This window comes from Stenotrophomonas sp. Pemsol (genome assembly GCF_003586545.1).
Classification (GTDB): domain Bacteria; phylum Pseudomonadota; class Gammaproteobacteria; order Xanthomonadales; family Xanthomonadaceae; genus Stenotrophomonas; species Stenotrophomonas sepilia.
In genome coordinates, this window is the sequence record NZ_CP025780.1 from 2,974,476 (window position 1) to 3,032,146 (window position 57,671).

Here is a 57,671-nt window from a genome sequence, read left to right on the forward strand (position 1 = left end):
GGGACGGAGGGAATTAAGTCGTTTGTGCACAAACGACTTAATTCCCTCCGTCCCCTTTTTCTTCCGGCAACGAGAAAGGCCGGCTTCCGCCGGCCTTTCCTTTGTTGCGCCGAGAGGCTGCTTACAGCGCCTTGGCGGCTTCCACCACGTGCGCCGTGGTGATGCCGAAGTGCTTGTACAGCTGGTCGGCCGGGGCCGAAGCACCGAAGGTGTCGATACCGATCACCGCGCCGTCCAGGCCGACGAACTGGCGCCAGAAACCGGTGACGCCAGCTTCCACGGCCACGCGCTTGCGCACCGCGTTCGGCAGCACCGATTCACGGTAGGCCGCATCCTGGCGCAGGAACACGTCGGTGGACGGCATCGAGACCACGCGGGTCTTGATACCGGCCGCATCCAGCTGGGCCTTGGCTTCGGTAGCCAGCGAGACTTCCGAACCGGTGGCGATCAGGATCACGTCCGGGGTACCGGCGGCATCGGCCAGCACGTAACCGCCGCGCTCGATCTGCTTGATCTGCTCGGCGCTGCGCGGCTGGTGCGGCAGGTTCTGGCGGCTGAACACCAGGCAGCTCGGGCCGTCCTGGCGGGTGATCGCGGCCTTCCAGCTCACGGCCGACTCGACCGCATCGCACGGGCGCCACACGTCGTTGTTCGGGATATAGCGCAGCGAGGCCAGGTGCTCCACCGGCTGGTGGGTCGGGCCGTCTTCGCCCAGGCCGATCGAGTCGTGGGTATAGACGTGGATGGCGTGGGCCGGAATCAGCGCGCTCATGCGCACGCCGTTGCGGGCGTAATCACTGAACACCAGGAAGGTGGCGTCGAACGGAATGAAGCCACCGTGCAGGGCCAGGCCGTTGGCGATGGCGGTCATGCCGAACTCGCGCACGCCGTAGTACACGTAGTTGGCGTTGGCGTCGTCGCTGGCAACCGATTTGCTGCCCTTCCACAGGGTCAGGTTGGAGTGCGCCAGGTCGGCCGAGCCGCCGACGATTTCCGGCAGCAGCGGGGCGTAGGCTTCGATGGCCAGCTGCGAGGCCTTGCGCGAGGCGATCGTCGGGCCCTCAGCGGCCACCTGGGCGATGTAGGCATCGGCCTTGGCAACGAAGTCGGCCGGCAGCTCGCCGTGCGAGCGGCGGGTCAGCTCAGCCGCCTCCGCCGGATACTGGCTGGCGTACTTGTCGAACAGCTGTTCCCACTCGGCCTGGCGCAGGGTGCCGGCGCCATTGGCGCGCCAGCCGTCGTAGATCGCCTGCGGGATCTCGAACGGGCCGTACTCCCAGCCCAGCTGCTTGCGGGTGGCTTCCAGCTCGTCCTTGCCCAGCGGGGCACCGTGGCTGGATTCCTTGCCCGCCTTGTTCGGCGAACCAAAACCAATGGTGGTGCGGCAGCAGATCAGGGTCGGCTTGTCGCTCTGCGACAGCGCGGCCTCGATGCCGGCCTTGATGCTGTCCGGGTCGTGGCCGTCAACATCGCGAACCACGTTCCAGCCATAGGCCTCGAAACGCTCCGGGGTGTTGTCGGTGAACCAGCCCTCGACATTGCCGTCGATCGAGATGTGGTTGTTGTCCCAGAAGCAGACCAACTTGTGCAGGCCCCAGGTGCCGGCCAGCGAGGCCGCTTCGTGCGACACGCCTTCCATCAGGCAGCCATCACCCATGAACACCCAGGTGCGGTGGTCGACCACTTCCAGCTCCGGGCGGTTGAAGCGCTGTGCCAGCAGCTTCTCGGCCAGGGCGAAGCCGACGGCATTGGCGAAACCCTGGCCCAGCGGGCCGGTGGTGGTTTCCACGCCCGGGGTCTCGTGGCGCTCCGGGTGGCCGGCGGTGTGGCTGCCCAGCTGGCGGAACAGCTTGAGCTGCTCGATCGGCAGGTCGTAACCGCTCAGGTGCAGCAGCGCGTACTGCAGCATCGAACCGTGGCCGTTGGACAGCACGAAACGGTCGCGGTTGAACCAGTGCGGGTTGCTCGGGTTATGGCGGAGGTAGTCGTTCCAGAGGACTTCGGCGATGTCGGCCATGCCCATGGGCATGCCGGGGTGGCCGGACTTTGCGGTTTCAACCGCATCGGCGGCGAGGAAGCGGATGGCGTTGGCCAACTGGCGACGGGTAGGCTGCGTCATGGTTCTGTCGGAATCGGGAGGCGGCCGCGGACGTGCGGGCGGCCTATTGTCCCACAGACCCGGGGCCGGGTTCAGGCGTAGGACCAGATCCCTTGCCAGTGAAAGGGATCTGGTCCCGCCAACCCCTTACTTGGGCGCGGCAGCCTCGATCACGCCACACATCGACTTCTTCTGGAAGTCCTCGCCAGTGGCGTAGGTGGCCGGGGTGGTCTTGGTCACGGTGATCTTCGAACCCTTGCCCTCGGCTTCAACCAGCACGTTCCACGGCAGGGTGGTCTGGCCACCATTGAACTGGACGTTCTGTTCCAGGGTCAGCATGCCCAGGTCCTTGTCCACGCTGGCCACCTTCAGGCCCGACTTCACGCCCTCGATCTGGATACGCTTGAGAGCGTCGGCCGGGGTAACGTTGGGCACCACGTCCCAGGTGGTGAAGGTGCGCCCGGCGAAGAAGCTGCCGGTCTTGGTGTAGTTGGTTTCACAGGCCTTCTGGGCACTGGCGTCGAAAGCCAGCAGGCCCAGGGCGGCGACCATCACGTACGAAATCCTCATTTCTGCTCCCTTTCGCACGGCGCCAATCCCGACGCCTTCCATGCGTCGGGATAGTATCCATGGCATTCAGGGCGCGTTCAATCGAGGGGCGTGCCCAGCGCCGGTCCGTCATGCGACTCGCCCTTGGCCACCAACGTGGTCAGGGCCAGGTCGCCGGTCACGTTCAGGGCGGTACGGCACATGTCCAGGAAGTGGTTCACGCCCAGGATCAGGCCGATGCCCAGCGGATTCACACCGACCATCGCGCAGATCATCGCCACCACCGGCAGCGAGCCCGACGGCACACCAGCAGTGCCGATGCCGCCGAGGATGCAGACCGCCATCACCATGATCTGCTGGCCAATGCTCAGGTCCACGCCAAAGAACTGGGCCAGGAAGATCACCGTCACGCCCTCGAACAGCGCGGTGCCGTTCTGGTTGGCGGTGGCGCCCACGGTCAGCACGAAGCGCGACACGCGCTGCGGCAGGCCCATCTGGTCGGCCACGCGCAGTGCGGTCGGCAGGGTCGCGTTGCTGGAGGCGGTGGAGAACGCCATCACCGTCGCTTCCTGGGTATCGCGGAAGAACGACAGCGGCGAGCGGCCAGACAGCCATACGGCAGTACCGTAGGTCACGACCATGTGCAGGCCGAGCGCCAGCACCACCACGCCCACGTAGGCGCCCAGGCGGATGATCAGCTCGAAGCCGAACAGCGCGGCCAGGTTGAACATGAAGCAGGCCACCGCATAGGGGGCCAGGCGGATGACCAGGTTGATCAGGGTCATCGAGATTTCAAACACGCCTTCGATGGCGCGGCGCAGCGGGGCGACCTTCTCGTTGTCGGTCAGCACCATGCCGATGCCGAACATCAGCGCGAAGAACATCAGCGACAGGATCGCACCGTTGTCCGACGCGGCCTGCAGCACGTTGCTCGGCACGATCGACAGCAGCATGTCCATGCCCTTCGGCGTGCCATGGATGCCAGCGACGATTTCCTTGCTGCGCTCGGCGTTCTCCGACAGCATCATGGCGGCGACCTGCGGATCGACGCCCGCGCCCGGCTTGAGCAGGTTGACCAGCACCAGGCCGATGCCCACGGCAATGCCGGACAGCAGCACGGTATACGCCAGGGTCTTCCAGCCGATGCGGCCGAGGGCGCGGATGTCGCCCATCTCCGATACGCCCATGATCAGCGCCGAGAAGATCAGCGGCACGATCAGCATGAAGATCAGGTTGAGGAACAGGCCCGACGCCGGGGTGGTGACGTAGTCCATGACCCACTTGGCACCGGCCTGCAGACCATCGACGCTGCCGCCCAGGGCGTGCACGATCAGTCCCAGGACCAGGCCGATCGCAAAGCCGATGCCCATCTTCCAATGCAGGGGCAACTTCTTCTTGTCGGCAGCAGCTGCTGTCATACGCGGGTTTCCTCGAAAAATGAATGCACTCTAACAAAGCGCGCAAGCGGCGCCGGTTCAGGTTCGCCGCGTTGGATACAACGGCGCCAGGCCAGTTTCGGCGGTGCCCTTAGCCGCCGACCAGTGCGGTCCGTCACGGAAGACCTCGCGCAGGCGCGTGCGCAAAGGGGCCAGTTCGCCCTGCCCGCCCCAGCGCGCCTGCTGCAGGTCCAGCAACACCTGGCGCTGGGCCGGGTCATCCAGCCGGGCGATCACCTGCTCGATGCGCTCCACGCCCGCCATCGCACACAGATGCGCCTCCACCTGATCGAAACCCTCACCATCCAGCGCGCGGCGCAGTTCGGCCAGGCCCGCGCGCCCGCTCACCACGGTCGGCACAGAGGGCGTGCCGGCTGCAGGCGCCGCCACACGCGGGCGTCGGCCTCGCTGCCAGCCCCACAACAGGGTCAGCAGCCACAGCAGCGCCAGGCCAATGGCCGCCGCCATCCACGGCCACGGACGCTCGGACAGGCCGCTGGCGCGTGGATCGGTCGCGGCGATACGCGCATCCTGTCCATCGCTGCCCGGCAGCGCGGCAGCGGTGTCGATCGGTGGCAGCGCTGCCGGCGAGGCAGTGGCAGCGCCGGTACCGGCCGCAACGGCCAGCGTCAGGTCCGGCAGCTTGGCTTCCTGTGCCTTGCCGTTGCGCACATCCCACCAGGGCAGGCGTGGTCCCGGCACCACCAGCGAACCCGGCTGGCGCGGCACGATCGAATAGCGGCGGGTGATCTTCAGGCGCGGCGTGCTGCCGTTGAAGGTCTCTTCGTACTGTGCCGGCTCGGCAAACACCTGCGCTGCGTTGCCGACATCGGGGACCGGCAGGTCGGTGAACTGTGCACGGGTGGTGCCTTCGGCAACCGCTTCGACCACCACGTTGGCTGCCTCGCCGGTACGGGCACTGGTGGGCGCGCTGGTGTAGCGCAGCTGCAGGCTCTGCAGGGGCAACCACGGCTGCGGCGCCTGTGCCGGCTGTGCCTGCACCTGCAACGTGCGGTCTGCGCCAGTGGCATTCATGCGGCCATCTCCGCCCCCGAAGAAGTCATCGAAGAAACCTCCGGCGCTGCGCCCGCTGAAACGCGCACCGGACAGCCGCAACGTGCCGCTGCGCTCGGGGATCAGCAGGAAACGTCGTTCGACCACGTTGTAGCGGCGCCCGTTGACCTGGCGCACATCTGTGCGGTCGTCGCCAACGCGCTGCAACGACGCGCCCGCCGGGGTATCCAGCACCAGCTCGCCGGAGGCCAGCTGCGAGGCGAAATACAACCGCACCACCACGCCCACGCTCTGCTGCACGTACGGCGTATCGTCATCGACAAGGGTTTCGATGAAGGCCATCGCATTGCTGTCAGGCCCGGCCACGGCGGCCGCATCGACCTGCAGCGTCAGCGGCGCAGTGCGCACACTGCCCACCTGCAGGCCCGGTACCACCAGCGCACCACTGCGCCGCGGCGTCAGCGCCACGCCATACAGGTTGCGCTGCTGCATGCTGCCATTGCTCCATTCCACCTGGCGGCTGCTGGTCTGGCCGCTCAGGTCGAAGTCGGTGCGCAATGGCGTGAAGTCGGGAGCGCCCTGATCGCTCTCGACATTAAGGGTGACCGTATCACCCATCGCGATGCGGTCGCGGTCCAGCCAGGCGCGTGGTTGCGCCCAGGCCAGCAGCGGCAGCCACAGCAACAGCGCCGCCAGTACCGGCCGTGACCAGTGCCCGTGCATGTTGATCGCCCGCGTCATCGCCCTTCCCTCTTCCTGCGTTCGTTTTCCAGCTGGAACTTGGCCCGCAGCAACGCGCCCGGATCATCCGGCACACGCCGCATCCACGCTTCCACCGCCTGTTGCTCCTCGCGCTCGCGCGGCGTGCGGCCCTCCCCCCCCGGTACGGATTTGCCGTCCTTGCCAGCATCGCCCTCGCGTGCCTGCTGCATCGCCTGCTGCATCCGCTGGCGCTGCTGCTCATCGGCCTGGGCCTGTGCCTTGGCATCCTCCACCTGTGGTGGCGCCTGCTGGCCATCGCGGCCGCGCTCGCCGGGCTGCGGGCTCGACGGGTTCTTGTCGTCACCCGCCTTGGGCTGCCCCTGCTGGCCCTGGCCGGGATTCTGCTGTCCCTGCTGCGGCTTCTGGCCCTGCGGGTTCTGCTGGCCCGGGGCATCGTTCTGCTGCTTCTGCTGCCCGTTCTGCGGTGGCTTCTGCTGATCCTGGCCTTTGCCACCCGACTGCCTGCGCTTGCGCGCGGCATCGACCACGGCACGGTTGGCGACCGCATCGGCCATGCCGGGATGCAACGCCAGCGCGCGGTCGTAGGCGGCGATCGCTTCGTCGTAGTTGCCTTCGCGTGCCAGCGTGTTGGCCAGGTTGTACCAGCCGGCATCGCTGTCGATACCCTCGAACTGCCTGCGCGCAGTGGCGAAGTCGCCCTTGCGGTAAGCCTGGACCCCCTCGGCCAGGCGCTGATGCTGCGCCTGGTCGCTACGCTTCCACAGCGTGCCCTGCGCGGGTTGCGAGGCCTGCGTCGCAGGTGCCTGCGCCTGCGCGTCATTCATCCATGGCACGAGGCCGACCGCGAGCACCGCGGCCAGCAGCGCACGACGGCGGAAGGCCAGCAATGCCAGCAGCATCACCGGCGGCAGCAGCCAGAAGCCTTCGTCACGCCACTGCTTGCCTTCGCCCGGCCGCTGCGCCGCCGTGCCTTCGCGCGCGTCGAGTACACCGAGCGCACGCAGATCGCTGTCATCGGCGGAGATGCGTGCATAGCGGCCGCCGCCGGCAATGACCACCGCGCGCAGGCTGCCCTCATCCAGCGCAGCCTGGCGGATCTGCCCGCTGCCATCGCGGTAGGCCGCACCGGCAGGCGTGCCCAGGCCCAGCACCGACACCTGCAGGCCCAGGCTGCGTGCCTGCGCTGCCGCCAGTGCAGCTTCACCATCCGCCTGGTCGCTGACCAGCAGGATCTGCCCCTGCAGCGCACCGATCTGCCGCATCAGCCGTGTTGCCCAGTCGATGCCGCGGTCGGCACGCTGGCCATCGCGTGGCATAACGTCCGGCGACAGCGCATCCAGATACAGCGCAACATTGCGGCCGTCATCAGTCAGCGGCGCCACGGTGTAGGCATCATCGGCATACACCACCAGGCCCACCTGCCCGCCCTGGCGCGCGCGCAGCAGCTGGCCTACTTTCGCGCGCGCCTGCAGCAGGCGCGACGGTGGCAGATCGGTTGCGCTGATCCGGCTGGACAGGTCCAGTACCACCAGCAGTGGTGCGCTGGCCTGGAACATCGGCTGCGCCTGCTGCCGCCAGCTCGGCCCGGCCATCGCCAGCGATGCCAGTGTCCAGCCCAGCAGCAGCGCCCATGGCAGGCGCACGCGACGCTTCGCGCCGGCGGCCAGCAGATGTGGCAACAGATGTGCATCCACCGCCTGCCGCCACGCATCACTGCGCCGTTGCCGGTACAGCGCCAACGCGATGATCAGCGGCAGCGCCAGCAGTGCCCACAACCAGTCGGGCCGCAGGAAGTGCAGCGCGTTCCAGTCGGGAAGACTCGAAGCAAACGCGATCATCGGCGACGCTCCGGCCACAGCCATGCCAATGCGCCCAGCAGCAATGCCAGGCCCAACGGCCACGCATAGCGTTCCTCGCGAGGGCGCAGGCTCGGGCCCTTTGCGGCCACTGGCTCCAGGCGATCGAGCTCGGCGTAGATCCCGGCCAGCTGCGCGGTATCACGCGCGCGGAAGAACTGGCCGCCGGTCATGCTGGCGATCTTCTTCAGGGTGGCCTCATCGACCGGATCCTGGTCGGTGGAAATCGGAATGCCGAACAACCGCATGCTGCCATCGCCGCCAAACGCAACCGTGTGGATGCGCACGCCTTCGGCGCGTGCGACTTCCGCAGCGCGCAGGGGTTCCAGCACACCGGCATTGCTGACACCATCGGTCAACAGGATCAGTACGCGCTGCCCCTCCGGCTGGCTACGCAGGCGCTTGACCGCCAGGCCGATGGCATCACCGATGGCGGTCTCGCGCCCGGCCAGGCCGACCACGCTGTCGCGCAGCTGGTCGCGCACGCTGGCCAGGTCCGCAGTCAGCGGCGTGAGCGTATAGGCGCGGTCGCCGAAGATCAGCAGGCCAACGCGGTCGCCGGCACGACGATCCAGGAAGTCGGCCAGCACAGCCTTGGCCGCGGTGAGGCGATCGACCGCCTGGCCGCCCAGCACCATGTCGCCCTCGCCCATGCTGCCGGACACATCCATCGCCAGCATCATCTGCCGCCCCTGCTGCGGCGGGGTGATGGCTTCGCCCAGCTGCTGCGGTCGTGCCAGCGCGATGCACAGTGCACACCAGCCCAGCCACAGCAGCAGCGTGCGCAGCCACGACGCGTCAACACGGCCGCCACCAGACAGGGCTTCGAGCTCGGCGGCAGCATAGGGCACACGCAGTGCGGCGCCGGGTTCTGCACGGCGCTTCCACCAGCGCATCAGCAGCGGCATCGGGAGGGCCAGCAGGGCCAGCGGCCACGCCAGCTGCAGGTCCGGCCATGGCCAATAGGTCGTCCACAGGTTCATCGGCGGCGCTCCAGCAGCATCGCCAGATAGCGTTCGCGGGCCCAGCTGCGCACAGCGGCCACGTCGTTGCTGTCGACGCGCGGGCGATAGGCGCCTTCGGCCAACAGGCTGCGGCGCGCATCGGGCAACGTGCCCTGCGGGTCCAGGCATTGCCACCAGGCGTCATCGCGCAGTGATTCGCTGCCCGGCTTCGCATGGCGTGCGGCACGGCGCAGCAGTCCCGCGATGGCCGCCAGTTCGGCCGTAGCGTCGGGGGCGATTGCCAGTTCCTGATCGAACAGCTGCAACCAGCGCTGGCGGCGGCGGCGACGTCGCCACATCACCACGGCGATCACCAGCAGCAACAGCACGACCACCGCGCCGATCATCAGGTAACCAGGGGCTGGCGGCCACCATGACGGTGCTGGCGGCAGCTGCACATCGCGCAACGGCAGCGCGGCGCTCATGCCGGCACCTCGGTCGGCGACGGCGCCAGCCAGGCGTCGCTGGGCGCATCGGTAGACAGCACCTGTACGTCGACACGGCGTGCGCCGAGCTGGCGCCGCAGTTCCTGCAGCGGTTGGACGAAGTGTGCCTGCCAATGGGCCTGCACTTCACTGCGACGCAGGTCGAGGCCGATGCGCTGCTGTGCGGTCTGGAACTGCAACGCCGCCGACGGTGGCCGCAGCTCCAGTGGATCGACCAGCAGCACCAGGCTGAGGTCGTGATGCTGGGCCAGCGCGCTCCAGCGCGCCGGCGGAATGCGGATGGCCTGCTGCGGATCGGCCAGCACCAGCATGCGTGCCCCCGGGCGCAGCACGCGACCGGCATGGTCCAGCGCGCGCTCCAGGCCCAGATCGTCGGCTGGCGGCTGTGCGTACCAGCGGGTCAGCGCGTCGAGCACGCGCAGCACGCCGCGTGGCCCACCTGCCGGAGCGATCGGCGCTTCGCGGTCGCTGCCACGCAATGCGCCCACGCGGTCGCCACGGCGCTGCGCCGACCACGCGGCAACAGCACCGGCGCGTGCGGCCTGCACCGATTTGAAGCGCACGCGGGTGCCGAAGTACAGCGCCGGCGAGGTATCGGCCACGATCAGGCTGACCCGTTCGCGTTCGGCCTGGAACAGTTTGGTATGGGCGCGACCGGTGCGCGCCGTCACACGCCAATCGATGTGGCGCGCGTCGTCGCCGGCCACGTATTCGCGCGACTCGGCGTACTCCATGCCGCGGCCGCGCAGCGGGGACGGTGCCTGGCCCGCGTTGCCGGTGCGGCCACGGCGCGGCGGCGGCGGACGCTGTGCCAGCCGGCGCAGCGCGACCAGTTCGGCCAGCTGCGGGCGCAGCCCGTCACCTTCGAGCGCAGACGGTGCCTGTTCCACGGATGGATCGGTCATGCGCAGGCTCAGGGTGCCGGCACCCGGGCCAGCAGCTCCTGCACCAGGCGCTCGCCGTCCCAGCCTTCGGCGGTGGCTTCATAGCTGGGCAGCACGCGATGGCGCAGCACGTCGGCGGCGACCGCGCGCACGTCGTCGGGCGTGACGAAGTCACGGCCAGCCAACCACGCCCGCGCGCGGGCGCAGCGTTCCAGTGCGATGGAACCGCGCGGGCTTGCCCCCCATGCGATGCGGCGGCCGAGGCCGGCGTCGTAGCGCGATGGATCACGCGAGGCCAGCACCAGTTCGATCAGGTAGCGCTCCAGTGCCGGTGCCATGTGCAGGTCCAGCACTTCGCGGCGGGCGTCGAACACGTCCTGCATCGGCATCTTGTCTGGCGCCGGCGCGGCCTCGCCCAACGCGCCACGGGCGCGCTCGCGGGCCAGCCGCAGGATTTCCGATTCAGCCGCCTGGTCCGGGTAACCGATGCGCACATGCATCAGGAAGCGGTCCAGCTGCGCTTCCGGCAGCGGGAACGTGCCTTCCTGCTCGATCGGATTCTGCGTGGCCATCACCAGGAACAGCGGCGGCAGCGCATAGGTATGGCGGCCAACCGTGACCTGGCGCTCGCCCATGGCTTCCAGCAGCGCCGACTGCACCTTGGCCGGCGCACGGTTGATCTCGTCGGCCAGCAGGATCGGGTGGAAGATCGGGCCAGGCACGAACTCGAAGCGGCCCTCCTGAGGGCGCCAGATCTCGGTGCCGGTGAGGTCGGCCGGCAGCAGGTCGGGGGTGAACTGCACGCGGGCAAAGTCTGCTTCCAGGCGCGAGGCCAGTGCACGGATCGCCGTGGTCTTGGCCAGGCCCGGCGCGCCCTCCACCAGCAGGTGGCCGTCGGCCAGCAACGCGATCAGCAGGCGTTCGACCAGGGCCGCCTGGCCGACGATCTCGGTCGACAACGCATCGCGCAGCTGGGTGAATGCCGCATGCAGGCGGGAGGTTGCCGGCGCGGGCGGCGGCGAGACAGTTTCGGGCATCGGCGGTGGCAGGTTCATGGGGGCCTTTGACCGGCGCAGGACGGCACGGGTTCCCGACATCATCGCAGGGTGCCTTGCGATTGGCATCAAGAACGGCTGAACAGCGCATCCACGCATGGCGTGGATCTACCGGCGGAAACGAGGAAGGGCCGCACAGGGCGGCCCTTCTTCGAAGACTTCGGAGCGGTGGCTCAGTTCTGCTTGGCCACGCGCAGCACCTTCGGGGTGACGAACACCAGCAGTTCGGCCTTGTCCTTGTTGCGGCCGCGCTTCTTGAACAGGTTGCCCAGGAACGGCACGTCGCCCAGGAACGGCACCTTGCTGATGCTGTTGCGATCGGTGAACTCGTAGACACCACCGATCACCACGGTCTGCCCGTCCTCGACCAGCACCGCGGTATTGACTTCGCGGCGGTTGATCGACGGCACGGTGCCGTAGCCCTCCAGCTGGATCAGCTGGTCGACTTCGTCCTTCTTCACCTGCATGTTGAGGAACACGCGGTTGTCGTTGGTGATGGTCGGAGTGACCTTCAGCTCCAGCACCACTTCCTTGAACTGCACGTTCGGCGTCGCCACGCCGCCAGCGGTACCACCGCTGATGGTGACGTAACCGATCTCCTTGCCCTGCTTGATCATCGCTTCGCGCTGGTTGGTGGTGACCACGCGCGGGTTGGAGATCACCTCGCCTCGCGATTCCTGCTGCATGGCCGACAGTTCCACGTCCAGCAGGTAGCCGGCATTGAGGATCGACAGTGCCAGCGAACCCGGGTTGCTGGCGGCGGCCACCGGCAGGTTCCAGTTCAGGCCACGGGTGATCGCCGAGCCGGACTTCACCGGCGGCGGGCCGACCCGGCCACCGGCTTCCCAGTCACGCTCGGCCTTGGCGTTGGCCAGGTCTGTTGCGACCTGCGACTTGCGGGTCTCGGCATTGGCATCCAGGCTGCCGCTGAAGTACACGTTGTCACGGCTACCGCTGACACCGAACTTCGCGCCCAGTTCGCGGGCGAAGGTATCGGTGGCGATGACAATGCGGCTTTCGATCAGCACCTGGTCGACCGGGCGGTCGATCACGTTGATCAGCTCGCGCATGCGCGCGATCTTCTTCGGGATATCGCTGATCATCAGCGTGTTGGTGCGCTCGTCGGCCACGATGCGGCCGCGCGAGGACAGGAAGCCACTGTCTTCCTGCGACGAGCTGCCCGAACCACCACCGCTGCCACCACCGCCACTGCCACCAATGCCCTTGGCCTCGGTCAGCGCTTTGAAGATCTGCGTGGCGCTGTGGTAGTTGATCTGGATGTAGTCGGTCTGCAGGTCTTCGCGGTTCTCGATGGCGATGCGCGCGTCTTCCTTCTCCTGCTCGAACTTGGCCAGTTCAGCCTGCGGCGCCACCCAGATCACGCTGCCATCGCGACGCTTGTCCAGGCCCTTGGCGCGCAGGACGATGTCCAGCGCCTGGTCCCACGGTACATTGACCAGGCGCAGGGTCACATTGCCCTGCACCGAGTCGGACGCAACCACGTTCAGGTTGGACTCCTCGGCGATCAACTGCAGCACGGTGCGCACCGGCACGTCCTGGAAGTTGAAGGTCACCGGCTTGCCGGTGAAGCCGCGCTGGCCGACGGCCTTGGCCGCCTGGGTGACGCTGCCGGCGGTGACCGCGCCGACGGCGGCCTGGGCCTGCCGCGGGCTGATCTCGACCACGTACTCGTTGCCGCTCTGGTAGGCCAGCGACTCCACTGCACCGCCGGTACTCAGCACCAGCTGGGTGCCGGCACCCGACGGCTTGGCGTCGATGCGCTGTACCGGCGTGGCGAAGTCGGTGACGTTCATCGGCTTCTGCAGGTTGGCCGGCAGTCGGGCATTGCCGACGTCGACCACCACGCTGTTGCCCTGCGTGCGCAGGTCAGGAATCGCGCCCTGCCCGTCGAACTGCACGATCAGGCGCCCGGCGCCGTCATCGCCACGCTTGAAATCGATCTTGGCCACCGACAGGCCTGCCGGCGCAGCGGCCGGTGCCACGGTGGCGCCCACCGGTTTTTCCGCCGGTGCGGCAGCCAGCGCCGGAGCGCAGGCCAGCATCAGCGCGACTCCCAGCGCGCTGACACGGTTCAAGGTAGAGCGCCGGATGGGACGCAGCCCCTTGGCTTGGTGAAAGGTCATCGTGCTATCCCCAGTAAACGATCATTGATCTTCAAGCGAGAGCGTTGCCGGCCGTTCCAGCCAGCCACCCGCGCCATCCGGCACCAGTTCGATCAGCTCCACGCGGTCTTCGAAGACCGCCGTGACCCGCCCGTCGCTCTGCCCCAGGTAACCGCCCGGGCGAACCCGGTAGGTGACCTTGTCCGGCCCCATCACCAGCGCCACGGTGCCTGCACCGGTACCGATGGTGCCGACCATGTCCAGCGCATCCAGCGGGAAGCCTTCCAACGGCTCCTTGCGCCGGTTCGGGTCCGGTCGCAATCCGCCGTTCCCCTGCTGCGGATTGGTCCAGGCATCGGTGAACGGATCGCGCATGCCCTGCGCGGAGTATTCAAAGGTCTCGAACTGCTGCATCACCGGCAGCGGCTCCAGCGGTTGCGCCGGTCGCGCGCGCTCGCCTTCCACCCACTTCTCAAGGTTCGGTGCGTCGCCGGGCGTGCTGGTCACGCCACGGCCGCAACCGGCCAGCAGCAGTACAGCCAGCACCATCGCACCACGTACGGTCTGCGCGCGCATCACTTCTTGCCCTCCTTGCCAGCGTCGGCCGCCTGCTGCGCCTGCACTTCGGTCTCGTCCAGGTAACGGTAGGTCTTGACCGTACCGGACAGTTCCAGTGCACCGCTGCGGACGTTGCCGCCGGTCTTTTCCTTGGGCTTGAGGTTGATGTCATGCATGGTCAGGATCACCACCCGCGGCAACGAGGCCACGCCACTGACGAACGCGCCGAACTGGTGGTAACTGCCCACCATGCGCAGCTTGATCGGCTTCTCGGCGTAGAACTCCTTGATCTGCTCCTGCTCCGGCTCGAACAGCTCGTTGGTCAGGCCGCTGGACAGCGCGGTCTGCGAGATGTCGATGATCAGGTCGGGCATTTCGGTCTTGCTCGGCAGCTGCCGCAGCATCTGCTGCAGCACCTGCTCCATCTGCGCCAGCTGCTGCTTCAGCGGCCCCAGGTTCACCGCGCGTTCCTGCTGCTTGGTGAACTCGGTGCGCAGCTCGACTTCCTTCGATTCCAGGCCGGCCAGTTCCTCGCGCTTGCCGCTGATCAGCAGCATCCACGCCACGAACATGATGACCAGCGCCAGCAACGAGCAGAAGACGATCTTGGCCTTCTGCGGCCAGTTGCCGATGTCGTTGAAATCCAGGTTCTTGATGTCGATCTTCTGGCTCATGCGCGGTCCCCCTGCAGCAGCGCATTGAAGGCCTGCGGCGGCTGCGCCAGGCGGCTGCCCTCAGGCTTCGGGGCAGGTGCCGGGGCCGGCGCGGCGGCCGGAGCGGCCGGTTGGTTCGGCTTGGCCGGAGTGGCCGGCGGTGCAGCGGCCGGTGCGGCGGGAGCCGCTGCCGGCTGGCCCGCTGCCGGAGCCGCAGGCGTCGCGGCATCCGGACCTGCGGCCAACGGAGCCACCGGTGCCGGCGGAGCCGTCGCCACCGACCCATCGGCGTTCAGGCCCGGCGTCGCCGAGACCTCTTCGCTCTGTGCCGGCAGTTTCACCTTGACCACGAACACGTAGGGCAGCGCCTTGATGTCGGCCAGCGGACCGACCTTGCCATCCTTGTCCTTCTCCGGGTCACGCGCTTCGATGATCGACAGCTCCGGATTGGTCATCCAGCCGGAGGTCTCCAGGTTGCGCATGTAGGCCGAAACGCGGGCATTGGACTGGGTGCGCCCTTCCAGCGTCAGCACATCCCCTTCCTGCTTCAGTGCGGTCAGCACCACGCCATCGGGAATGGTGCGCACCAGCGCGTCGAACAGGTGGACCATCTGCGAGCGCTTGGCCTGCAGTTCCTCGATCACCTTCTTGCGGGCCAGCAGGCGTTCCTTCTGCGCGTCGAGGCGATCGATCTCCTTGTTCTGTTCCTTGACCTTCTCGATCTCAGCTTCCAGATAGGCGTTGCGGTCCATCTGGCCGCTCACCTGGCGGTCGTAATAGAACCAGATCATCAGCGACAACAGCAGGCCACCGACAGCGGCCATGCCCAGCATTGCGTAGAACTCGCGCTGGCGTTGCTTGCGCCGTTCGGCGCGCCAGGGCAATAGATTGATGCGTGCCATCAGTCGAAGCTCCTCAGCGCCAGACCGGTCGCGATCATCAGCGCGGGGGCATCCTGGGCCAACGCATGCGCGTTCACCTTCGGCCCCAGGGTCATCTGCGCCAGCGGGTTGGCGACCACAGTCGGCACGCCCAGCTGCTCCTCGACCATCTCCGGCAGGCCACCGAGCACGGCGCAGCCGCCGGCCAGCACGATGTGATCGACGCGGTTGAATTCGCTGCCCGCATAGAAGAACTGCAGCAGGCGGCTGATCTGCTGGACCGTGGCTTCCTTGAACGGCTCCAGCACCTCCATCTCGTAGCTTTCCGGCAGGCCGCCCTGGCGCTTGGCCAGCCCGGCTTCCTCGTAGCTCAGGCCGTAGCGGCGCATGATCTCGTCGGTCAGCTGCTTGCCACCGAACACCTGCTCGCGGCTGTAAAGGCTACGACCGCCGCGCAGGACATTGAGGGTGGTCATGGTGGCGCCGATGTCGACCAGCGCAACCACGCCGTCGATGGACACCGGCAGCTCGCTGGCGACCAGGGCATAGGCGTTCTCGACCGCGAAGGCCTCCACGTCCATCACCTTGGCCTGCAGGCCACCGAGCTCCAGCGCGGACTGGCGCAGCTCGACATTCTCCGAACGCGACGCGGCCAGCAGCACCTGGACCATCTCCGGGTTGTTCGGGATCGACCCGATCACCTCGAAGTCCAGGTTCACTTCCTCGATCGGATACGGAATGTAGTTGACCGCTTCCAGCTCGATCTGGGCTTCCATGTCGTTTTCGTCGAGATCGGCCGGCATCGGGATCACCTTGGTGATCACCGCCGACCCCGCGACGGCGGCAGCGGCCAGTTTGGCCTTGCTGCCTGAACGGTTCATCGCCCGGCGGATGGCCTCACCGACGGCCTCCACTTCGACGATGTTCTTCTCCACCACCGCATTCGGCGGAAGAGGTTCCACAGCGTAATGTTCCACGCGGAAACGATTGCCGCTGCGGGACAGCTGCAAAAGCTTTACCGCAGTCGAACTGATGTCGACGCCTACAAGCGGCGACTGACTTTTTGGGATGAGCCCCACGGTTTCTCCCCTGCCGACGGGCACTTGGACGCAAGACCTGCGTCCGAGCATTAATAACGTATTCTTAGCAAATGGCAACGGCCCTGCTGTGAAATCCCTCACGGATTCACCATGCAGCCCCTGACTGTTCCCCTTGCGCTCCCCGGTGCCGACCCCAGCCGCCACCTTGCGTAATCTATACTCTGCGACCACGAAATTCGCAATCGGAATCTGAACCCGATGACTCGACTCCGCCGCTGGCTGCGCTGGATCTTCCTGATTGTCCTGGTCCTGGCGCTGATCGGCGCGGCCGCCGTGGGCGGTCTGTACTATGCCGTTTCCTCCAAGCTTCCCGACGTGCAGACCCTGCGCGACGTGGAAATGCAGGAGCCGATGTACGTCTACGCTGCCGACGGCAAGCTGATGGCGGTGTTCGGCGAGACCCGGCGCACCCCGGTCACCATGAAGGACGTGCCCGAGCGGCTGAAGCAGGCCTTCCTGGCCACCGAGGACGCCCGCTTCTACGAACATGGCGGCGTGGACTACATGGGCATCGGCCGCGCGGTCTGGCTGCTGGCCACCACCAACGACAAGCGCGTGCCGGGTGGCTCCACCATCACCCAGCAGGTCGCCCGCCAGTTCTTCCTCAGCTCCGAGTACAGCTACACCCGCAAGCTGGCCGAGATCCTGCTGGCGCGCAAGATCGAGTCCGAGCTGAGCAAGGACGAGATCTTCGAGCTGTACCTGAACAAGAGTTTCTTCGGCAACCGCGCCTACGGCGTGGCCGCTGCCGCCGAGTTCTATTACGGCAAGAAGCTGAACGAGCTGGACCTGGACGAGATGGCCTCGCTGGCCGGTATCCCCAAGTTCCCGTCGTCGGGCAACCCGATCTCCAACCCGGAACGTGCCCGCCAGCGCCGCGACAATTACGTGCTGCAGCGCATGGCCGACCTGAAGTTCGTCAGCCAGGCCGAAGCCGACGCGGCCAAGGCCGTGCCGATGCACGCCACCGCGCATGAGCCGCCGGTGCAGGTCGATGCACCCTACGTGGCCGAGCTGGTGCGCCAGGAAATGATCGCCCGCTTCGGCGGCGACGTGGTCAACAAGGGCTACCACGTCACCACCACGATCGACTCCACCCTGCAGACCGCCGCCAACCTGGCCGTCCGTGATGGCCTGCTGCTGTACGACCACCGCCACGGCTGGCACGGCGTGGAGAAGCAGGTGCAGCTGGGCGCCGGCGACGATACCGCCGCGCTGGCCGAGCACCTGCGCGGCATGTACGGCCAGGCCGGCCTGCTGCCGGCAATCGTCGCCAGCACCGCGGCCGATGGCAGCGCCACGGTGGTGCTGGCCAACCGCACCGAGATCGTGCTGCCGGCCGGCGCCGCCAAGTGGACCAACAAGACCCCGGGCAAGCTGGTGCAGCGCGGCGACATCGTGCGCGTACGCGCCGGTGCCAAGGACGGGGAGTGGCTGCTGGACCAGATCCCGCGCGGCCAGTCCGCACTGGTCTCGCTGGATGCCCACAGCGGCGCGCTGAAGGCGCTGGTGGGTGGCTTCAGCTTCTCCGGCAACAAGTTCAACCGCGCCACCCAGGCCCGCCGCCAGCCGGGTTCGAGCTTCAAGCCGTTCGTCTACGCGGCCGCTTTCGACAAGGGCTACAACCCAGCCTCGATCGTGCTCGACGCCCCGGTCGTGTTCCGCGATCGCCGCGGCAAGACCTGGGCCCCGCAGAACGACGGCGGCGGCTTCCGCGGCCCGATGCGCCTGCGTGAAGCGCTGGTGCAGTCGCGCAACCTGGTCTCGGTACGCCTGCTCGATGGCATGGGCGTGGACTACGCGCGCAAGTACATCAGCGAGTTTGGCTTTGCCGAATCGGAGCTGCCGCCGAACCTGTCGATGTCGCTGGGCACTGCATCGCTGACCCCGCTGTCGGTGGCGCGTGGCTACGCGGTGTTCGCCAATGGCGGCTCGCGCGTGGATACCTGGCTGATCGACCAGGTCAATGACCGCGACGGCAACCTGGTGTTCAAGGAAAACCCGGCGCTGGCCTGCCGCGACTGCGCCGGCAGCAGCGATCAGCCGGTCAACCAGGTGGTGGATGGCTTCAACTTCGGCGCCCCGGCCCCGAAGGTGGACCCGGCCGCTGCGGCCAAGGCCGAAGCCAAGACCGAAACTGCCGCCGCTCCGGCCAACCCGGATGCCCGCACCGCTCCGCGCGCGATCGACGCCCGCACCGCCTACCAGCTGGTGTCGATGATGCGCGACGTGGTCCAGCGCGGTACCGGTGTGCAGGCCAAGGTGCTCGGCCGCGAGGACGTGGGCGGCAAGACCGGCTCCACCAACGACCATCGTGACGCCTGGTTCTCCGGCTTCGGCGGCCCGTACGTGACCACCGTGTGGGTGGGCCGCGACGACTTCCGCTCGCTGGGTTACCGCGAGTACGGTGGCAAGGCGGCGCTGCCGATCTGGATCGACTACATGCGCACCGCGCTGAAGGACACCCCGATCGCGCAGAACGAGCCGCCCAGCGGCATGGTCCAGGCCACGCTCAACGGCGCGACCGAGTGGGTGAAGGTGGAAGACATGGATCGCCTGACCGACTACGACCTGAACCTCAATACGCCGCAGGCCGACGCCGCCGCGTTCGATATCTTCTGAGGAAGGGTGCAGTGGGTGCCAACCGTGGGTTGGCACCGATGCGACTGTAGAGCCGAGCCCATGCTCGGCTCCGGGCGCCCGCGGTAGAGCAGCCGAGCATGGGCTCGGCTCTACAGGATCAACGGCACCCGCTTGCTCCCCTCCGTGAAATACCTACGCGGATGTCACATCCGTGCGCTAGTCTGTAGCCAGGTCGCAACAGGAGTCCTCGCATGCATCGCGCCCGTCAGCATGCTGCCAGCCAGACCCGCGAGCGGCGCCACCGCCTCGCCCACGAAGCCGCCCGCCTGATGGCCGAAGGCGGCATCCGCGACTATCACCAGGCCAAGTTGAAGGCCGCCAGCCGGCTCGGCATCCACGACGATGCCTCCCTGCCCCGCAACACCGAGATCGAAGACGCCTTGCGCGAATACCAGCGGCTGTTCGCCGGGCCCCAGCACGGCAATGAACTGCAGCGCCGCCGCGAGGCCGCGATGCGCGCGCTGGAGTTCCTGCACGGCTTCGCCCCACGGCTGGCCGGCCCTGTGCTGGAAGGCACCGCCGATGCCAACAGCCCGGTGCAGCTTCACCTGCACAGCGACGACCCGGAAGCCGTGCATCGCTTCCTGGACGAGCACGGCATTCCCGCTGAATCGCGGACGCGCCGGCTGCGCATGGACCGCGAGCGCAGCCTGGACGTGCCGGTGTGGGTGTTCAGTGCCGAGGAGCTGACCTTTGACCTGGCCGTGCTGCCGTACGATGCGCTGCGCCAGGCGCCGCTGTCGCCGGTGGATGAGAAGCCGATGCGACGCGCGTCTGTCGCACAGCTGCGGCAGCTGCTGGCCGAAGCGGAGATCACCGCGTATATCGGCGGGTAGCGGTAGCTCCGGCCTTGGGTGGTTCCGGCCTTGGTGGGTGCGGACCGTTGGTCCGCACGATGCATCAGGCATCCGGACACCTGACCGAAGAGCAGCCGAGCATGGCCCGGCCCTACAGGAGGTGCGTTGCCCTACCAGACATCATGGTGCTGCTCCTCCGTCTCATCGCCAAGCAGGCGCATCAGCCAGGGGGCTCCCGCCCGCTGCGGGTACGCCATCATCATCCGCGCGTGCATGTTCTGCAGATCACCCAGCAGCCAGGTCTGGTTGTAGACATCGCCGAACGGATCGGACCACGCCGTCTGTATCCGCGCGCGCTCACCGCCGTTGAGGTTGGGCATCCTGTCCAGCGGGATCTCCAGTACCGGCTCCAGCGCCCGGTTGATGGCCGCGTTCTCCGCCTCCGCCGCACGCATGAGTTCCAGCCGATGGCTCACCTGCCAGCACGGGAAAGGGAAGCAGCTTCCCGTGGCATCGATGTACGCCGCGATGTCGGCCAGCATGTGGGCCTTCAACTGCCACACCATCGCACTGTCCAGCAGCTGCCGCACCCGCAGCGTGCGCAGCGTGCCGGCACGGACATCCTCCGGGGTGGTGAACGGCTCGCCCGGGGTTGGGCCGCCATGCCGCACCAGCACGATGCGATGGATCGCCTCCTGGGTGATGTTCTCCACGCGCAGCGCGGCGGCCTCCGGATGCACGCGCGGCGGCGGCACACTCGATACCCGCCAGGTGTACCAGGCCGCCAAGCCCACACCCGCCACGCACAGCAGGGCGAACAGCAGCCAGCGGTCCAGATTGCGGGTGTAGTAGTAAAAACGTGCCCGCCACAGATAGAACGTGCGGTAGCTGATGAACCGGCTTACCCATCGATACATTGCCATTTCCTCGGCAAGAGCCCCGGCGCGGCGGGGCGGATTACGCGCGTCACGCCGGGGCTCCATGGCTTACCAGCCGATGCCCACGCCGACGCCCATGCTGCGCTCACCGCTGTTGGTGAATGCACCATTGAGGCTGAAGGTGGCCGAGCCCTTCTCGTTGAGCACACGCTGGTAGCCCACGGCCATCGCGGACTCACCCTCGCTGTAGCCCACGCCCGCACCCAGGCGGTTGTAGGTGGCCAGGCCGGCGGTGTTCATCGCCATCGCGGTCTGCGCGCTGCTCATCGCCGCCATGCGGTTGAAACGCTTGTCCATCTTGTCCAGGCGACGTTCGAAATTGCTGATCGCGCCATCGGTGTACTCGTTGGCGCGGGCCAGCATCTTCTCCAATTCAGCGGTGTCGACCTGCGGCTTGGGCGTCTCATCCTTCTTCGTCTTCGGCTGCGGCGCGGGCTTCTCACCCTCGCCGACCGACGCCACCTGCTGGCCGCCTTCGGCCTGCGGCACCGGTGCTTCCGGCTCCGGCGCCGAAGCGACGGCCATTGCCCGCGGCTGCGGCGCATCGATGCGCTCTTCCAGGCCATCGATACGGCCGTTGAGCTGCTGCTGCATCGAGTGCAGCTGACCACCATTGACCGCATCGCGGCTGCCGGCGGCAATCAGGCCATTGGCCACGTTGGAGATGACCATGCCGTGGGTTCCGGCGAGGGTGAGCTGGTTGAGACCGTCGGCGCGGACCGAGGGGGTGTCCTGGAACACGCTGCGCAGCTGGGACTCGACCTGGTTCACGCGCGAGGTGGTTCTGATGACTGCACCGTCGAGCGCCTCCAGCGCACCATTGAGGGTGGACTGGGACTGGCCCTGCATGGTGAAGCTGGGGCCAACAATGTTGCCGTTGGCATCGACTTCACCGCCGAGAGCAGAGAGCGCACCGCGCAGCTGGCCGACGGTGGCGGCGTTGTGGTTGGCGGTGCCGTTGGCGATGTTTACGAGGCGGCGTTGAAGAACCTCGTTACCAAATGATGCAACTCCCTTTTCGTTTGCTTCAGCACCAAGTCCCAAGGCAAGCGAACCATTGGCCCCCTTCAGGACCTTCGCACCGACGCCGAGAGCAATACCTCCGACTGCAGTTCCACCATCAAACTCTCCTACACCAGCTCCAGTTCCAATAGCAATGCCAAAGTCAGAACCGTCGAAGACGGTAGACCCGCGACCAAGTGCAACTGAATTCACACCAATTGCAAGAGCGCGTGTTCCTATCGCGGTTCCGCCTTCAGCACCTGCTTTCGCGGAATTTCCAAGTGCTACCCCAGCCAGACCTGCCTCCGCGCCGACAGTTGTGGGGGCCCCACCCACGCTAAGGAATCGACCCGCCTCCTCCAGAACATCGAGTCGACCATTGGTTGAGTACAGCTGACTTCCACGAACAACATCCGAACTGTCAGCCGACAACTTCGCTTCAGCCACGCCAGTCAAACGCGCACCGCCGAAATCGATCGGACCGCCCGCATGCAATCCGCGCATTGTCTGCTGGCCCATCTCCCGCTCCTTGCGCATCGCCTCCAGATCATTTCGATTCTGCGAGATCTTCTGCTCTGCGGCGTACAGCTGATTTCCCGTTACAGCATCACGGCTTCCTGGCGCCACCCGACCGTCAGCCAGATTGGTCAACACCATGCCGTTCGCGCCATTCAGCGCGATCTGGCTCATGCCATCGCCACGGGCCGAGGGTGAATCCTGGAAGATCGAGTTGAGCTGGCCTTCCACCCTGTCCGCACGGCGGCCTGCGGTGATGACAGCGCCATCGAGCGCCATCAACGCGTCCTCCACGGTGTTCTGCGTGCCGCCCTGAACCGAGTAGGTCGGTGCAATGATGTTGCCGTTGGCGTCCATGCCTGCGCTGCCGCCTAGGGTGGCAAGGGAATCCTTCAGCTGAGAGACGGTCGTGGCGTTGTGATCTGCGGTGCCGCGGGCAAGATTTGTAATTCGACGTTTGAGACTGTCATTGCCAACAGAAACAGTGTCGCTCTCAGCCACAACGGAACCAGCGCCGAGAGCAACGCCCCCATCTGCACCAGCCTCAACTTCCGAACCGGCGCCAATCGCAATTCCGTCAGTTGCAGCCACATGGGCGCCCGCGCCAAGTGCAAATCCGCCAACCGCTCCGGCCTCCACGCTGGCCGCGCGCCCAAGGGCAACGGAATTCCTGGCGAGTGCGCCAGCGAATGCACCCAAGGCGACCCCTCCTTCGGAATCGACTGATGCCACAGCACCGTTGCCTATCGCCACCCCGAACTCACCGGCGCGTGCTGAGGCCGCACCAGCTTCATTGCCTGCCCCAAAGAGACGGCTCTTCTCCTCGAGCACTGCTATCTTCAGATTGGAAGAGAACAACTGCCCACCGTTCACCGCATCACTACTGCCCGCACCAACGTCTGCGTCGGCAATTCCAGTGATCTTACGATTAGTGCCCAAGCTGTTGCGCACGTCCAACACAGTTCCACTATTCTTCTCGCCCAGACGGACATTCCCGTTGGCTGCGGTCTGGCTGACCAGTCCCTCCAGCGCACTCGTGCTGACCAACGCCTTGGCAGCGTCTGCCTTCGCAACCGTTGCATCCGCCTGCGCCGCCGTAGCCGCCTTCTCCACGGCAGCCACCTGCACATTAGTGGCATTCAGCTGCTTGCCGTTGACCGCCTCATTGCTGCTGGCGCTTACCGTGCCATCCGCTACACCGGCAACCTTCCGGCTGGCGTTGGCGCTGTTGCGCACGTCCAGTACGGTGCCGCTGTTCTTCTCGCCCAGGCGGACATTGCCGTTAACGGCAGCCTCGCCGATCAGCCCCTCCAGCGCACCGGTACTGACCAACGCCTTGGCAGCGTCCGCCTTCGCAACCGTTGCATCCGCCTGCGCGGCAGTGGCCACTTTTTCCACGGCAGCCAACTGCACGTTGGTGGCATTGAGCTGCTTGCCGTTGACGGCTTCGTTGCTGCTGCCCCCCAAGTCGCCGTCAGCCACGCCGGCAACCTTTCGGCTGGCGTTGGTACTGTTGCGCACGTCCAGTACGGTACCGCTGTTCTTCTCGCCCAAGCGGACATTGCCGCTGGCGGCGGTCTGAGAGACCAGGCCGGCGAGCGCGGTCGTCTCGGTCAGTGCCTTGGCGGCGTCGACCTTGGCGGCGTTGGCTGCCGTCTGCGCGCTCGTGGCCGTGCTCTGCGCGGTGGATACGGCCTGGTTGGTCGCGAACAGCTGATTGCCGGTGATGGCATCGGTACTGCCATTGCTGACCGCGCCATCGGCAATGTACTGGATCTTGCGCTTGAGAGTGGCGCTGCCCACCGAAACGGAGTTGACCGACGCCGTGACAGAGCCCGCACCCAGTGCCACTGCATTGTCATGGCGGGCATTGGCCCGGTCACCCAGTGCAACGGCGCTGGTGTTGGCCGATACCGCAAGATTGCCCAGCGCGGTAGCGAACTGCGCGGTGGCCTCGCTGCCACGCCCCAGCGCAGTGGACTGCTTTGCCGTCGCTTTGCTCAGGTTCCCCATTGCAGTGGCATGCTCGGCGGCCGCATTGGCGTCACCGCCTACGGCAATGGAGAAGTTTCCGCTGGCAATGGCCCGGAAGCCGGTCGCGACCGCGCCGTTCGCGCTGCGCGTATTTGCACCGATGGACACGCCGGCATTCTGGTTGTTCACCTTGTTGCCCTCTGCATCGACGCCGGCCAGCGCATCGAATCCGAGTGCGACACTGCGGCCGTTGTAGGCCTTGGCATTGTTGCCGATGGCGGTGCTGATGCCGTAGCTGCCCGACTCTGCAACCGCGCCCTTGCCCAGCGCCAGGGTGGTGGCATCGATACGGTTGGTGGCCGACTGGGCGAGCGTCCGAACGTCCGCGAGGTCTCCCTTTACGGTTCCCACTGCCGATTCCACTGTCCCCAGCCTGGTGTTCGTGGCGTTGAGCTGCTTGCCATTCACGGCGTCTGTACTGCTTGTCGTCAACGCTCCATCAGAAACGCCACTCACTTTTCGCGTCGCCAGTACTGCATTGCGCATGCTGACTTCCGTGCCGGTATTGCTGTTGGCAATACGCACTATGCCGCTCGCGGAATCCTGCTTGATCAGGCCATCGACCCGCTCGCTCATCGCATGCAGTTGCTTGCCGGTAACGGCATCTGAGCTGGAAGCCGTGATGCGGCCGTCTTCCACGTTCACAATTCTCCGCCGCAGCGTCGAACTGCCCACAGAGACAGTATTCACTTCGGTTGCGGAAGAACGCACACCCAGCGCAACTGCTCCTTGCGCGGTGGTCGACGCGCCGTAGCCCAGGGCCACGCCATCAATGCGCGCCTCGGCGCCACCGCCTATGGCGATTGCACCGGTGTAGCCCGGCGTCCCGGCCTTCGCAGCAGCACCAATGGCGATGCCGGAGTTGCCGCCGCCGGTATCGACCGAGGCTTTGCTGCCCAGGGCGACGCCATCAACGCCATTGGCGAAAGCGTTTGCGCCCATTGCGACCGCATTCTCGCTCTGTGACAACGAGCCACTGCCGACCGCAAGCGCGTTCTGGCGCGTTGCAGCTGCGCTGTTTCCGAATGCGGTGGAGCCGATGCCCTTGCCATAGGCGTTCGTGCCCACAATCGTGCTGTGACCGCCATTGGCGCTGGCATTGTAGCCAACGGCAACGCTGTCCACGCCGTTCGCATTTGCCTTGGCGCCGAACGCAGAACTGAAGTGCCCCTTCACATAGCTTTGGTGGCCAAACATGGTGATCCAGTCGCCATCCGCTACTGCCCCACCGCCCATGACGAGATAGTCCTGGCTTCCCAGGACAGCGTTTGCGTAGGAGACTCCCGACGTTCTACCAATGATCGGGACGCAGTTGACGTTCCCAGAGTCGGTGTAACTGCATCCCCCCATGTAGAAGGCCGCTGCTTCTGCTCCACTCAGGCCCGGCCCGATCTGCATAAGCGCGACTAGCGCTGTAGCCGTGCACGCTTTCGCCACGCGCCCGCCGCCCTGATTGCGGTTGATCAGCTCGCTGGCCACCTCCCAGCACCCCTTCGCCCGGTTCCAGATACGCCGATAGATTCGATTCATGGTCTTTCTCCTTAACAGTTTGCGGAAAAGACATCCCGCGCCATGCGCGGGACGCAGGGAGGGGGATCAGCTGGACTGGATGGCCACGTCCTGGACGTGCTCGCGATAACCGTCCTGGCTGAGCCGGTAGCGCAGGCGCAGCGAATTGCCCGGCTGCGGCTGGAACGGCAGGGTGAAATCGGCATCCGGATACAGGCTGTGCGAGAGGTCGTGCGGCGTGCAGACGCCGGCCGCCGTGCATTCGGCCGCATGCACAATGCCCACGCGCAGCGTGCCGCTGTTGTGCAGCGTGTTGCCGCGCACACTCAGGCTGACCACACCGTCGGTGGGCACCACGTTCACCAGCGCCCCCCACACCAGGCTGACGCCGACGTCGGCGTGCGCAGCGTCTTCGCTGCTTTCCAGTTCAGTGCCTTCGGGGCCGCGCACACCTTCGAAGTACACGCGGTATGCGGTTTCCTTCTGCACCGGCTGCAGGGGGATCAGCCGAATCAGGCGATTGCCACCGCCTGACAGCGCGAACTTGCCGGGCGTGATGGCAATGGCCGAATCGGCGACCTCGATATCCTGCTCCTGTTCGCGAGGCGTTGCCGGGTTGTCGATGCGTCGCAGGCTGGCCTGTACATACTGCGGGCGGGTGGACTGCGAGTAGACGCGGATCTGCGCACCCCGCTTGGCGTCCATCGCAGTTCGCATGGGATGGATGGACAGGTTGGCGTGTGCTGATGGCGCAAGCAGCGCACTCAACGGCAGCATCCAGACGATCAGTTTGTTCATGGCAGGCTCCGTGTGGGATCAGGGTTTGGCGGTGGGGACGCGCAGTTCCACCGTCAGCTCGCCCTCGTAGAGACCGGGGCGCTTGCTGGCGACGGGGGTGGGAGGTGTCAGCAATGTCAGCGGCGTGGGCACGCAATAGACCGGCTGGCTGATACCGGGCAGCATGACCAGGCGCAGTTCGGCGCCGTCGATGCCATGCAGCAGCTCTTCCACGCCATGCCGCATGCGGATATCGCGCCCGCCGTAGTTCAGGCTGACGTGGTAGTCCAGGCGCTGGCGGTCGTCGCTGCCGCCGTCGCGATGCCAGACCGCGAAGTCGCTGCCGGGTGGCGGGCGCGGCCCGCTGTCGCGCACGGTGACGCCGAGGAACTCGCTCTGCGAGCCGAGGCCGTCGTAGAGGCACATCTCCAGCTGCTTGCGGCCGCCCACCATCTGCTTGATGGGGTCGTAGCGCAGGTCCATGTTGACCAGCGGCGCGACGGTGTCGAAGGCCGGGAAGTAGATCGAGATCGCGTCGTAATCGGTGACGGTGAATGCAAGATCGAAGACATAGGTCGCCAACAGCGGACCGCCACGGGTTTGACGCAATTGGAGTTCAATCCGCCCTGCCCACGCCCCTGCAACCAAGCGCTTCAGTTCCGAGCTCCGAATGGCAAGAGAGACACCTATTCCGCCGGATATCAGCGGTCGGCATACATCTGGTACAGATGACCAGATCGGATAGATCAGTGAGCCCCAGTGATCCGAAGAGCAGTTAGGGCCATTCAACGGCCTCTTGATGTAGCCGAGTGCATGAATCTCCGTGCGAAGTCCAGTTCGCTGATCAGTCATGTAAAACCAAACGGGGAGCGCATTGCCACGTGCTTCCGGATTTCCAATCACTGGACAGCGTCCGCGGGATGCATCGGTATCGGACAGGCAGACAAGGTGAGAAACTTCATAAGGGGAATCTGGACCTTCCTGAAAGGCCAACAACGTCATCGGCGACCAGAGCACGACTTCGGCTGGGACAGCTGAGCGGTCCCAGCTTTCGGTGACTCGATGGGTCTCATCTGTCGGATGTATTTCCGGAAACTTCTGCGCCCACGCCCGCGGCATCAGCACGGCCAGCGCGCACACCAGCATCAACACGAACAACACACGCCGGCTCATGGCGTTCCTCCTGCAGCAGCGGTCTGGGGCGTGGCGGCAATCAGCGCGCGTTCCTGCAGCAGCCGGGTGACGCGTGCCTGCTGGCGGATCTCCGCCGGCAGCTGGGCCACGGCCAGCGGTTCGCAGTGCACGGCACCGACCAGCAGCACCACCTGGCGGCGCTCGCGCACCTGCAGCGGGCAGTGCAGCAGGCGGTCGTCCTGCAGCAGGTAGAGCGTTGTCTCGCGACGCGGGAAGTCGGCGACGAAGCCGCCGTTGGCGCTGGTGCCGGGCACCGGCGCGTTGAGGATGCGGGCGCCGCCCAGCGGCGCGCCGGCAAGCGTGCGGGCGGTGCCGATGAAGGTGTAGGTCACTTCGATCGGCACCGGCATGCGCATCAGCCGCCCCGGGGCCAGGAACAACGGGCGCGCACCGCCCACGCCGCTCACGCGGATGGCGGCCATGCTGGCGTCGTTGCTGGCGTCCTGCAGTTCGGCACGGTGCGACTGGTAGGCGGTCAGCGGCAGCAGCCGGCGCTCGCCGATCTGCAGCCGTTGCCGGCCTGCGCCACTCACCTGCAGTTCGGCCGCCACGCCCTGCAGATCCAGGTCATCGGTGGCGGCTACCTGTACCGCCAGCCCGGCATCGGCGCCGGTGCCTGCGCCCCAGTAGGCCCCCCGCCGGCCCAGCGCGAAGGCAGAGCTGTGCGTGCCGCTGTAGGCAGTCTCGCTGCGGCCATGCTGCTGGTAGTACGCCACGGTGGCGCCGGTCTGTCCGTAGCGGTTCTGCAGCTGCCCGCCCAGCGATGCGCTGTAGCGGTCGCTGTTGTTGGCGCGCAGCTCGGAGGTCAGCTCACGGAACTGCGCGTCCACCTCCTGGCGATAGCTCTGGCCGACGCTGTAGTTGATCTCCGGCCGCTGGTGCTGCGGCTGGCGCATGTCCACCGCATAGCGGCGCTGGCCGTTGCCAACATGGCTGCGCTGCAGGCGGGTGAAGCTTACGTTGAGGTAGATGCCACGGTCGCGCGTGCGGGTGTCGCGGGCACTGTCGTGGCTGAGCTGCTGCCACAGGCCCAGCCGCGTGGAGACGCTGAAATCCTGCCAACGATGGCTGCGGCTGAAGCTGGCCTGCCAGGTGCGGCTGAGCTGCGGCTCACGGTGCGGTTGCAGCGGTTGCGGCGGCAGGAACGGATCCAGTGGCGCCAACGGATCATCGTCACCAGGACGGCTCCAACCGGTGCGCCAGGTCTGGCGCCGGGTATACCCCAGGTACGCAGTACCACCGGCGATCGGCAGCGAGACCGATCCGCTGAGCGAGTTGGTGCAGCCCAGGCGGTCCCGCGCATCGGCCTCGAACTGGCAGGCCTTGCCACGCATGCGCTGCTGGTAGATGTTCCAGGACGCCTTGCGCCGGTATGACAGCTGATGCTGCTGGCCGTGGCTGCCATCGCTGCCGCGCATGCCGCTGAACGTTGCGCGCATTTCCTGCGTGGCCAGCACGCGGCGCAGGTCGACGCGCAGTTCGCCATAGCTGTGCCCGCCCAGATGGGCAACGCCCGCGGTAACGGCCAGGTCGCGTGCCAAGGGCACGCGCATGCCGGCCACCGCCACCTGTTCTCTGTCGAAGCGATCGCTGCGCCGCTCGTTGCGGCGGCCACTCTGCACGAACCACTGCCATTGGCTGTCGGTCCAGTCACCGCCCTTGTCGAAGGGGGCTTCTTCGGTACGCACCAGCACGCCATCCTCGTAGATGCGCATGCGCACCAGGTAGCTGCCGAACGGGAAGTTGCGGGTATCGATCTGGTTGATGCCGGCCTGCAGGTAGTAGGTCTGCAGCAGGCGCTCGCCGTCGAACACGTCCACGCGCGCATCGCGGGCGAGCAGGACCGTCAACGGCGAGGCCTGCACGGCAGCATCGCTGTCCACGTAAGCCTGGGTGGTGCCCACGCGGGCACCGTCGAAGCGGTCCAGCGGCAGCATGCTGAAACCGAAGGTGCCGCCCTGTGGGCTGGACAGGTTGCGGCGGTCCATGCGCCCGGCCTGCAGGTAGTACTGCTGGCCCAGGTCATGGCGGTAATAGACGTTGTCGAATTCGAAATGCGCATCGCCACCGCTGCTGCGGTAGCGCTGCTGGGTGAAGTACCAGTCGGCGGACATATGGCCCCGCTGGAACAGGCCCAGAACGCCGGTGCCGCGCGCACTGAACGACTGGTAGTCGCGCCCACCGGTAAGGTTGAGCACCTGCTGGTGCAGGAAAGCGTTCTCGGCATTGCTGCTGAGCGCGTGGAAGCGTTCCGCGGCGGGCTCGCCACCGATCCACTTGCGCGCCACGAACAGGCGCACGGCGCCCTCGCCTTCGTCATACAGTGCGCGCGCGGCCGCAGGGTCTTCCGGGGGATCCAGATAGCCGCAACCGGCCTCGGCGCCACCGAAGCGGCAGGCCAGGTGGCTGTTGCGTGGCAGCGGCTGCGACAGTGCCGGCAGCAGCGCGGCCTGCGCCTCGGCGGACAGGTCCAGTGCCTGCAGCACGCGCGCGGGATCTTCCAGCTGCACATGCTCCAGGGTGACGCGCACCGGCGACAGCCCGGCCGAGCGGCCGAACAGCTGGATGTCGAGTTGTTCGGTCTGTCCTTCGACCAGATCTTCGAAACCGGGCGGGACGCCGCGCGCGGCCGCCAGCGGAGTGGACAACGCCAGGGCGAGCGCGACCGCCAGCCGGGTGACGGCGGGGGCGTGTGAGGTCATGGGGGTACCGCTGGAGAAGCGGCCGGCCCGGGAACCGGGCCGGCGCGGGGATTACGGCGAGGTCGCCTTCTGGTTCAGCACGACGTTGACGATGCCGCTGTAGCGACCCTTGGTGGTGATCGGGGCCGGGGTGGCCTGGGCAATGGTCAACGGCATCGAGATCGAGGCGCCCGGGGTCGAACCGGCACCGGTGAACAGGTCGACCGCCTTGTACTCGATGGCGGCGGCACCCAGCGTGCGATTGTTGAGGCTGATGCTCATCGGCACGGTGACGCTGCCGGTTTCATTTGCGAGGGCAAACGCACCGTCGATACGTGCCTCGATATCGGCGGTGTCATCATTGGAGTGGATACGCACGCGCTGGGTGTTCGGAATCAGGCCGCGCAGCGGATCGTGGGTCAGCGTGACCAGGTCTGGCAACGGGGTGCCGTCATCGCGCATCAGCGCCAGGGTCGGGTCGACGTCGGCATAGACGGAGATCTTGGTTTCCAGCGCGTGCGCGGACAGCGAAGCGGTGGCCAGCGCTGCAGCAAGCGCGGCCTTCTTGATGATGGCGTGCATGGGTGTCTCTCTCGGACAGGGGGAATATGAAAGCTCCCCTCCCCAAGGAGAAAAGGGAGGGAAGCATCGCCCGCGGGGATGGATGCGGGCGACGGAGAGAATGTTAGAAATCCATTGCCATGCAGGCCATTCAAGCATTCCTAAAACACTGAGTGTTAAGGAGAATTCTTGAATTCGCTCAATGTTCGAGGGTTATGCAATTTCCCTCATCGGTTCAATGCAACAAACCTCATTGCATTGAATTTGTAGAGCCGAGCCCACGCTCGGCTACCGTTGGCTTCAACCTGCAGGCACGACGGTGACGTGATCGACATCGATGTCGGTGGGCTTGAAGCGATGCGTGTCGACCTTGCCACGCAGCTCGACCACGGTGTCGGCACCGATGGCCTGCGGCGGCAGGTCTTCGTCATCGATCTCGACCTCGATCTGGCCGCTGGCATCACGGAACTGGTAGCGCTCGTCACCGATCTTGGCGGTGAGGGTGCCACGCAGCACCACCGGATGATCATCGCGCTGCGCACGTGCGTCAGCGACGGTGCTGGCAGCGGCCCCTGCCCCCGGCCCGGTGTACTGCGCGAAGGCCTGCGGGCTCAGCAGGGCCAGCGGCGTGGCGATGAAAGCGATGGCGATCAGTCGGTTCATGGCGTTCTCCATACAGGGATCAGTACGCACAGGTTCTATCGCCTTCGACGTGATACCCATGCAATAGATCCGAAAAGATGTGAATGCGACATTCATTGTCAGAACGCGTTCAGATCCGGAAGCGGGCTCTTATCGTGCGGACCAACGTTCCGCGGTCGCCATCCGCCGAAGACGATCAAGACAAAAAAAACGCCCCGCAGATGCGGGGCGCTTCCAGCACAACCTACGCGGGCGATCAGCCCTGGTAGTCGCGCACGTCGCTGCCGGTGTAGACCTGGCGCGGACGGCCGATCTTCATTTCCGGGTCGACCTGCTGTTCCAGCCAATGCGACACCCAGCCGGAAGTACGGCCCAGGGCGAACATGACGGTGAACATTTCGGTCGGGATCTGCAGCGCCTTGTAGATGATGCCGCTGTAGAAATCGACGTTCGGGTACAGCTTGCGGGCGACGAAGTACTCGTCCTGCAGCGCAGCCTGTTCCAGCTTCACGGCCACGTCCAGCAGCGGATCCTGCACGCCCAGCTGCTTGAGCACCTTGCTGGTCATCTCGCCGATGACCTTGGCGCGCGGGTCGAAGTTCTTGTAGACGCGGTGGCCGAAGCCCATCAGGCGGAAGCCGGAGGTCTTGTCCTTGGCCTTGACCACGGCGGACTCGACGTTGTCGGCGCTGCCGATCTCTTCCAGCATCTTCAGCACGGCTTCGTTGGCACCGCCGTGGGCCGGACCCCACAGCGCGGTGACGCCCGCAGCGACCGACGCGTACGGGTTGGCACCGGTCGAGCCGACCAGGCGCACGGTCGAGGTCGAGGCGTTCTGCTCGTGGTCGGCATGCAGGATGAACAGCAGGTCCAGTGCCTTGACCACGTCCGGGTTCAGGTCGTACTGGCCGTCAGCCGACTCGAAGGTCTGCTTCAGGAAGCGGCTGACGTAGTCCAGCGAGGTGTCCGGCTTGTTGGCCGGCAGGCCCTTGCCGTGGCGGTAGATCAGCGCCGACAGGGTCGGCACCTTGGCAATCAGGCGCACGGCGGCCTTGCGGCGCTGCTCGGCGTCGGACAGGTCCAGCGAGTCGTGGTAGATGGCCGACAGCTGCGCGATCGCGGCCGCCAGGATCGCCATCGGGTGGGCATCCTTGGCGAAGCTGCCGATCAGGGTGTTGATCGAATCGTCGACATTGGCTTCGGCGGTCAGCTCATCGGTGAAGGCCTTCAGCTGCTCGGCGCTCGGGCGCTCGCCGTTGATCAGCAGGTAGGCCACTTCGACGTAGCTCGACTTTTCCGACAGCTGTTCGATCGGGTAGCCGCGGTACAGCAGCACACCCTTGTCGCCGTCGATGTAGGTGATGGCGGACTTGCAGCTGGCCGTCGCGGTGAAGCCGGAATCGTAGGTGAAGAACCCCGTTTCCTTGGTCAGCTTCGCGATGTCGACGCAGTCGTTGCCAAGGGTGGGTTTGATGACGGGCAGAACGACGGACTTATCGCCGGCGTTGAGCGTGACCTGATCAAGATCGGACACTGTGTGCGCTCCTTCATGGGAAGGCGCCTGCCCAAGCGCATTGGTCAGGCACGTGAATGACGTCCTCGGCCTGTGCCGGGGATCACGTCATTATCGCACAGCAGCATTTGTCGGGTGCTAGACGGAAGTCGTATACGACAGGCGGCCGGACACCGGCCGTTGAGCGGCCCGGATCGGCAAAAGCGTTGTCACACGAACGCAGTGTTCCGTCCATCCAAACGCCCGTTGGGTTGGCGTTGGGGAAAAACAAACGGCCGCGCAGAGCGCGGCCGTCGGTTCGAAGCTGGATCGACAGATCAGCGCGCGTAGCGCTTCTGGAACTTGTCGATACGGCCCGAGGTGTCGATGACCTTGTGCTTGCCCGTGTAGAACGGGTGCGAAGCAGAGGAAATTTCAACCTTGACCAGCGGGTATTCGTTGCCGTCTTCCCACTGGATGGTTTCCTTCGTCGCCATGGTGGAGCGGGTCAGGATCTTGAAATCGGAGGTGACGTCATGGAAGACGACGTCGCGGTAGTTCGGATGGATATCGGCCTTCATGGGCTCACACCGTAAATGGGCTGGTGGTCAAGAGCGGCATTATAAGCACCGGTTGCCGCTCGGGGCAACCGGTGGCGGTCAATCGAGGTCAGTCCGCGCCCAGGGCCTGGCGCACCAGGGCCTCGAAACGCGGCTGGTCGTAGGCCATCAGCAGATCGCAATTGTCCGGCTGGCCGGTCTGGCGGTTCCAGTCGACGATGGTGGCGCCGCGGCTGAACGTGCCATTCAGCTCCACGTTCAGCGGCCGTGACTCGACCTGCAGCTGCCCTTCCGGATTCAGCGCCCACGCCATGGCCACCGCATCGGCCGTATACCAGCGGCCGCCCTTGGCATCTTCCGACAGCGCGCGGGTCTTGCGCGAGATCAGTTCGTAGAAGCGGGCGCGGTCGGAATCGGCCTGCAGCCATTTCTCGGCGTCCTCCAGCGGCAGGCCGTGGGCAACGGTCGCCTCCCAGTCCGACACCAGCAGGTGCTTGAACGAGGTGAACACCACGTGCGCGGCTTCAGGATCGAAGGCGATGTTGAATTCGGCTGCCGGGGTGATGTTGCCGTGGCAGGTAACCGCGCCACCCATCACCACGATGCGCTTGATGCGCTGGGGCAGGGTCGGGTCCAGCTTCAGTGCCAGCGCCAGATTGGTCAGCGGGCCCAACATCACCAGCATCAGTTCGCCGGCGTGTTCGTGCGACAGGCGCAGGATGGCCAAGGCAGCGTGCTCGGCCTCGGCCTGACGGCTCGGCGGCGGCAGGTCCACGTCGCCGTAGCCATCACGGCCATGCACGTGGGCAGCGTCAACGGAGGGATGCAGCAGCGGATCGGGGCTGCCGGCAAACACCGGTACGTCGGGGCGGCCGACGATGTCGCAGAGCTTGAGGGCGTTGCGGACGGTGTATTCGAGGCCGACATTGCCGGCGGCGATGGTCAGGGCGACCACGTCGTGCCGTTCATCGGCAAAGGCCATCAGCAGGGCCAAGGCGTCGTCCACACCGGGATCGGTGTCGATCAACAGGGGGATCTTGTGGGTCATCGTTGCCGTCTTCAGATCGGCAACGAAGTGTGGACCGGGATGATGACCGTTGCAAGTACGGGGGTTGGGGTTCGGCAGGGCTGCGCCCTGCACCCGCAGAGGCAACATCAACAGCAACGGCAAAAGCTGGTTTCCTGGGGGAGGCCGGGGTGGATCCGGTTGCGGGGGACGCCGTAAACCCCCAGGCCGGCCCAGCCGCTGGCGGCTGTGCGTTCGGGCGCTTGCGAAGCAGGGCTTCGCCAGCAAAGCGCCCTCACCCATGGGGGCTTGGCCGCGGCTTGCTCGTGTGCGCTGTCCTGCGCACACGGCAAGGCCTGGGTTGGGCGTCCTGCCCAACCCGCCCGAGGCATGCCTCGGGCCCATGCCGCGGACACCCCCGCAACCGGACCCACCCTGCCTTCGACAGATCGCTACCGCTGTTGGTAGGTGTCGACCTTGGTCGACACATCCACGCGATGCGTGGATGAACATGGAAATGATCAAAAGCACTGTCTGTAGCGTCGAGCCATGCTCGACTCCCGCGCGCAGCGCGAACGGCAGCCGAGCACGGCTGTACAGTAGATCCACGCCATGCGTGGGTGAGCGTGCCGGAAATGGGGTCAGAGCCCTTTGCTGTGCAAAGGGCTCTGACCCCACTACTCACGCCGAGGCGTAACGCACAGCGGTGCCGATCCACCGTGCAACCACGCGGTCGGCCAGCGCGGGCTGCTGGTCCAGCAGGCGCTCGGCCAACTCATGCACGCCGGGCAGCAGGCCAGCGTCGCGGGCCAGGTCGGCAATGCGGAAACCGGCCAGGCCGGTCTGGCGCGTCCCGAGCAGTTCGCCGGGGCCGCGCAGTTCCAGGTCCTTCTCGGCGATGACGAAACCATCGTTGGTTTCGCGCATGGTCTGCAGGCGCTCACGCGCCATCTGCGAGAGTGGTGCCTGGTACAGCAGCACGCAGCGCGACACCGCCGAACCGCGGCCCACGCGGCCACGCAGCTGGTGCAGCTGGGCCAGGCCGAGACGTTCGGCGTTCTCGATCACCATCAACGAAGCATTCGGCACGTCCACACCCACTTCGATGACCGTGGTCGCGACCAGCAGGTCGATCTCGCCGGCCTTGAACGCCACCATCGTCGCCAGCTTTTCAGCAGCCTTCAGGCGGCCATGCACCAGCCCCACGCGAACGCCCGGCAGCAGCGCCTGCAGCGATTCGTAGGTGGCCTGCGCCGGGGTGGCATCCAGTTCTTCGCTTTCCTCGATGAGCGTGCACACCCAGTACACCTGCCGCCCTTCCTGGCAGGCCAGCGCAATGCGCTCGATCAGTTCCGGGCGACGGTCATTGTTCAAGGCCACGGTCTGCACAGGGGTGCGGCCCGGTGGCAGTTCGTCGATGGCCGATACATCCAGGTCTGCGTATTCGGACATCGCCAGCGTGCGCGGAATCGGCGTGGCGGTCATCACCAGCTGGTGCGGCACGCTGTTGCCGCCCGCGCCCTTGTCGCGCAGCGCCAAGCGCTGGTGCACGCCGAAGCGGTGCTGCTCGTCGACGATGGCCAGCGCCAGGTCCTGGAACACCACCGCCTCCTGCATCAGCGCGTGGGTTCCGACCACCACCTGCGCTTCGCCGTTGGCGACCTGCTCCATCACTTTGGCGCGCGCCTTGCCGGTGACCTTGCCGGCCAGCCAGGCGATGCGCACGCCGAGCGGTTCCAGCCAGCCACGCAGATTGTTGCGGTGCTGCTCGGCCAGCAACTCGGTGGGGGCGGCCAATGCGACCTGCTTGCCCTGCTCCACCGCCAGCATGGCGGCCAGCGCGGCCACCACCGTCTTGCCGGAGCCGACGTCGCCCTGCACCAGCCGCAGCATCGGGCTGGGCCGCGCAAGGTCCTCACGGATCTGCTTGAACACGCGTGCCTGCGCGCCGGTCAGCGCGAACGGCAACTGCTTCAGCAGCGCCTTGGCCAGTTTTCCGGGGCCGGCCAGCGGCGGCGCATGGTGCGCCTGCAATGCAATACGCTGGCGACGCAGGCTGAGGTGATGGGCCAGCAGTTCTTCCATCGCCAGGCGACGCTGCGCCGGGTGGGTACCAGCCGCCAACGCGGCCAGATCGGCATCCGGCGGTGGCCGGTGCACGGTCAGCAGCGCGCTGCGCAGCGGCGGCAGGCCCAGGCCATCGAGCCAACCGTTGGGCAGCAGTTCCAGCGTGCTTTCCTCGGGCAGGCGGTCCAGCGCCTGGCCGATCAGCTTGCGCATGGTCATCGGGCCGACCCCTTCGACGGTGGGATACACCGGGTCGAGGCGGTCGCCGAGTTCGGGATCGTCGTTGCGGCCCAGCACCTGGTAGCTGGGATGGACGATTTCCAGGCCGAGGTGGCCGGGCTTGGGCGTGCCGAAGCAGCGCAGCCGGGTGCCGACCGCGAACTGCCCGACCTGCTGCTGGCGGAAGTGGAAAAAGCGCAGCACCAGGGTGCCCTGCCCTTCGTCTTCCACCGCCACTTTCAGCATCGGCCGGTAGCGCATGCCACGCTCGACCGCGACCACCCGCCCTTCCACCTGCGCCGGCACACCGTTGCGCAGGTCTTCGATGCGGGTCAGCCGGGTCCGGTCCTCATAGCGCAGCGGCAGGTGAAGCCAGAGATCCTGCAGGGTGGCCAGGCCACGTGCCTGCAGTTTGGCGGCCACGGCCGGACCGACGCCGGCAAGCATCGCCAGGGATGCTTCGCCGGACGGTGACAGGACCGGGGTGACCGCCGCCTTGCGTGCCACGTGGCGGTCAGTCGATGACCATCACCGCGTCGACCTCGAAGCTGGCGCCCTTCGGCAGGCCGGAGACTTCGATGGTGGAACGGGCCGGGTACGGGGCCTGGAAGTAGTCCTGCATGACCGCGTTGACCTTGGCGAACTCGCCCAGGTCGGTCAGGTACAGGCCCAGGCGCACGACCTTGTCCAGCGAGCCACCCGCCGCTTCGGCCACGGCCTTGAGGTTGTCGAAGGCGCGGCGGGCCTGCGCTTCGACGTCACCGGCGCCGACGATGTCGCCGGTGGCCGGGTCAAGCGGGATCTGGCCGGAGAAGTACACGGTGTTGCCGGCGCGCACGGCCTGCGAGTACGGGCCGATGGCGGCGGGGGCCTTTTCGGTGTTGATGATCTGGCGGGACATGGGTCGCTCCGGTGCTTGGGGGAAAACAGAGCGGTGATTGTACCGGCTGGGCGCGGCATCGGCTGGGGTCGGATCCGTTTCCCGGCGGGAAACGGCTCTGACCCCGTGCATGATGGGGTCAGAGCCCTCTCCGTTGGAGAGGGATCCGACCCCGGATCCGAAGCAGGGTTATTGGCGGCGTACCGATTGCACGACCGACAGGCGGCGCAGGCGGCGCATCACTTCGGCCAGGTGGTTGCGGTCGCGCACCTGGATGTTGAACGCCAGCACGGCGGCGTTGAAGTCGCGGTCCAGGTAGTCCACGCGCTCGATGTTGGAATGGCTCTGTGCGATGGCGGCGGCCAGCTGCGCCAGCACGCCGGTGCCGTTCTCCACTTCCACCACCAGCGAGGTGTCGTAGTCGCCGGAGACGGTGGTGTCCCAGCCGATCGGCACCCAGCGCTCGGGCGACTTGCGCAGCTCGGCCAGGTTCGGGCAGTCCATGCGGTGCACCACGATGCCCTTGCCGGCGGTGTGGTAGCCCATGATCTCGTCGCCGGGTATCGGCTGGCAGCAGCCGGCGAAGGTCACCACGCCACGCTCGCTGCCGTTGATCAGGATTTTCTCCTGCGAGTGGTGGCGCGAATGCGGGCCGCCACGCAGTTCGGCGTAGGCCATCAGCGCCTGCGCGGCCTGGGTCGGCATCCAGTTGCCCAGTGCGACCTCGGCCAGCAGCGCTTCCAGGCGCGGGAAGCGGTGTTCGGCCAGGAACGCATCTAGGCGGCCTTTCGGCAGGCGCTCCAGCGACGAATCCATCGCTTCCAGCGCGCGGTCGAGCATGCGGTGGCCGAGCTGCACGGCGTCTTCGTGCTCCAGCTGCTTGAGCTGATGGCGGATGGCGGTGCGCGCCTTGCTGGTGACCACGAATTCCAGCCACTGCGGTTTCGGCGTGGCCGAGCGCGCGGTGATGATCTCCACCGACTGGCCCGACACCAGCTTGGTGCGCAGCGGCACCAGTTTCTTGTCCACGCGCGAAGCCACCGCCATGTTGCCCACGTCGGTATGCACGGCGTAGGCGAAATCGAGCGCGGTGGAGTTGCGCGGCAGGGCCAGGATCTTGCCCTTCGGGGTGAACAGGTAGACCTCGTCAGGGAACAGGTCGACCTTGACGTTGTCGAGGAATTCCAGCGAGGAACCGGCGGCGCGCTGCGAGTCGATCAGCTCGACGATCCAGGCATGGGCACGGCTCTGTGCGCTGTTGGGCGAATCGCCGCCGAACTTGTAGGTCCAGTGCGCGGCCACGCCGCGTTCGGCGATCAGGTCCATTTCCTCGGTACGGATCTGCACTTCGATCGGCGAGCCATACGGCCCGAACAGCACCGTGTGCAGCGACTGGTAACCGTTGGCCTTGGGAATGGCGATGAAATCGCGGAAGCGCCCATCCAGCGGCTTGAAGGTGGCGTGCACCGAACCCAGCGCGTGGTAGCAGCTGGGCACGCTGCGCACGACCAGGCGGAAGCCGAACACATCCATCACCTGGTCGAAGGATTTGTTCTCGTCGCGCATCTTGTTGTAGATGCTCCACGGGGTCTTGATGCGGCTGATCAGCCGATGCTCGATGCCCTCCTTGGCCAGGCGCTGCGACAGCTGCACTTCCACCTGCGCCATCGCTTCGCGGCGCACCACCGGCTGGCTGCGGATGTGTTTTTCGATGATGGCGTGGCGCCATGGGTAGAGCGCCTTGAACCCCAGGTTCTGCAGCTCGCTCTTGACCAGGCTCATGCCCAGGCGCTGGGCGATGGGCGCGTAGATCTCCAGCGTCTCGCGGGCGATGCGGCCACGCGCTTCGCGGCTCTGCGCGCCCAGCGTGCGCATGTTGTGCAGGCGGTCGGCCAGCTTGATCATGATCACGCGCAGGTCGCGCGACATCGCCAGCAGCATCTTGCGGAAGCTCTCGGCGGCCGCCTCCTGGCGGTCACGGAACTTCAGCTTGTCCAGCTTGGTGACACCGTCGACCAGTTCGGCCACGGCTTCGCCGAACTCGGCGGCCAGCGCTTCGCGGGTCAGCGGGGTGTCTTCGATGGTGTCGTGCAGGATCGCGGCGATCAGCGCTTCCACGTCCAGGCCGAGTTCGGCCAGCACCTGGGCCACGGCCACCGGATGGGTGATATAGGGCTCGCCCGACTTGCGCGTCTGCCCAGCGTGCGCGGAGGCCCCGACTTCCCAGGCACGGCGCAACAGCGGCAGCTGTTCCGGCGGCAGGTAATGGGCGGCGCGTTCAAGCTGGAGGACGTAGTCGGGTACGGCGGCAGTGGGGGCTGCGGCGACCTTGGCAGTGGGGCCTGGGTTCATGCCCGAAGCCTATTCCAGCGCGACGTTTACGGCAAATCCTGAATGCGAAACAGCCCGCACGGGGCGGGCTGTTCGGTGTATCCAACGATTACGTTGATCGATGCGATCAATCGTCGTTCTTGGACATGTCTTCGTCGGCCACCACTTCGGCGGCAGCCCACTCCAGCGCTTCGCGCTCGGCGCGCTCACGCTCGGCCTTTTCGACTTCGTCGATCAGGGCGTTGTCGATCTTGCGGGCGGCGATTTCGCGCAGCGCCAGCACGGTCGGCTTGTCCTCGGTCTCGCTGTTGTCCAGCGTGGCCTGCACGCCGTTGGCGAGCTGACGGGCACGCTTGGAAGCCATCATGACCAGTTCGAAACGGTTGTTAACGACTTCCAGGCAATCTTCTACGGTGATGCGGGCCATACGGGCTCCCGGCGACCGGTCGGCCGCTCAGTCGAATGAGGGAAAGGGGACGGAGTGTACTGGCAGGGGCTGGACAAAATCAAGCCAACCCCTACCCGATTCTTTTGGAATCAGTCAGTTGCACCCGGATCGGGGGTCAGCAGCGCCTGGATCAGGCCGGCGTGGCGGACCTTCTGGGCCTCCCGGCGCAGGCGGCTGGCAGTGAAGATGGCGCACAGCTCGTCCACGGCAGTGTCGAACACCTCGTTGACGATGACGTAGTCGAACTCGTTGAAGTGCAGCATTTCATCACGGGCCGCGCCCAGGCGCTGGGCGATGACCGCCTCGCTGTCCTGGCCGCGCTTGCGCATGCGGTCCTGCAAGGCCTGCTTGGACGGCGGCAGGATGAACACGGTGACCGTGCCGGGCACCAGCTGGCGCACCTGCTGCGCGCCCTGCCAGTCGATCTCCAGCAGCACATCCTGGCCGGCGGCCAGCTGCGGCTCCACCGACTGCCGGGCCGTGCCCTTCCAGTCGCCGTGCACCCAGGCGTGCTCGAAGAAGTCGCCGGCGGCGATCATCTGCTCGAACTTCTCGGCACTGACGAAGTGGTAATGCTGGCCGTTCACCTCACCGGGGCGCACCGCGCGCGAGGTGAAGGAGATCGACAGGGCGATCTGCGGGTCACGGGCCAGCGTGGCATTGACGATGCTGCTCTTGCCGGCGCCGGACGGGGCGGCCACGATGTACAGCGTGCCGCGCGCAACGGCGTCCGACGGCTTCGACGGGGCGCTCATGCGCGGAACCCAATTGGTTGATTTCGCAAAATTTTTCCTCGGTGTTCCAGATCCGGCGCGGAGGATCGCGCCAGGACGGCGGGGGCTGCGCGGAACATCCTGGAACCAGGCCCGGCAGACGCTTCCCCAGGGGGCGGGCACGCAACTTTACCAGAGCAGGCCCTTTCCGGGCCCGTCCGGCAGGCGCCGCGCCTTGTGCCACATGGGCATCCGGGGGCCTGTGCTATAACCGGCCCGTACCCAACGACAGCCCGGAGGCCTGCGCCTCCCCGCCATCCCAGGAGAACGGCATGCCATCGATGAGCCGCCGCCAGTTCCTGAAAGTGACCGGGACAACCCTGGTCGGCTCCAGCCTGGCACTGATGGGCTTCGCGCCCGGCATCGCGCTCGCGGAGGTCAGGCAATACAAGCTGACCCGCGCGACCGAGACCCGCAACACCTGTACCTACTGTTCGGTGGCCTGCGGCATCCTGATGTACAGCCTCGGCGATGGCGCCAAGAACGCCGAGCCGAGCATTTTCCACATCGAGGGCGACCCGGACCATCCGGTCAACCGCGGCACGCTGTGCCCGAAGGGTGCCGGCCTGGCCGACATCATCCACAGCAAGTCGCGCCTGCTCTACCCCGAGTACCGCGCGCCGGGCTCGAACGAGTGGAAGCGGCTGAGCTGGGACGATGCGCTGGACCGCATCGCGCGGCTGATGAAGGAAGACCGCGATGCCAACTTCGTGCAGAAGAACGAAGCCGGGCAGACGGTCAACCGCTGGCTGACCACTGGCATGCTGGCGGCCTCGGCCACCAGCAATGAGACCGCGGTGCTGACCCACAAGGTCGTCCGCTCCCTCGGCATGCTGGCATTCGACAACCAGGCACGTGTCTGACACGGCCCGACGGTGGCAGGTCTTGCCCCGACGCTAGGCCGTGGTGCGATGACGAATCACTGGGTCGACATCAAGAATGCCGACCTGATCCTGATCATGGGTGGCAACGCCGCCGAGGCGCATCCGTGCGGGTTCAAATGGGTGACCGAGGCCAAGGCCCACAACAAGGCCCGGCTGATCGTGGTCGATCCGCGCTTCAACCGCTCGGCCGCGGTTGCCGATGTGTACGCGCCGATCCGCACCGGTACCGACATCGTGTTCCTGGGCGGCCTGATCAACTACCTGCTGACCGAGGACCGCATCCAGCACGAGTACGTGCTGAACTACACCGACATGTCGTTCCTGGTGAAGGACGAGTTCGCCTTCAAGGACGGCCTGTATTCGGGCTACAACGAAGAAAAGCGCAGCTACGACCGTTCCAGCTGGGACTATGCCTACGGTGACGATGGATTCGTGCGCAGCGACCCGACGCTGAAGGATCCGCGCTGCGTCTACAACCTGCTGAAACAACACTACGCGCGTTACACCGTGGAGATGGTCGAGCGCATCTGCGGCACGCCGGCCGACAGCATCCGCCAGGTGTGGGACATGATCGCGTCCACCGCCGGCAAGGACAAGGCGATGACCATCCTGTACGCGCTGGGCTGGACGCAGCACTCGATCGGCGCACAGAACGTGCGTGCCGGCACCATGGTGCAGCTGCTGCTGGGCAACATCGGCGTGGCCGGTGGCGGCATGAACGCGCTGCGCGGGCACTCCAACATCCAGGGCCTGACCGACATCGGCCTGATGTCCGACCTGCTGCCCGGCTACCTGACGCTGCCAAAACAGGATGAGCAGGACTACAACGCCTACATCGCCAAGCGCACGCAGAAGCCCCTGCGCGCCAACCAGATGTCGTTCTGGCAGAACTACCCGAAGTTCCACGTCAGCTTGATGAAATCGTGGTGGGGCGATGCCGCCACCGCCGACAACAACTGGTGCTTCGATTACCTGCCCAAGCTCGACAAGCCGTACGACATGCTGCAGGCGTACGAGCTGATGAACGAGGGCAAGATCCACGGCTACATCTGCCAGGGCTTCAATCCTCTGGCCTCGGCGCCGAACAAGGGCAAGCTGATCAGTGCGTTCTCCAAGCTGAAGTTCATGGTCAGCATGGATCCGCTGGAAACCGAGACCATCGCCTTCTGGCAGAACCACGGCGCACTGAACGACGTCGACCCGAGCACGATCCAGACCGAAGTGTTCCGCCTGCCCACCACTTCCTTCGCCGAGGAGAACGGCGCGGTGGTGAATTCCTCGCGCTGGCTGCAGTGGCACTGGAAGGGGGCCAACCCGCCGGGCGAAGCGCGCAGCGACATCGAGATCATGTCCGAGCTGTTCCATCGCATCAAGGCGATGTACGAGAAGGATGGCGGTGCGTGGTGGGAGCCGGTACGCGACCTGGCCTGGAAGTATTCCAACCCGGAGCTGCCGACGCCGGAAGAACTGGCGATGGAATACAACGGCAAGGCGCTGGCCGACGTGTTCGATCCGAAGGACCCGACCAAGCTGGTGCGCAAGGCCGGCGAGCAGCTGGCCGCGTTCGGCGAGCTGCGCGACGATGGCAGCACGTCCTCCGGCTGCTGGATCTACATCGGCGCCTGGGGCCCGACCGGCAACATGATGGCGCGGCGTGACAACAGTGACCCGACAGGCATCGGCAACACGCTGGGCTGGGCCTGGGCGTGGCCGGCCAACCGCCGCGTGATGTACAACCGCGCCTCGTGCGACGTGGCAGGCCAACCGTTCGATCCACGCCGCACGCTGCTGGCCTGGAACGGCAAGAACTGGGGCAACGTGGACGTGCCGGACTTCAAGGCCGATGAAGATCCTGCCGGCGGGATGGGCCCGTTCATCATGAACCCGGAAGGCATCGCCCGCTTCTTCGCCAAGGCCGGCATGGCCGAAGGCCCGTTCCCGGAGCACTACGAACCGTTCGATACCCCGCTGCGCAGCAATCCGCTCAGCCCCGGCCAGGCCCTGACGCTGAACAACCCCGCGGCACGCGTGTTCGCCAGCGACCGTGCACAGATCGGTTCGCCGGACGAGTTCCCGCATGTGGCCACCACCTACCGCCTGACCGAGCATTTCCACTTCTGGACCAAGCACGGCAAGCTCAACGCCATCATCCAGCCCGAGCAGTTCGTCGAGATCGGTGCGGCATTGGCCGACGAGCTGGGCATCACCAACGGCAGCCGCGTGCGCGTGAGTTCCAAGCGTGGCCATATCGAAGCCGTTGCGATGGTGACCAAGCGGATCAAGGCCCTGCAGATCGAAGGAAAGACCGTGCACCAGGTGGGCGTGCCGATCCACTGGGGCTTCCTCGGTGCGGCCAAGCCCGGATATATCGCCAATACGCTGACCAATGCCATCGGTGACGGCAACTCGCAGACGCCCGAGTCGAAGTGCATCCTGGTCAAGGTCGAGAAGGTGTAGGAGACACGCCATGCCACTGCAATCGCTGGACATCATCCGCCGCTCGGCCACCACCACGCCCTCGCCGGAGGCGCGGGGCGCGCACACCGGCCAGGTCGCCAAGCTGATCGATGTGAGCAAGTGCATCGGCTGCAAGGCCTGCCAGGTCGCCTGCATGGAATGGAACGACCTGCGCGACGAAGTGGGCAGCTGCGTTGGCAGCTATGACAACCCGCCCGACCTGAGCGAACAGTCGTGGACGGTGATGAAGTTCCGCGAGTACGAGGACGAGAAGGGCAAGCTGGAGTGGCTGATCCGGAAGGAGGGCTGCATGCACTGCAGCGACCCGGGCTGCCTGAAGGCCTGCCCGTCGCCCGGCGCGATCATCCAGTACGCCAACGGCATCGTCGACTTCCAGGAAGAGAACTGCATCGGCTGCGGCTACTGCGTGACCGGCTGCCCGTTCGACGTACCGCGCATCTCCAAGAAGGACCACAAGGCCTACAAGTGCACGCTGTGTTCGGACCGGGTGGCGGTCGGCCAGGAGCCGGCCTGTGTGAAGACCTGCCCGACCGGGGCGATCACCTTCGGCAGCAAACAGGCGATGACCGAGCACGCCGCCGGACGCGTGGAAGACCTGAAATCACGCGGCTATGAAAACGCCGGCCTGTACGACCCGCAGGGCGTCGGCGGTACCCACGTGATGTACGTGCTGCAGCATGTGGACAAGCCCGAGCTCTACGCCGACCTGCCCAAGGACCCGCGCATCAGCCCGATGGTGGAAGTCTGGAAGGGCGTAGCCAAGCCGCTGGGCGTGCTGGCGATCGCCGCCACGGCCTTTGCTGGCTTCCTGCACTACATCGGCATCGGCCGCAACACGGTCAATGACGAGGAAGAAGAACAAGCCGAGCACGAGGCGAAGAAGATCGAAGAGGAGCAGCGGCCATGAAGTACGCCCCGCACCCGCGGCAGATCATCCGTTACCGCGCGCCGACCCGCATCAACCACTGGATCGTGGCGATCTGCTTCGTGCTGACCGCGCTGTCCGGGCTGGCGTTGTTCCACCCTGCCCTGTTCCCGCTGACCCAGCTGCTCGGTGGCGGACCGTGGACGCGCATCCTGCATCCGTTCATCGGCCTGGCCATGGTGGTGGGCTTTGCGCTGCTGGCGTTGCGCATGTGGCGCGACAATCTGCCGACCGCCGACGACCGCGCGTGGATGCGGGGCATGCGCGATGTACTGCGCAACGAGGATGAAAAGCTGCCGCCGGTCGGTCGCTTCAATGCCGGCCAGAAGCTGCTGTTCTGGGCCATCATCGGCTGCCTGTCGGCACTGTTGCTGACCGGCTTCGTGATCTGGCGGCAGTACTTCAGCCACTTCTTCCCGATCGGGGTGATCCGCTTCTCGGTGCTCGCCCATGCGTTGTTCGGCTGGGTGCTGATCTGCGCGATCGTGGTGCACATCTATGCGGCGATCTGGATCAAGGGGTCGGTGCGGGCGATGACCCAAGGCAAGGTGACCTATGGGTGGGCGTACAAGCACCACCGGCAGTGGTTCCGGGACATCCTGCGCGGGCGGCGGGAACAAGGGTAGCTGCAGGGCCTGCGGCCCTGCACCTGCTTCAAGCCAAGGCAACAGCAACAGCGGCTATCCGTGGGATGGCGGGGTGGATCCGGTTGCGGGAGACGCTGCAAGTACCCCTCCGGGGCCCGGCCCAGCCGCTGGCGGCTGTGCGTTCGGGCGCTTGCGAAGCAGTGCTTCGCAAGCAAAGCGCCCTCACCCATGTAAGCTCGGTCGCCGCATCCATGCGGCTCACGCTCCCGCAACCGGACCCACCCCGCCTCCGACAGTTGGCCGCGATCTGTCGGTGGGTGCCGACCGTTGGTCGGCACTGATCGAATCCCGACCAACGCTCGGGATCCACTTTCAACCAACCGATGGGGTCAGAACCGTTTTCCTGTGGAAAACGGTTCTGACCCCAACCTTTCAAATGGCCGGCAACACGCTGGACGCCAGCGCCGACAACAGCGAGGATGGAGCCTGGTTCTTCTGGCTGGCCCTGCATGGCGCAACGCATCCTTGAACCCGGTGAGATCGAGACGCTCGCCTCGCGCGATGTGCCGCGCATCATCCTGCCTGATACCGGGTCACTGTTCGCTACGCGCGCGGCACGCCTGCGCAGCCTGGCCGCGCACAGTGCCATCGGTGGCTACCTGCAGCTGCTGGCGGCGCTGGCCGATGCGCAGCAGGCGCTGCTGGATGAGTTGACGCCGCAGCAACGCGAGGGGCTTCAGGCACAGGCGCGCGCGCAGCAGTCGAGCGCGGCGGCTAGCGCCGGCATGCCGTTGCGGCCGGCCAACACACTGCAACTGGATGGGCGCTGGCGCGACTGGCTGCGTACGCTGTGCCGGCACTGTGCCGACGAAACCGGGCTGCCTGTGGAAACCCGGCAGGAACTACAGCGCGTCGCCGCCGCTGATGATGCGTGGCTGGATGCACAGGCGCATGCGGTGCTGGAACGCGATGACGCGCCCTCGGTCGACGCCGTCGCTGCGCTGCTGGTGATGAACGCGCTGCAGGTGTACTGGGCGGTGCTCGCCGCCAGCTTCCATCCGACCGACCTGAAGCCGCTGGCCGATGCGCCAGGGTTGTGCCCGCTCTGTGGCACGCTGCCGGTGGCCAGCGTGGTGCAGGCGCGCCCGCCCTACGCCGCCTATCGCTACCTGTCGTGCTCGCTGTGTGCCTGCCAGTGGCATTACGTGCGCGTGCAGTGCAGCCAGTGCGGCGCCGCCGGCAAGGACATTGCCTATCGCGCTTTGGCCGAGGTGGACGGTGACAGCGGCGAGGCGGTGCGCGAGAGTGCGGTGCGCGCCGAGACCTGCGACCACTGCCACAGCTATCGCAAGATCCTGTACCTGGAGAAAGATCCGTCACTGGAGCCGGTGGCCGATGACCTCGGCACGCTGGCGCTGGACCTGCTGCTGGCCGAGGAAGGCTATGCGCGCGCCAGCCAGAACCCGCTGCTGTGGCAATCCGACGGCGACTGACCTATGCCACGCACGCACGCCACGCCGGCATCGGCCGCCGCCCTGCCTTCGCTGGACCGGCTGCTGCGCCTGCCTGCGTTGTCGGCCATGATCGAACGCCACGGCCGCAGCCGCATCACCCAACTGCTGCGCGCGCACCTGCAGGAACTACGCGACCGTATCAGCGCCGCGCAGCTCTCGGCCGAACGCCTCGAACAGGCCATCAACGGCCCGTCGCTGGTCGCGGCGCTCGGCGCCGCACTGGCGGCCGACGCACGCCTGGAGCTGCAGCCGATGTTCAACCTGACCGGCACCGTGCTGCACACCAACCTGGGCCGCGCGCTGTTGCCCGATGCCGCCGTGCAGGCGGTCACCCGCGCAATGACAGCGCCGGTCGATCTGGAATTCGACATCATCCACGGCCGCCGCGGCGACCGCGATGCACGGGTGCAGGCGCTGGTCTGCGAACTGACCGGCGCCGAAGCCGCCACCGTGGTCAACAACAATGCGGCGGCGGTCCTGCTGCTGCTCAACAGCCTGGCCAACCGCCGCGAGGTGGTGATGTCGCGCGGCGAACTGGTGGAGATCGGCGGTGCCTTCCGCATTCCCGATGTGATGCGCAGCGCCGGCGCGCGACTGCTGGAAGTGGGCACCACCAACCGTACCCACCCGGCCGACTTCGCCCATGCCATCGGCGCACGTACCGCGTTGCTGATGGAAGTGCATGCCAGCAACTACGCGATCACCGGCTTCACTGCCAAGGTCGACACTGCGGCGATGGCTGCGATCGCGCACGAGCACGGCCTGCCGCTGGTGGTGGACCTGGGCAGTGGCAGCCTGTGTGACCTGGCGGCCTTCGGCCTGCCGCACGAGCCGACCGTGCAGGAAACACTGGCGGCCGGTGCCGACCTGGTCTCATTCAGTGGCGACAAGCTGCTGGGCGGGCCACAGGCCGGCATCATCGCCGGCCGCGCCGACCTGATCGCACGGATCAACCGCAACCCGCTCAAGCGGGCGCTGCGCATGGACAAGATGGGCCTGGCCGCGCTGGAAGCCGTGCTGGCCCTGTACCGCGAACCGGAACGGCTGGCACTGCGGCTGCCGACCCTGCGCAGCCTTTCGCGCCTGCGGGATGACATCGACGAGCAGGCACACCGCCTGCTGCAGCCGATGCGCGCGTCGCTGGCCGCCGGCTACGCGCTTGAACGGGCCTCGATGTACAGCCAGATCGGCAGCGGCGCGCAGCCACAGGCGCAGCTGGCAAGCGCCGGACTGCGCGTTACCAGCGCGCGCCGCGGCGGGCTGGATCGCTTGGCCAAGCGCTTGCGCCAGCTGCCGCGGCCGGTGCTGGGCCGCATTGCCGATGACGCGCTGTGGCTGGACCTGCGCTGCCTGGAACCCACCGACGAAGCCGCCTTCCTCGCGCAATGGAGCACGCTGCAGGCATGATCGTCGGCACCGCCGGGCATATCGACCATGGCAAGACCAGCCTGGTGCGCGCACTGACCGGCATCGAAACCGATCGCCTGCAGGAAGAACGCACGCGCGGTATCTCCATCGAGCTGGGCTATGCCTATGTCCCGGTGGAAAGCACAGGCGGCGGGAGTGCCGAAGCGACGCTGGGCTTCGTCGATGCGCCGGGCCATGAACGCTTCGTGCACACGATGGTGGCCGGCGCCACCGGCATCGATGTCGCCCTGCTGGTGATCGCCGCCGACGACGGTGTAATGCCGCAGACCCGCGAGCACCTGGCAATCCTGCAACTGCTGGGCGTGGACCGCGGCGCGGTAGCCCTGACCAAGATCGACCGTGTGGATGCGGCGCGCCTGGCCCGGGTCGAGATCGAGATCGCCGCGCTGTTGGCCGGAACGCCGCTGCAGGATTCCCCCGTATTCGCCTGCAACAGCACCGCACCAGACGATTCTGGCATCAACGCGCTGCGTACCCAGCTGCACGCGTGGGCGTCGGACAACGCCAACACGCGCCAGGCCGAACTGCGCAGCGAGCTGTTCCGCATGCCGGTGGACCGCGTGTTCTCGCTGGCCGGCCACGGCACGCTGGTGACCGGCGCAGTGCACGGCGGCATCGCTGCCATGGGTGAGCATCTGCAGCTGATGCCGGCCGCCACTGACGTGCGCGTACGCAGCATCCACGCGCAGAACCAAGCCAGCGAACACGCCATGGCCGGGCAGCGCTGTGCGTTGAACCTGGCTGCCATCGCCCGCGACGACATCCACCGTGGCGACTGGATCGCCGACCCGCGCGCCCTGCTGGCGACCCGTCGCGTCGACGTACGCCTGCGGCTTTCCGCACTGGCAACACCGTTGCGCGACTGGGCGCCGCTGCACATCCACTGGGGCACGATGCACCGGCAGGCCCATGTGGTGCTGCTGGAGGACGTCGATCACGGCGACGGACAGTTGGTGCAACTGGTGTTCGATGCACCGGTCTGCGCGATGTGCGGTGATCGCTTCATCGCCCGTGATTCAGCGGCCATCCGCACGCTGGGTGGTGGCATCGTGCTCGATCCGGACCCGCCACAGCGGCGCCGGCGCAGCCAGGCACGGCTCGCCTGGCTGGGCGCACTGGAGCAGCTGGCCACAGGTGCGGGAATCGGCCCGCTGTTGCAGCAGGCTTCCTTCGGCATAGCCATGGCCGCCCTGCAACGCTACTGCCGGCGCGCGGCCGACCGGATCGAACTTCCCGCGGGCACGCGGCGCATCGTCACCCGCGAAGACACGGTGGTCATCCTTGCCTCGCACTGGCAGGCGCTTCGCGAACAGGTGATCACGTCGCTGCGCAGCTGGCACGAGCGACGTCCGGACGAGCCCGGTGTTGATAGCGGGCGCCTGCAGCGCAGTACGCTGCCCGCGCTTGCAGCGAGCCTGTGGAATGCCCTGCTGCAGGGCCTGCTGGACGACGGCAGCGTGCAGCGCGTGGGCGCCTGGTGGCGCCTGCCCGGCCATGACCATGCGCCACCGGAACGCGAACGACTTCTGCTCGAACGCGTGCTGCCGCAGCTGCACGCCGGTCGCTTCGATCCACCGTGGGTGCGCACGCTGGCCACCGACGTTGGTCTGGCCGAAGACGAGGTCCGCGCCGTCCTGCGCCGCGCTACCGCGCGTGGCGAACTGTTCCAGGTAGTGCCGGACCTGTTCTATGCACCGGCCCGCATTGCCGAGCTGGCCGCGATCGTCGCGCAGCTGTCGCAGGCCACCGGCACGGTGGATGCGGCCACCTTCCGCGATGCCATCGGCCTGGGCCGCAAGCGCAGCATCCAGATCTTGGAGTTCTTCAACCGCGTTGGCTACACTCGACGCGTCGGTGACCAGCATCGGCCGCGCGGCGACCTGCAGTGGAACGCAGCCCGCGACTGAGCCCACCGGTGCCGCCGTACTTTCGGAAGGCATGCGCATCCGGGCATGCGGCTGGGCTTCAAACCCAGTAGGGGGCGTCGATCGTTCCCTGGTAGGTTCGACTCCTGCTGCCTTCCGCCATTGGTGTTTCCGCAGGAGATGTCGGCATGGCCACGCACGCGCAGTCCCCCGCCCCTTCAACGGCCGATGCCCCGCAACGACTGACTTCGCTGGCACACGGCGGCGGGTGCGGCTGCAAGATCGCGCCGGGCGTGCTGTCCGAACTGCTGCGTGGCGTGCCAGCGCTTCCGGCACCGGCCGAACTGCTGGTCGGCCGCGAGACCAGCGACGACGCCGCGGTGTACCGCCTCGATGACCGCCAGGCAATCGTCGCCACCACCGATTTCTTCATGCCGATTGTCGACGACCCGTTCGACTTCGGCCGCATCGCCGCCACCAACGCGCTGTCGGACCTGTACGCGATGGGGGCACGACCATTGTTCGCGCTGGCCATCGTCGGCATGCCGATCAACACGCTGCCGCAGGAGACCATCCGCAGCATCCTGCAGGGCGGCGAGCGTGCCTGCGCCGATGCCGGCATCGTGGTCGCTGGAGGCCACAGCATCGATTCGGTGGAACCCATCTATGGCCTGGCCGCGATCGGCGTGCTCGACCCGCAGCGGCTCAGGCGCAATGCCGATGCCCGCGCCGGCGATGTGCTGGTGCTGGGCAAGCCGTTGGGCGTGGGCGTGTATTCGTCGGCGCTGAAGAAAGAAGTGCTGGACGCCGACGGCTACCAGCAGATGATCGCGTCGACCACCCGCCTGAACACCGTGGGCGTGGCCCTGGCCGCGCTGGACGGTGTGCACGCGATGACCGATGTCACCGGTTTCGGCCTGCTCGGCCACCTGCTGGAAGTGTGTCGCGCCAGTGGTGTCGCTGCGGAGGTGGACAGCGCACAGGTGCCGCTGCTGCCTCAGGCCCTGGAGCTGCTGCAGCGCGGCTGCTTGACCGGCGCGTCCAACCGCAACTGGGCCTCGTATGGTGCGGAGGTGCGTTTCGCCGATGGGTTGCCGGCACACTGGCAGCCGCTGCTGACCGACCCACAGACCAGCGGTGGGCTGCTGGTGTCCTGCGCCCCGGAAGCGGTGGATGCGGTGCTGGCCTGCTTCCACGACGCAGGGTTCGGCCAGGCAGCCGTCGTGGGGCGATTGAGCGCGGGCCTGCCGGGTGTCAGCGTCCGCTGAGACGCTGTAATGAGAAGGGCGCCCGAAGGCGCCCCTGCTGTAATGCTGGATGCAACATCACTCGATGTTCTGCACCTGTTCGCGGATCTGGTCGATCAGCACCTTCAGCTCCACCGCGGCATTGGACGTACGGCTGTCCACCGACTTCGAGCCCAGCGTATTGGCTTCGCGGTTGAACTCCTGCAGCAGGAAGTCCAGGCGGCGGCCGACCGGCTCGCGCTGCCTGAGCACGCGGCGGATCTCGACAATGTGGCTGCCGAGGCGATCCAGCTCCTCATCCACGTCCAGCTTCTGCAGCCACAGCACCAGTTCCTGCTCGGCGCGGCCGGGGTCGACCGGGTGCGGCAGGTCGGCCAGGCGTGCAGCCAGCTTGGCGCGCTGGCCGTCGCGAATGGCCGGAATCAAGGTGCGCACTTCGGTGGCGATGCGTTCGATGCCGTCCACGCGCTCACTGATGGCCGCCGACAACTTGCCGCCTTCGCGTTCACGCGCCTCGACGAAGCCGTCCAGCACCTGGTCCAGCAGGGCCAGTGCCTCGGCCTGCAGGGCCGCGGCATCGGTGGCCTCGCCACGGGTCACGCCGGGCAGCTGCAGCAGCTCGGTGAAGCTGACCTGCAGGTTGGGGAAATCGGAGGTCAACCGGTGCGCCAGGCGGCCGAGCTGGCCCAGCAGGGCCTCGTCCACCTGCAGGTTGGCCGCTGCTTCCGGCGCACGCAGGCGCATCACCAGATCCAGCTTGCCGCGGCTCAGGCGCGCGGCGATGCGCTCGCGCAGCTGCGGTTCCAGCGCCCGCAGTTCCTCGGGCAGGCGGGTGCCGACCTCCAGGAAGCGGTGGTTGACCGAGCGCAGCTCGCAGCCCAGCGTGCCCCACGGGGTGACCCGCTCGCCGCCGGCATAGGCGGTCATGCTTCGAATCATGGAATGTGTCCGGTGCGTGCAAAGGGGGAATGGTACCCTAGCGCCCTCACCAGAGCCCCCTTGCCCGCCCCGTGAAGGCCGCGGGCGTGGCGGCGTACTCCCTCGCCATTACGGAACCCGCACCATGTCCGATTCCCGCCCCAGCGGCCGCCAGCCCGACCAGCTCCGCCCGGTCGTCATCCAACGCGGCTTCACCCGCCACGCCGAAGGGTCGGTGCTGGTGTGCTTCGGTGAAACCCGCGTGCTGTGCACCGCCAGCGTCGAGAACCGCGTGCCGGGCTTCCTGCGCGGCAAGGGCGAAGGCTGGGTCACCGCCGAGTACGGCATGTTGCCGCGCGCCACCCATACCCGCAGTGATCGCGAAGCGGCCCGCGGCAAGCAGGGCGGCCGCACGCTGGAGATCCAGCGCCTGATCGGCCGCAGCCTGCGCGCGTGCGTGGACCGCAACGCGCTGGGCGAGCGCACCATCACCCTGGACTGCGACGTGCTGCAGGCCGACGGTGGCACCCGCACCGCCGCCATCACCGGCGCCTACGTGGCCCTGGTCGATGCGGTGAACGTGCTGATGAAGCGTGGCGACATCAAGCGCAACCCGATCCTGGGCGCGGTGGCCGCGGTGTCGGTGGGCGTGTACCGCGGCACCCCGGTGCTGGACCTGGACTACGCCGAAGACAGCGACTGCGACACCGACATGAACGTGGTGATGAACGACGGTGGTGGCTTCATCGAACTGCAGGGCACCGCCGAAGGCCACGCCTTCCGTCGCGATGAACTGGACGCGCTGCTGGGCCTGGCCGAAAAGGGCGTGGCCGAGCTGCTGGCCGCGCAGCAGGCGGCGCTGTCGGCATGAACCGGCGCCTTGCCCTGACCACCCTGGTGGTGGCCGACTATGACGAAGCCATTGCCTGGTACACCGGCAAGCTCGGCTTCGCACTGCTGGAGGACATCGACCAGGGCCACAAGCGCTGGGTGGTGGTCGGCCCGACCGACGGCAGCGCCGCCGCCCTGCTGCTGGCCCGTGCCAGCGACGAGGCGCAGCGCAGCCGCATCGGCAACCAGACCGGTGGCCGCGTCGCCTTCTTCCTCAACACCGACGACTTCTACCGCGACCACGCGGCGATGCTGGCCGCCGGCGTCGAGTTCCTGGAAGCGCCGCGCGAAGAACCCTATGCAACGGTTGCGGTGTTCCGCGATCTGTATGGCAACACCTGGGACCTGCTGGAGCCCCGTCAATGAAGAAACTGGTACTGGCCAGCCACAACGCCGGCAAGCTGGTGGAGATGCAGGAGATCCTCGCCGACCTGCCGCTGCAGATCACCTCGGCCGCCGAACTGGGCCTGGGCGACGTGGAAGAGACCGGCCTGACCTTCGTCGAGAATGCGCTGCTGAAGGCACGCGCGGCCTGCGAAGCGACCGGCCTGCCGGCACTGGCCGATGATTCGGGCCTGATCGTCGACGCACTCGGCGGCGCGCCCGGCCTGTACAGCGCGCGCTATGCCGGCCACCCGACCAACGCCGCGGCCAACAACGCCAAGCTGCTGGACGCGATGGCCGACATTCCCGACGGCCAGCGCAGCGCCCGCTTCTATGCGGTGATCGTGCTGCTGCGCCACGCCACCGACCCGCAGCCGTTGATCTGCGAAGGCCGCTGGGAAGGACAGATCATCCGCGAGCTGCGTGGCACGAATGGTTTTGGCTACAACCCGGTATTCCTGGACACCACCCACGGCCTGACCGCCGCGGAAATGGAGCCGGCACTGAAGAATGCCATCAGCCACCGTGCCATTGCCCTGCACCAGCTCAAGCAGCAGCTGGCGACGCTGTACTGACGCCACCCGATCGAACCAGGGAAGCCGGCCAGTGGCCGGCACTACCGAACAAGCCCATGCCGCACGACCACGACCACTGCAACCACCTGCCGGGCGAAGCCTGCTCCGCTGACCACGACAGCCCGCCGCGACTGGTGCCACCACCGCTGTCGCTGTACGTGCACCTGCCGTGGTGCGTGCGCAAATGCCCCTACTGCGATTTCAATTCGCACCAGGCCAAGGGCGAGCTGCCGTTCGACGCCTACATCGACGCGCTGCTGCGTGACCTGGACCAGGACCTGCCGCTGGTCTGGGGCCGGGTGGTGCACAGCGTGTTCTTCGGCGGCGGCACCCCCAGCCTGTTCCCGCCGGAAGCGATCGACCGTTTCCTGCAGCAGGCCAGCGCACGCCTGCGCTTCGCGCCCAATGCCGAAATCACCCTGGAAACCAACCCGGGCACCGCCGAACATGGCCGCTTCGACCGCTACCGCGCGGCCGGGGTGAATCGCCTCAGTTTCGGCATCCAGAGTTTCGACGATGCCATGCTCAAGCGTCTGGGCCGCATCCACGACAGTGGCGAAGCCGAGCGCGCGGTGAAGATGGCGCAGGACGCGGGCTACGACAACTTCAACATCGACCTGATGTACGCGCTGCCGGAACAGACCCTGGCCGGTGCCGAGGCCGATCTGGAACGCGCATTTGCACTGCAACCGGCCCATATCTCGCACTACCAGCTGACCCTGGAACCGAACACGGTGTTCTTCGCGCGGCCGCCGCAGGGCATTCCCGATGAAGACAACGCCTGGGACATGCAGGAGCACTGCCAGACGCTGCTGGCGCAGGCCGGTTTCAACCAGTACGAAGTCAGCGCCTACGCACGCCCTGGCCGCCAGAGTGCGCACAACCTGAACTACTGGCGTTTCGGTGACTACCTGGGCATCGGTGCTGGCGCGCACGGCAAGATCAGCTCGGGTGCCGAAGAACACGTGCTGCGCCGCTGGAAGCTGAAGCACCCGCAGGCCTACCTGGACAGCGCGGGCACCCCGGCCTCGTTCGGTGGTGACGACGTGATCGCGCCGGAGCGGCTGCCGTTCGAGTACATGCTCAACCTGCTGCGCCTGCACGAAGGTTTCGGCCTGCGCGATTTCGAGTCGCGTACCGGGCTGCCACGCAGCGTGCTGGACGCACCGCTGGCCGAGGCCGTCCAGCGCGGCTGGCTGGATGTGGCGGACGGCCACGTACAGCCAACCGAGCTGGGCCGCCGATTCACCAATGATGTGGTGAGCCTGTTCCTGGAGGAATAGACCTTGCGCCGTAGCGGGTAGTGCCGGCCGCTGGCCGGCACTCCGGTGGAGACAGCGCTGCCGGCCAGCGACCGGCACCACCGTTCATCCGTCGTCCCTCCCCAGCGGACGTGAGACACGTTCACCCTAAAGTAGCGCCGACTGCGGCCGACACGGTAGATTCACAAGATCGATCCGCGGGAATCCGGGTACCGCTCGCCGATGTCAGCTGTCTTTTCCATTACCTCTGCCGACAAAGCCCGCCTGGCCGCCAGCGACCTGCCACCGCGGGTGCGTGAGCTGCTGGGCGCGTTGATCGGCCTGTGCCGGCAGACGCTGGCCGCGCCGCTGATCCTGACCGTCGAAGCGTTGGAGCAGACGCTGCTGCACGACGCGGATCGCGCGCGCAATCCGCAGCTGCAGGCGGAGCTGATGGCCCAGCGCGGCCAGTTGCATGCCTTTTCCGGTCATTTCGCTGACCGCATGCTTGATGCCGTGGCCGATGCGCTGATACGGCTGCGCGAACCCACGGCCCACTTCAGCCCCGGTTCCACGCCGCCGCCGCAGCCCGGCATGCTCGGGCTGTCGCTGGTCGATGAACATGAAGTGGACCGCGACCTGCTGCTGACCGAGATGGTGCGGAGGGAGACGCTGCGTTCGACCAACACGCTGAACCTGCTGGGCCAACGCCTGGGCGTACTGGCGGCGGCACCGGCCTTCGAGGCCGACACCCTGCCGCTGGCACCACAGGCACTGTGCGCCATGCTGCGCCGGATTGCCGAACAGGATTCGCTCACTGTCGACGTTCAGCTGGCGCTGTACCGCAGCTTCGAACGCCAGGTGCTGGAACGCCTGGGCGACATCCTCGACCGTGCCAATGCCCTGTTGGCCCAGCATGGCGTGCTGCCCGGCCTGGTCTACACCCCCTATCTGGCGCGTTCATCGAGCACCCGGCGGATCATCACCCAGTCGGTGGGCGGTGGTCGCGCCACGCAGCCGGCAAAGCGTGCCGCCGCGCCACTGACCGGCTGGAACGGATCGGCACCGGCCGGCTCCTGGTCGAGCCTGGTGCAGGACGCTTTCCAGGATGACAGCACGGCCGGCGCGGCCTTGCCGGGCTTGACCACCTCCACGGGCAGCGCGCTGCATGCGCTGCTGCAGCAGGCACGCCATGCCAGCGCAGCACCTGCGGATCGCGATGCAGTGCCGAGCGCGGCCGTGGATGCGGTCCTCGCACGCTTGCAGGCGCAGTCCAGCGCCGCC

The 57,671-nt window shown here is 66.7% G+C and carries 45 protein-coding genes and 1 tRNA gene (1 of these 46 only partly in view); 16 read left to right on the plus strand and 30 right to left on the minus strand.

The window, feature by feature from the left end:
- Positions 1-121: 121 nt before the first annotated feature.
- From tkt to PEM_RS13785, 14 genes are all read right to left on the minus strand, one after another.
- Positions 122-2,119 (minus strand): transketolase, encoded by a 1,998-nt coding sequence (tkt, locus tag PEM_RS13720; RefSeq protein ID WP_111128195.1) that lies wholly within the window; start codon positions 2,117-2,119, stop codon positions 122-124.
- A gap of 126 nt (positions 2,120-2,245) precedes the next feature.
- Complete coding sequence (locus PEM_RS13725; protein WP_227837915.1) at positions 2,246-2,668, minus strand: hypothetical protein; 423 nt, start codon at positions 2,666-2,668, stop codon at positions 2,246-2,248.
- 77 nt (positions 2,669-2,745) lie between these two features.
- Positions 2,746-4,065: a dicarboxylate/amino acid:cation symporter gene (locus PEM_RS13730; protein ID WP_005418900.1), complete on the minus strand. Its 1,320-nt coding sequence runs from the start codon at positions 4,063-4,065 to the stop codon at positions 2,746-2,748.
- 57 nt (positions 4,066-4,122) lie between these two features.
- Positions 4,123-5,838, minus strand: a complete 1,716-nt coding sequence (locus PEM_RS13735; protein ID WP_111128198.1) for a BatD family protein — start codon at positions 5,836-5,838, stop codon at positions 4,123-4,125.
- Entirely contained in the window at positions 5,835-7,658 is a 1,824-nt protein-coding gene (locus PEM_RS13740) for a VWA domain-containing protein (protein ID WP_111128199.1), read from the minus strand. Before PEM_RS13740 ends, PEM_RS13735 begins: the two co-directional genes overlap by 4 nt.
- Positions 7,655-8,659, minus strand: coding sequence for a VWA domain-containing protein (locus PEM_RS13745; protein WP_111128201.1), 1,005 nt, complete (start codon positions 8,657-8,659; stop codon positions 7,655-7,657). The genes PEM_RS13740 and PEM_RS13745 overlap by 4 nt, the downstream gene beginning before the upstream one ends.
- Positions 8,656-9,105, minus strand: a complete 450-nt coding sequence (locus PEM_RS13750) for a DUF4381 family protein (RefSeq protein WP_111128202.1) — start codon at positions 9,103-9,105, stop codon at positions 8,656-8,658. The genes PEM_RS13745 and PEM_RS13750 overlap by 4 nt, the downstream gene beginning before the upstream one ends.
- Complete coding sequence (locus PEM_RS13755) at positions 9,102-10,031, minus strand: DUF58 domain-containing protein (protein ID WP_111128204.1); 930 nt, start codon at positions 10,029-10,031, stop codon at positions 9,102-9,104. The genes PEM_RS13750 and PEM_RS13755 overlap by 4 nt, the downstream gene beginning before the upstream one ends.
- Positions 10,032-10,039: 8 nt before the next feature.
- The gene (locus tag PEM_RS13760; protein WP_005418911.1) at positions 10,040-11,065 is read right to left on the minus strand and encodes a MoxR family ATPase; all 1,026 of its coding nucleotides are present in this window, start codon (positions 11,063-11,065) and stop codon (positions 10,040-10,042) included.
- A 173-nt stretch (positions 11,066-11,238) separates the two neighbouring features.
- Entirely contained in the window at positions 11,239-13,209 is a 1,971-nt protein-coding gene (locus tag PEM_RS13765; RefSeq protein WP_069139281.1) for a type IV pilus secretin PilQ family protein, read from the minus strand.
- Between the two features lie 21 nt (positions 13,210-13,230).
- The gene (locus PEM_RS13770) at positions 13,231-13,764 is read right to left on the minus strand and encodes a pilus assembly protein PilP (protein WP_005418914.1); all 534 of its coding nucleotides are present in this window, start codon (positions 13,762-13,764) and stop codon (positions 13,231-13,233) included.
- Positions 13,764-14,420, minus strand: coding sequence for a type 4a pilus biogenesis protein PilO (gene pilO, locus PEM_RS13775; protein ID WP_005418916.1), 657 nt, complete (start codon positions 14,418-14,420; stop codon positions 13,764-13,766). Before pilO ends, PEM_RS13770 begins: the two co-directional genes overlap by 1 nt.
- Positions 14,417-15,301, minus strand: coding sequence for a PilN domain-containing protein (locus PEM_RS13780; protein WP_065185317.1), 885 nt, complete (start codon positions 15,299-15,301; stop codon positions 14,417-14,419). Before PEM_RS13780 ends, pilO begins: the two co-directional genes overlap by 4 nt.
- Positions 15,301-16,359, minus strand: a complete 1,059-nt coding sequence (locus tag PEM_RS13785) for a pilus assembly protein PilM (RefSeq protein ID WP_014038321.1) — start codon at positions 16,357-16,359, stop codon at positions 15,301-15,303. The genes PEM_RS13780 and PEM_RS13785 overlap by 1 nt, the downstream gene beginning before the upstream one ends.
- Before the next feature lie 219 nt (positions 16,360-16,578).
- Here PEM_RS13785 and PEM_RS13790 point away from each other — a divergent pair, with 219 nt between their 5' ends.
- Complete coding sequence (locus PEM_RS13790) at positions 16,579-19,002, plus strand: penicillin-binding protein 1A (RefSeq protein WP_111128205.1); 2,424 nt, start codon at positions 16,579-16,581, stop codon at positions 19,000-19,002.
- A 212-nt stretch (positions 19,003-19,214) separates the two neighbouring features.
- Positions 19,215-19,859: a hypothetical protein gene (locus PEM_RS13795; RefSeq protein WP_049411389.1), complete on the plus strand. Its 645-nt coding sequence runs from the start codon at positions 19,215-19,217 to the stop codon at positions 19,857-19,859.
- A 131-nt stretch (positions 19,860-19,990) separates the two neighbouring features.
- Here PEM_RS13795 and PEM_RS13800 read toward each other — a convergent pair whose 3' ends face one another.
- The 15 genes from PEM_RS13800 to gmk all read right to left on the minus strand — a co-directional run bounded on the left by PEM_RS13800 (position 19,991) and on the right by gmk (position 41,432).
- Positions 19,991-20,737 (minus strand): hypothetical protein, encoded by a 747-nt coding sequence (locus PEM_RS13800; RefSeq protein WP_111128207.1) that lies wholly within the window; start codon positions 20,735-20,737, stop codon positions 19,991-19,993.
- Positions 20,738-20,806: 69 nt separating this feature from the next.
- The gene (locus PEM_RS13805; protein ID WP_111128209.1) at positions 20,807-25,840 is read right to left on the minus strand and encodes an ESPR-type extended signal peptide-containing protein; all 5,034 of its coding nucleotides are present in this window, start codon (positions 25,838-25,840) and stop codon (positions 20,807-20,809) included.
- Between the two features lie 66 nt (positions 25,841-25,906).
- Positions 25,907-26,617: a pilus assembly protein gene (locus tag PEM_RS13810; RefSeq protein ID WP_111128210.1), complete on the minus strand. Its 711-nt coding sequence runs from the start codon at positions 26,615-26,617 to the stop codon at positions 25,907-25,909.
- Between the two features lie 18 nt (positions 26,618-26,635).
- Positions 26,636-27,769 carry a CfaE/CblD family pilus tip adhesin gene (locus PEM_RS13815; protein WP_111128212.1) on the minus strand — a complete coding sequence of 378 codons (1,134 nt, stop codon included), beginning with the start codon at positions 27,767-27,769 and terminating at the stop codon, positions 26,636-26,638.
- The gene (locus PEM_RS13820; protein ID WP_111128213.1) at positions 27,766-30,492 is read right to left on the minus strand and encodes a TcfC E-set like domain-containing protein; all 2,727 of its coding nucleotides are present in this window, start codon (positions 30,490-30,492) and stop codon (positions 27,766-27,768) included. The genes PEM_RS13815 and PEM_RS13820 overlap by 4 nt, the downstream gene beginning before the upstream one ends.
- A gap of 51 nt (positions 30,493-30,543) precedes the next feature.
- Positions 30,544-31,053, minus strand: a complete 510-nt coding sequence (locus PEM_RS13825) for a CS1 type fimbrial major subunit (RefSeq protein ID WP_005418942.1) — start codon at positions 31,051-31,053, stop codon at positions 30,544-30,546.
- Positions 31,054-31,332: 279 nt separating this feature from the next.
- The gene (locus PEM_RS13830; protein ID WP_005418949.1) at positions 31,333-31,695 is read right to left on the minus strand and encodes a NirD/YgiW/YdeI family stress tolerance protein; all 363 of its coding nucleotides are present in this window, start codon (positions 31,693-31,695) and stop codon (positions 31,333-31,335) included.
- A gap of 235 nt (positions 31,696-31,930) precedes the next feature.
- Positions 31,931-33,208, minus strand: a complete 1,278-nt coding sequence (locus PEM_RS13835; RefSeq protein WP_005418950.1) for a citrate synthase — start codon at positions 33,206-33,208, stop codon at positions 31,931-31,933.
- Positions 33,209-33,504: 296 nt separating this feature from the next.
- The gene (locus tag PEM_RS13840) at positions 33,505-33,747 is read right to left on the minus strand and encodes a type B 50S ribosomal protein L31 (protein WP_005410871.1); all 243 of its coding nucleotides are present in this window, start codon (positions 33,745-33,747) and stop codon (positions 33,505-33,507) included.
- Positions 33,748-33,835: 88 nt separating this feature from the next.
- Positions 33,836-34,774, minus strand: a complete 939-nt coding sequence (locus PEM_RS13845) for a nucleoside hydrolase (RefSeq protein WP_065197147.1) — start codon at positions 34,772-34,774, stop codon at positions 33,836-33,838.
- Between the two features lie 639 nt (positions 34,775-35,413).
- Positions 35,414-37,525 carry an ATP-dependent DNA helicase RecG gene (gene recG / locus PEM_RS13850; protein ID WP_119706113.1) on the minus strand — a complete coding sequence of 704 codons (2,112 nt, stop codon included), beginning with the start codon at positions 37,523-37,525 and terminating at the stop codon, positions 35,414-35,416.
- Between the two features lie 7 nt (positions 37,526-37,532).
- Positions 37,533-37,919, minus strand: a complete 387-nt coding sequence (locus PEM_RS13855; protein WP_005418954.1) for a RidA family protein — start codon at positions 37,917-37,919, stop codon at positions 37,533-37,535.
- A 168-nt stretch (positions 37,920-38,087) separates the two neighbouring features.
- On the minus strand, positions 38,088-40,250 hold the full coding sequence (locus tag PEM_RS13860) for a bifunctional (p)ppGpp synthetase/guanosine-3',5'-bis(diphosphate) 3'-pyrophosphohydrolase (RefSeq protein WP_005418955.1): 2,163 nt from the start codon (positions 40,248-40,250) through the stop codon (positions 38,088-38,090).
- Positions 40,251-40,356: 106 nt separating this feature from the next.
- Positions 40,357-40,656, minus strand: coding sequence for a DNA-directed RNA polymerase subunit omega (rpoZ, locus tag PEM_RS13865; RefSeq protein ID WP_005410877.1), 300 nt, complete (start codon positions 40,654-40,656; stop codon positions 40,357-40,359).
- Between the two features lie 110 nt (positions 40,657-40,766).
- On the minus strand, positions 40,767-41,432 hold the full coding sequence (gene gmk, locus PEM_RS13870) for a guanylate kinase (RefSeq protein ID WP_119706114.1): 666 nt from the start codon (positions 41,430-41,432) through the stop codon (positions 40,767-40,769).
- Between the two features lie 290 nt (positions 41,433-41,722).
- On the opposite strand from gmk, the gene fdnG reads away from it, so the two are divergent.
- The 9 genes from fdnG to selD all read left to right on the plus strand — a co-directional run bounded on the left by fdnG (position 41,723) and on the right by selD (position 52,399).
- Positions 41,723-44,791 (plus strand): formate dehydrogenase-N subunit alpha, encoded by a 3,069-nt coding sequence (fdnG, locus tag PEM_RS13880; protein WP_141239396.1) that lies wholly within the window; start codon positions 41,723-41,725, stop codon positions 44,789-44,791.
- A 10-nt stretch (positions 44,792-44,801) separates the two neighbouring features.
- Positions 44,802-45,719, plus strand: coding sequence for a formate dehydrogenase subunit beta (fdxH, locus tag PEM_RS13885; protein ID WP_053500839.1), 918 nt, complete (start codon positions 44,802-44,804; stop codon positions 45,717-45,719).
- Positions 45,716-46,363: a formate dehydrogenase subunit gamma gene (locus tag PEM_RS13890; protein WP_119706116.1), complete on the plus strand. Its 648-nt coding sequence runs from the start codon at positions 45,716-45,718 to the stop codon at positions 46,361-46,363. Before fdxH ends, PEM_RS13890 begins: the two co-directional genes overlap by 4 nt.
- A 274-nt stretch (positions 46,364-46,637) precedes the next feature.
- Positions 46,638-46,853, plus strand: coding sequence for a hypothetical protein (locus tag PEM_RS20315; protein ID WP_146257604.1), 216 nt, complete (start codon positions 46,638-46,640; stop codon positions 46,851-46,853).
- On the plus strand, positions 46,834-47,817 hold the full coding sequence (gene fdhE, locus PEM_RS13895) for a formate dehydrogenase accessory protein FdhE (protein WP_065179096.1): 984 nt from the start codon (positions 46,834-46,836) through the stop codon (positions 47,815-47,817). Before PEM_RS20315 ends, fdhE begins: the two co-directional genes overlap by 20 nt.
- Before the next feature lie 3 nt (positions 47,818-47,820).
- The gene (gene selA, locus PEM_RS13900; protein WP_111128978.1) at positions 47,821-49,245 is read left to right on the plus strand and encodes an L-seryl-tRNA(Sec) selenium transferase; all 1,425 of its coding nucleotides are present in this window, start codon (positions 47,821-47,823) and stop codon (positions 49,243-49,245) included.
- Positions 49,242-51,173 carry a selenocysteine-specific translation elongation factor gene (selB, locus tag PEM_RS13905; protein ID WP_111128985.1) on the plus strand — a complete coding sequence of 644 codons (1,932 nt, stop codon included), beginning with the start codon at positions 49,242-49,244 and terminating at the stop codon, positions 51,171-51,173. Before selA ends, selB begins: the two co-directional genes overlap by 4 nt.
- Positions 51,174-51,197: 24 nt before the next feature.
- A tRNA-Sec gene (locus tag PEM_RS13910) sits at positions 51,198-51,293 on the plus strand.
- A 26-nt stretch (positions 51,294-51,319) separates the two neighbouring features.
- Positions 51,320-52,399, plus strand: a complete 1,080-nt coding sequence (selD, locus tag PEM_RS13915) for a selenide, water dikinase SelD (protein ID WP_111128980.1) — start codon at positions 51,320-51,322, stop codon at positions 52,397-52,399.
- A gap of 57 nt (positions 52,400-52,456) precedes the next feature.
- Here selD and PEM_RS13920 read toward each other — a convergent pair whose 3' ends face one another.
- Positions 52,457-53,317, minus strand: coding sequence for a YicC/YloC family endoribonuclease (locus PEM_RS13920; protein ID WP_005418965.1), 861 nt, complete (start codon positions 53,315-53,317; stop codon positions 52,457-52,459).
- Between the two features lie 124 nt (positions 53,318-53,441).
- On the opposite strand from PEM_RS13920, the gene rph reads away from it, so the two are divergent.
- From rph to PEM_RS13945, 5 genes are all read left to right on the plus strand, one after another.
- The gene (rph, locus tag PEM_RS13925) at positions 53,442-54,167 is read left to right on the plus strand and encodes a ribonuclease PH (protein ID WP_049426699.1); all 726 of its coding nucleotides are present in this window, start codon (positions 53,442-53,444) and stop codon (positions 54,165-54,167) included.
- The gene (locus PEM_RS13930) at positions 54,164-54,553 is read left to right on the plus strand and encodes a VOC family protein (protein ID WP_065197150.1); all 390 of its coding nucleotides are present in this window, start codon (positions 54,164-54,166) and stop codon (positions 54,551-54,553) included. Before rph ends, PEM_RS13930 begins: the two co-directional genes overlap by 4 nt.
- A complete protein-coding gene (rdgB, locus tag PEM_RS13935) occupies positions 54,550-55,146 on the plus strand; it encodes an RdgB/HAM1 family non-canonical purine NTP pyrophosphatase (RefSeq protein ID WP_005418971.1) in 597 nt (198 codons plus the stop codon). Before PEM_RS13930 ends, rdgB begins: the two co-directional genes overlap by 4 nt.
- A gap of 56 nt (positions 55,147-55,202) precedes the next feature.
- On the plus strand, positions 55,203-56,429 hold the full coding sequence (gene hemW / locus PEM_RS13940) for a radical SAM family heme chaperone HemW (protein ID WP_111128981.1): 1,227 nt from the start codon (positions 55,203-55,205) through the stop codon (positions 56,427-56,429).
- Between the two features lie 201 nt (positions 56,430-56,630).
- A protein-coding gene (locus tag PEM_RS13945) for a DUF1631 family protein (RefSeq protein WP_005418975.1) crosses the window boundary here: on the plus strand, positions 56,631-57,671 show its beginning. The gene runs 1,239 nt beyond the window's last position; only the first 1,041 of its 2,280 coding nucleotides appear in the window; it begins with the start codon at positions 56,631-56,633; its stop codon lies off the right edge, out of view.

Bases quoted from the DNA above. Each gene is read 5' to 3' on its own strand.
- rph (WP_049426699.1), top strand. From the start codon at position 53,442: ATGTCCGATTCCCGCCCCAGCGGCCGCCAGCCCGACCAGCTCCGCCCG.
- PEM_RS13810 (WP_111128210.1), bottom strand. From the start codon at position 26,617: ATGAACAAACTGATCGTCTGGATGCTGCCGTTGAGTGCGCTGCTTGCG.
- tkt (WP_111128195.1), bottom strand. From the start codon at position 2,119: ATGACGCAGCCTACCCGTCGCCAGTTGGCCAACGCCATCCGCTTCCTC.
- PEM_RS13755 (WP_111128204.1), bottom strand. From the start codon at position 10,031: ATGACCGATCCATCCGTGGAACAGGCACCGTCTGCGCTCGAAGGTGAC.
- rpoZ (WP_005410877.1), bottom strand. From the start codon at position 40,656: ATGGCCCGCATCACCGTAGAAGATTGCCTGGAAGTCGTTAACAACCGT.
- PEM_RS13765 (WP_069139281.1), bottom strand. From the start codon at position 13,209: ATGACCTTTCACCAAGCCAAGGGGCTGCGTCCCATCCGGCGCTCTACC.
- PEM_RS13795 (WP_049411389.1), top strand. From the start codon at position 19,215: ATGCATCGCGCCCGTCAGCATGCTGCCAGCCAGACCCGCGAGCGGCGC.
- selA (WP_111128978.1), top strand. From the start codon at position 47,821: ATGCCACGCACGCACGCCACGCCGGCATCGGCCGCCGCCCTGCCTTCG.
- PEM_RS13825 (WP_005418942.1), bottom strand. From the start codon at position 31,053: ATGCACGCCATCATCAAGAAGGCCGCGCTTGCTGCAGCGCTGGCCACC.
- PEM_RS13890 (WP_119706116.1), top strand. From the start codon at position 45,716: ATGAAGTACGCCCCGCACCCGCGGCAGATCATCCGTTACCGCGCGCCG.
- PEM_RS13730 (WP_005418900.1), bottom strand. From the start codon at position 4,065: ATGACAGCAGCTGCTGCCGACAAGAAGAAGTTGCCCCTGCATTGGAAG.
- PEM_RS13735 (WP_111128198.1), bottom strand. From the start codon at position 5,838: ATGACGCGGGCGATCAACATGCACGGGCACTGGTCACGGCCGGTACTG.
- fdxH (WP_053500839.1), top strand. From the start codon at position 44,802: ATGCCACTGCAATCGCTGGACATCATCCGCCGCTCGGCCACCACCACG.
- gmk (WP_119706114.1), bottom strand. From the start codon at position 41,432: ATGAGCGCCCCGTCGAAGCCGTCGGACGCCGTTGCGCGCGGCACGCTG.
- PEM_RS13845 (WP_065197147.1), bottom strand. From the start codon at position 34,774: ATGACCCACAAGATCCCCCTGTTGATCGACACCGATCCCGGTGTGGAC.
- PEM_RS13805 (WP_111128209.1), bottom strand. From the start codon at position 25,840: ATGAATCGAATCTATCGGCGTATCTGGAACCGGGCGAAGGGGTGCTGG.
- PEM_RS13745 (WP_111128201.1), bottom strand. From the start codon at position 8,659: ATGAACCTGTGGACGACCTATTGGCCATGGCCGGACCTGCAGCTGGCG.
- PEM_RS13780 (WP_065185317.1), bottom strand. From the start codon at position 15,301: ATGGCACGCATCAATCTATTGCCCTGGCGCGCCGAACGGCGCAAGCAA.
- PEM_RS13800 (WP_111128207.1), bottom strand. From the start codon at position 20,737: ATGTATCGATGGGTAAGCCGGTTCATCAGCTACCGCACGTTCTATCTG.
- PEM_RS13830 (WP_005418949.1), bottom strand. From the start codon at position 31,695: ATGAACCGACTGATCGCCATCGCTTTCATCGCCACGCCGCTGGCCCTG.
- PEM_RS13815 (WP_111128212.1), bottom strand. From the start codon at position 27,769: ATGAGCCGGCGTGTGTTGTTCGTGTTGATGCTGGTGTGCGCGCTGGCC.
- selB (WP_111128985.1), top strand. From the start codon at position 49,242: ATGATCGTCGGCACCGCCGGGCATATCGACCATGGCAAGACCAGCCTG.
- PEM_RS13760 (WP_005418911.1), bottom strand. From the start codon at position 11,065: ATGAACCTGCCACCGCCGATGCCCGAAACTGTCTCGCCGCCGCCCGCG.
- PEM_RS13770 (WP_005418914.1), bottom strand. From the start codon at position 13,764: ATGCGCGCGCAGACCGTACGTGGTGCGATGGTGCTGGCTGTACTGCTG.
- fdhE (WP_065179096.1), top strand. From the start codon at position 46,834: ATGGCGCAACGCATCCTTGAACCCGGTGAGATCGAGACGCTCGCCTCG.
- PEM_RS13930 (WP_065197150.1), top strand. From the start codon at position 54,164: ATGAACCGGCGCCTTGCCCTGACCACCCTGGTGGTGGCCGACTATGAC.
- PEM_RS13860 (WP_005418955.1), bottom strand. From the start codon at position 40,250: ATGAACCCAGGCCCCACTGCCAAGGTCGCCGCAGCCCCCACTGCCGCC.
- PEM_RS13790 (WP_111128205.1), top strand. From the start codon at position 16,579: ATGACTCGACTCCGCCGCTGGCTGCGCTGGATCTTCCTGATTGTCCTG.
- pilO (WP_005418916.1), bottom strand. From the start codon at position 14,420: ATGAGCCAGAAGATCGACATCAAGAACCTGGATTTCAACGACATCGGC.
- PEM_RS13840 (WP_005410871.1), bottom strand. From the start codon at position 33,747: ATGAAGGCCGATATCCATCCGAACTACCGCGACGTCGTCTTCCATGAC.
- PEM_RS13750 (WP_111128202.1), bottom strand. From the start codon at position 9,105: ATGAGCGCCGCGCTGCCGTTGCGCGATGTGCAGCTGCCGCCAGCACCG.
- selD (WP_111128980.1), top strand. From the start codon at position 51,320: ATGGCCACGCACGCGCAGTCCCCCGCCCCTTCAACGGCCGATGCCCCG.
- PEM_RS13740 (WP_111128199.1), bottom strand. From the start codon at position 7,658: ATGATCGCGTTTGCTTCGAGTCTTCCCGACTGGAACGCGCTGCACTTC.
- PEM_RS13855 (WP_005418954.1), bottom strand. From the start codon at position 37,919: ATGTCCCGCCAGATCATCAACACCGAAAAGGCCCCCGCCGCCATCGGC.
- PEM_RS13725 (WP_227837915.1), bottom strand. From the start codon at position 2,668: ATGAGGATTTCGTACGTGATGGTCGCCGCCCTGGGCCTGCTGGCTTTC.
- hemW (WP_111128981.1), top strand. From the start codon at position 55,203: ATGCCGCACGACCACGACCACTGCAACCACCTGCCGGGCGAAGCCTGC.
- rdgB (WP_005418971.1), top strand. From the start codon at position 54,550: ATGAAGAAACTGGTACTGGCCAGCCACAACGCCGGCAAGCTGGTGGAG.
- PEM_RS13920 (WP_005418965.1), bottom strand. From the start codon at position 53,317: ATGATTCGAAGCATGACCGCCTATGCCGGCGGCGAGCGGGTCACCCCG.
- PEM_RS13820 (WP_111128213.1), bottom strand. From the start codon at position 30,492: ATGACCTCACACGCCCCCGCCGTCACCCGGCTGGCGGTCGCGCTCGCC.